This is a genomic window from Luteimonas deserti (assembly GCF_013425765.1).
Lineage (GTDB): Bacteria > Pseudomonadota > Gammaproteobacteria > Xanthomonadales > Xanthomonadaceae > Luteimonas > Luteimonas deserti.
In genome coordinates, this window is record NZ_JACCJZ010000020.1 from 108,229 (window position 1) to 164,820 (window position 56,592).

Annotated in this window: 50 protein-coding genes (2 of these 50 cut by a window edge); 30 read left to right on the forward strand and 20 right to left on the reverse strand. The window is 69.8% G+C overall.

Annotated features, from left to right (window positions below; genetic code table 11):
* From H0E82_RS13105 to H0E82_RS13120, 4 genes are all read left to right on the forward strand, one after another.
* Window positions 1-1,898, forward strand: partial view of a bifunctional aspartate kinase/diaminopimelate decarboxylase gene (locus H0E82_RS13105; RefSeq protein WP_180545902.1) — the 3' portion only. 694 nt of this gene lie to the left of the window's left edge; only the last 1,898 of its 2,592 coding nucleotides appear in the window; its start codon lies beyond the left edge, outside the window; it ends in the stop codon at window positions 1,896-1,898.
* Complete coding sequence (gene murL, locus H0E82_RS13110; RefSeq protein WP_180545903.1) at window positions 1,895-3,271, forward strand: UDP-N-acetyl-alpha-D-muramoyl-L-alanyl-L-glutamate epimerase; 1,377 nt, start codon at window positions 1,895-1,897, stop codon at window positions 3,269-3,271. The genes H0E82_RS13105 and murL overlap by 4 nt, the downstream gene beginning before the upstream one ends.
* A complete protein-coding gene (gene murD / locus H0E82_RS13115; protein ID WP_328797030.1) occupies window positions 3,252-4,691 on the forward strand; it encodes a UDP-N-acetylmuramoyl-L-alanine--D-glutamate ligase in 1,440 nt (479 codons plus the stop codon). The genes murL and murD overlap by 20 nt, the downstream gene beginning before the upstream one ends.
* A 121-nt stretch (window positions 4,692-4,812) precedes the next feature.
* Window positions 4,813-5,043, forward strand: a complete 231-nt coding sequence (locus H0E82_RS13120; protein ID WP_180545905.1) for a hypothetical protein — start codon at window positions 4,813-4,815, stop codon at window positions 5,041-5,043.
* A 15-nt stretch (window positions 5,044-5,058) separates the two neighbouring features.
* Here the strand turns inward: H0E82_RS13120 and H0E82_RS13125 are convergent, their stop codons facing one another.
* Window positions 5,059-5,304 (reverse strand): helix-hairpin-helix domain-containing protein, encoded by a 246-nt coding sequence (locus tag H0E82_RS13125; protein WP_180545906.1) that lies wholly within the window; start codon window positions 5,302-5,304, stop codon window positions 5,059-5,061.
* Complete coding sequence (locus tag H0E82_RS13130) at window positions 5,304-6,299, reverse strand: polyprenyl synthetase family protein (protein ID WP_180545907.1); 996 nt, start codon at window positions 6,297-6,299, stop codon at window positions 5,304-5,306. The genes H0E82_RS13125 and H0E82_RS13130 overlap by 1 nt, the downstream gene beginning before the upstream one ends.
* A gap of 169 nt (window positions 6,300-6,468) precedes the next feature.
* On the opposite strand from H0E82_RS13130, the gene H0E82_RS13135 reads away from it, so the two are divergent.
* The 11 genes from H0E82_RS13135 (at window position 6,469) to H0E82_RS13185 (ending at window position 18,657) form a co-directional block, all read left to right on the forward strand.
* On the forward strand, window positions 6,469-6,975 hold the full coding sequence (locus H0E82_RS13135; RefSeq protein WP_180545908.1) for a single-stranded DNA-binding protein: 507 nt from the start codon (window positions 6,469-6,471) through the stop codon (window positions 6,973-6,975).
* 380 nt (window positions 6,976-7,355) lie between these two features.
* On the forward strand, window positions 7,356-9,323 hold the full coding sequence (locus H0E82_RS13140; protein ID WP_180545909.1) for a S9 family peptidase: 1,968 nt from the start codon (window positions 7,356-7,358) through the stop codon (window positions 9,321-9,323).
* A 69-nt stretch (window positions 9,324-9,392) separates the two neighbouring features.
* Window positions 9,393-11,498, forward strand: coding sequence for a dipeptidyl-peptidase 5 (locus H0E82_RS13145; RefSeq protein ID WP_180545910.1), 2,106 nt, complete (start codon window positions 9,393-9,395; stop codon window positions 11,496-11,498).
* Between the two features lie 71 nt (window positions 11,499-11,569).
* Complete coding sequence (locus H0E82_RS13150) at window positions 11,570-12,829, forward strand: DUF819 family protein (RefSeq protein WP_180545911.1); 1,260 nt, start codon at window positions 11,570-11,572, stop codon at window positions 12,827-12,829.
* Window positions 12,830-13,005: 176 nt separating this feature from the next.
* Window positions 13,006-13,434 (forward strand): roadblock/LC7 domain-containing protein, encoded by a 429-nt coding sequence (locus H0E82_RS13155; protein ID WP_180545912.1) that lies wholly within the window; start codon window positions 13,006-13,008, stop codon window positions 13,432-13,434.
* Window positions 13,435-13,501: 67 nt separating this feature from the next.
* Window positions 13,502-13,864, forward strand: coding sequence for a roadblock/LC7 domain-containing protein (locus H0E82_RS13160; RefSeq protein WP_180545913.1), 363 nt, complete (start codon window positions 13,502-13,504; stop codon window positions 13,862-13,864).
* 58 nt (window positions 13,865-13,922) lie between these two features.
* Window positions 13,923-14,903 (forward strand): hypothetical protein, encoded by a 981-nt coding sequence (locus tag H0E82_RS13165; RefSeq protein WP_180545914.1) that lies wholly within the window; start codon window positions 13,923-13,925, stop codon window positions 14,901-14,903.
* 31 nt (window positions 14,904-14,934) lie between these two features.
* Complete coding sequence (locus tag H0E82_RS13170; protein ID WP_180546562.1) at window positions 14,935-15,447, forward strand: GTP-binding protein; 513 nt, start codon at window positions 14,935-14,937, stop codon at window positions 15,445-15,447.
* Window positions 15,448-15,690: 243 nt separating this feature from the next.
* On the forward strand, window positions 15,691-17,373 hold the full coding sequence (locus H0E82_RS13175; protein WP_180545915.1) for a carbon starvation CstA family protein: 1,683 nt from the start codon (window positions 15,691-15,693) through the stop codon (window positions 17,371-17,373).
* Between the two features lies 1 nt (window position 17,374).
* Complete coding sequence (locus tag H0E82_RS13180; protein WP_180545916.1) at window positions 17,375-17,647, forward strand: cory-CC-star protein; 273 nt, start codon at window positions 17,375-17,377, stop codon at window positions 17,645-17,647.
* Window positions 17,638-18,657, forward strand: coding sequence for an ArsA family ATPase (locus tag H0E82_RS13185; protein WP_180545917.1), 1,020 nt, complete (start codon window positions 17,638-17,640; stop codon window positions 18,655-18,657). The genes H0E82_RS13180 and H0E82_RS13185 overlap by 10 nt, the downstream gene beginning before the upstream one ends.
* A 16-nt stretch (window positions 18,658-18,673) precedes the next feature.
* Here H0E82_RS13185 and H0E82_RS13190 read toward each other — a convergent pair whose 3' ends face one another.
* The 7 genes from H0E82_RS13190 to H0E82_RS13220 form a co-directional block, all read right to left on the reverse strand.
* The gene (locus H0E82_RS13190; RefSeq protein ID WP_180545918.1) at window positions 18,674-19,696 is read right to left on the reverse strand and encodes a magnesium and cobalt transport protein CorA; all 1,023 of its coding nucleotides are present in this window, start codon (window positions 19,694-19,696) and stop codon (window positions 18,674-18,676) included.
* A 24-nt stretch (window positions 19,697-19,720) separates the two neighbouring features.
* Window positions 19,721-21,760, reverse strand: a complete 2,040-nt coding sequence (locus H0E82_RS13195; RefSeq protein WP_180545919.1) for a glycoside hydrolase family 97 protein — start codon at window positions 21,758-21,760, stop codon at window positions 19,721-19,723.
* A 290-nt stretch (window positions 21,761-22,050) separates the two neighbouring features.
* On the reverse strand, window positions 22,051-23,280 hold the full coding sequence (locus H0E82_RS13200) for a lipoprotein N-acyltransferase Lnb domain-containing protein (RefSeq protein ID WP_425600345.1): 1,230 nt from the start codon (window positions 23,278-23,280) through the stop codon (window positions 22,051-22,053).
* On the reverse strand, window positions 23,267-24,136 hold the full coding sequence (locus H0E82_RS13205; RefSeq protein ID WP_180545921.1) for a CorC family transporter: 870 nt from the start codon (window positions 24,134-24,136) through the stop codon (window positions 23,267-23,269). Before H0E82_RS13205 ends, H0E82_RS13200 begins: the two co-directional genes overlap by 14 nt.
* 70 nt (window positions 24,137-24,206) lie before the next feature.
* A complete protein-coding gene (gene ybeY, locus H0E82_RS13210; RefSeq protein ID WP_180545922.1) occupies window positions 24,207-24,695 on the reverse strand; it encodes an rRNA maturation RNase YbeY in 489 nt (162 codons plus the stop codon).
* Window positions 24,695-25,687, reverse strand: a complete 993-nt coding sequence (locus tag H0E82_RS13215) for a PhoH family protein (protein ID WP_180545923.1) — start codon at window positions 25,685-25,687, stop codon at window positions 24,695-24,697. The genes ybeY and H0E82_RS13215 overlap by 1 nt, the downstream gene beginning before the upstream one ends.
* Before the next feature lie 100 nt (window positions 25,688-25,787).
* Window positions 25,788-26,663 carry a LysR substrate-binding domain-containing protein gene (locus H0E82_RS13220; RefSeq protein WP_180545924.1) on the reverse strand — a complete coding sequence of 292 codons (876 nt, stop codon included), beginning with the start codon at window positions 26,661-26,663 and terminating at the stop codon, window positions 25,788-25,790.
* 205 nt (window positions 26,664-26,868) lie between these two features.
* On the opposite strand from H0E82_RS13220, the gene bla reads away from it, so the two are divergent.
* Window positions 26,869-27,777 (forward strand): class A beta-lactamase, encoded by a 909-nt coding sequence (gene bla / locus H0E82_RS13225; RefSeq protein ID WP_180545925.1) that lies wholly within the window; start codon window positions 26,869-26,871, stop codon window positions 27,775-27,777.
* A gap of 74 nt (window positions 27,778-27,851) precedes the next feature.
* Here bla and miaB read toward each other — a convergent pair whose 3' ends face one another.
* Complete coding sequence (miaB, locus tag H0E82_RS13230; protein ID WP_180545926.1) at window positions 27,852-29,300, reverse strand: tRNA (N6-isopentenyl adenosine(37)-C2)-methylthiotransferase MiaB; 1,449 nt, start codon at window positions 29,298-29,300, stop codon at window positions 27,852-27,854.
* Between the two features lie 144 nt (window positions 29,301-29,444).
* On the opposite strand from miaB, the gene H0E82_RS13235 reads away from it, so the two are divergent.
* The 6 genes from H0E82_RS13235 (at window position 29,445) to H0E82_RS13260 (ending at window position 34,527) form a co-directional block, all read left to right on the forward strand.
* On the forward strand, window positions 29,445-30,395 hold the full coding sequence (locus H0E82_RS13235) for a lytic transglycosylase domain-containing protein (RefSeq protein WP_328797033.1): 951 nt from the start codon (window positions 29,445-29,447) through the stop codon (window positions 30,393-30,395).
* Window positions 30,396-30,534: 139 nt separating this feature from the next.
* Window positions 30,535-31,176, forward strand: a complete 642-nt coding sequence (gene petA, locus H0E82_RS13240; RefSeq protein ID WP_180545928.1) for a ubiquinol-cytochrome c reductase iron-sulfur subunit — start codon at window positions 30,535-30,537, stop codon at window positions 31,174-31,176.
* Window positions 31,177-31,217: 41 nt separating this feature from the next.
* Window positions 31,218-32,462: a cytochrome b gene (locus tag H0E82_RS13245; RefSeq protein ID WP_180546563.1), complete on the forward strand. Its 1,245-nt coding sequence runs from the start codon at window positions 31,218-31,220 to the stop codon at window positions 32,460-32,462.
* Window positions 32,455-33,213 (forward strand): cytochrome c1, encoded by a 759-nt coding sequence (locus H0E82_RS13250; RefSeq protein ID WP_180545929.1) that lies wholly within the window; start codon window positions 32,455-32,457, stop codon window positions 33,211-33,213. The genes H0E82_RS13245 and H0E82_RS13250 overlap by 8 nt, the downstream gene beginning before the upstream one ends.
* 169 nt (window positions 33,214-33,382) lie before the next feature.
* Window positions 33,383-34,003, forward strand: a complete 621-nt coding sequence (locus H0E82_RS13255; protein WP_180545930.1) for a glutathione S-transferase N-terminal domain-containing protein — start codon at window positions 33,383-33,385, stop codon at window positions 34,001-34,003.
* Window positions 34,004-34,044: 41 nt separating this feature from the next.
* Window positions 34,045-34,527, forward strand: coding sequence for a ClpXP protease specificity-enhancing factor (locus H0E82_RS13260; protein WP_180545931.1), 483 nt, complete (start codon window positions 34,045-34,047; stop codon window positions 34,525-34,527).
* 305 nt (window positions 34,528-34,832) lie between these two features.
* Here the strand turns inward: H0E82_RS13260 and H0E82_RS13265 are convergent, their stop codons facing one another.
* The 3 genes from H0E82_RS13265 to H0E82_RS13275 all read right to left on the reverse strand — a co-directional run bounded on the left by H0E82_RS13265 (window position 34,833) and on the right by H0E82_RS13275 (window position 36,952).
* On the reverse strand, window positions 34,833-35,165 hold the full coding sequence (locus tag H0E82_RS13265; protein ID WP_180545932.1) for a DUF3301 domain-containing protein: 333 nt from the start codon (window positions 35,163-35,165) through the stop codon (window positions 34,833-34,835).
* 648 nt (window positions 35,166-35,813) lie between these two features.
* The gene (nadC, locus tag H0E82_RS13270; protein WP_180545933.1) at window positions 35,814-36,686 is read right to left on the reverse strand and encodes a carboxylating nicotinate-nucleotide diphosphorylase; all 873 of its coding nucleotides are present in this window, start codon (window positions 36,684-36,686) and stop codon (window positions 35,814-35,816) included.
* Window positions 36,683-36,952: a Trm112 family protein gene (locus tag H0E82_RS13275; RefSeq protein ID WP_180545934.1), complete on the reverse strand. Its 270-nt coding sequence runs from the start codon at window positions 36,950-36,952 to the stop codon at window positions 36,683-36,685. The genes nadC and H0E82_RS13275 overlap by 4 nt, the downstream gene beginning before the upstream one ends.
* Window positions 36,953-37,081: 129 nt before the next feature.
* Between H0E82_RS13275 and purE the strand changes: the two genes are divergently transcribed.
* Both purE and H0E82_RS13285 read left to right on the forward strand, forming a co-directional pair.
* Entirely contained in the window at window positions 37,082-37,585 is a 504-nt protein-coding gene (gene purE / locus H0E82_RS13280) for a 5-(carboxyamino)imidazole ribonucleotide mutase (RefSeq protein WP_180545935.1), read from the forward strand.
* A gap of 124 nt (window positions 37,586-37,709) precedes the next feature.
* The gene (locus H0E82_RS13285) at window positions 37,710-38,867 is read left to right on the forward strand and encodes a 5-(carboxyamino)imidazole ribonucleotide synthase (RefSeq protein WP_180545936.1); all 1,158 of its coding nucleotides are present in this window, start codon (window positions 37,710-37,712) and stop codon (window positions 38,865-38,867) included.
* Between the two features lie 89 nt (window positions 38,868-38,956).
* Here the strand turns inward: H0E82_RS13285 and H0E82_RS13290 are convergent, their stop codons facing one another.
* The 7 genes from H0E82_RS13290 to H0E82_RS13315 form a co-directional block, all read right to left on the reverse strand.
* Window positions 38,957-39,388, reverse strand: coding sequence for a VOC family protein (locus H0E82_RS13290; protein WP_180545937.1), 432 nt, complete (start codon window positions 39,386-39,388; stop codon window positions 38,957-38,959).
* 471 nt (window positions 39,389-39,859) lie between these two features.
* The gene (locus H0E82_RS13295; RefSeq protein WP_180545938.1) at window positions 39,860-40,645 is read right to left on the reverse strand and encodes a heme ABC transporter ATP-binding protein; all 786 of its coding nucleotides are present in this window, start codon (window positions 40,643-40,645) and stop codon (window positions 39,860-39,862) included.
* A complete protein-coding gene (locus H0E82_RS16855; RefSeq protein ID WP_235974312.1) occupies window positions 40,642-41,688 on the reverse strand; it encodes a FecCD family ABC transporter permease in 1,047 nt (348 codons plus the stop codon). The genes H0E82_RS13295 and H0E82_RS16855 overlap by 4 nt, the downstream gene beginning before the upstream one ends.
* A gap of 17 nt (window positions 41,689-41,705) precedes the next feature.
* Window positions 41,706-42,755, reverse strand: coding sequence for a heme/hemin ABC transporter substrate-binding protein (locus H0E82_RS16860; RefSeq protein ID WP_235974313.1), 1,050 nt, complete (start codon window positions 42,753-42,755; stop codon window positions 41,706-41,708).
* Window positions 42,756-42,822: 67 nt separating this feature from the next.
* The gene (locus H0E82_RS13305) at window positions 42,823-44,202 is read right to left on the reverse strand and encodes a Vgb family protein (RefSeq protein ID WP_180545939.1); all 1,380 of its coding nucleotides are present in this window, start codon (window positions 44,200-44,202) and stop codon (window positions 42,823-42,825) included.
* Between the two features lie 125 nt (window positions 44,203-44,327).
* Window positions 44,328-45,359: an alpha/beta hydrolase gene (locus H0E82_RS13310; RefSeq protein WP_180545940.1), complete on the reverse strand. Its 1,032-nt coding sequence runs from the start codon at window positions 45,357-45,359 to the stop codon at window positions 44,328-44,330.
* 121 nt (window positions 45,360-45,480) lie between these two features.
* The gene (locus H0E82_RS13315) at window positions 45,481-47,742 is read right to left on the reverse strand and encodes a TonB-dependent siderophore receptor (protein ID WP_180545941.1); all 2,262 of its coding nucleotides are present in this window, start codon (window positions 47,740-47,742) and stop codon (window positions 45,481-45,483) included.
* 263 nt (window positions 47,743-48,005) lie between these two features.
* Here H0E82_RS13315 and H0E82_RS13320 point away from each other — a divergent pair, with 263 nt between their 5' ends.
* The 6 genes in view from H0E82_RS13320 to H0E82_RS13345 are tightly spaced (at most 27 nt apart) and all read left to right on the forward strand, a layout consistent with a single transcriptional unit that may run on beyond the window.
* Complete coding sequence (locus H0E82_RS13320; protein ID WP_180545942.1) at window positions 48,006-49,214, forward strand: MFS transporter; 1,209 nt, start codon at window positions 48,006-48,008, stop codon at window positions 49,212-49,214.
* A complete protein-coding gene (locus H0E82_RS13325) occupies window positions 49,211-50,383 on the forward strand; it encodes an isochorismate synthase (RefSeq protein ID WP_219338547.1) in 1,173 nt (390 codons plus the stop codon). Before H0E82_RS13320 ends, H0E82_RS13325 begins: the two co-directional genes overlap by 4 nt.
* Window positions 50,384-50,410: 27 nt before the next feature.
* Window positions 50,411-52,057: a (2,3-dihydroxybenzoyl)adenylate synthase gene (locus tag H0E82_RS13330; protein WP_180545943.1), complete on the forward strand. Its 1,647-nt coding sequence runs from the start codon at window positions 50,411-50,413 to the stop codon at window positions 52,055-52,057.
* Window positions 52,057-52,692: an isochorismatase family protein gene (locus tag H0E82_RS13335; RefSeq protein WP_180545944.1), complete on the forward strand. Its 636-nt coding sequence runs from the start codon at window positions 52,057-52,059 to the stop codon at window positions 52,690-52,692. Before H0E82_RS13330 ends, H0E82_RS13335 begins: the two co-directional genes overlap by 1 nt.
* The gene (locus H0E82_RS13340; protein WP_180545945.1) at window positions 52,689-52,952 is read left to right on the forward strand and encodes a phosphopantetheine-binding protein; all 264 of its coding nucleotides are present in this window, start codon (window positions 52,689-52,691) and stop codon (window positions 52,950-52,952) included. Before H0E82_RS13335 ends, H0E82_RS13340 begins: the two co-directional genes overlap by 4 nt.
* Window positions 52,952-56,592 carry the 5' portion of a non-ribosomal peptide synthetase gene (locus H0E82_RS13345; protein ID WP_180545946.1) on the forward strand. Its footprint extends 280 nt past the window's final position, so only the first 3,641 of its 3,921 coding nucleotides appear in the window; its start codon is at window positions 52,952-52,954; its stop codon lies beyond the right edge, outside the window. Before H0E82_RS13340 ends, H0E82_RS13345 begins: the two co-directional genes overlap by 1 nt.

Genomic DNA, 56,592 nt, shown 5'->3' on the forward strand with positions numbered 1-56,592 from the left:
GGACCGACGTGCCCGGCATGTTCAGCGCCAACCCGCGCGATGTGCCCGATGCGCGCCTGCTCACACGGCTGGATTACGCCGAGGCGCAGGAAATCGCGACCACCGGCGCCAAGGTGCTGCATCCGCGTTCGATCAAGCCCTGCCGCGATGCCGGTGTGCCGATGGCGATCCTCGACACCGAGCGCCCGGACCTGCCGGGCACCGCGATCGACGCGAGCGCCGAGCCGGTGCCGGGCGTCAAGGCGATCAGCCGCCGCAACGGCATTGTGCTGGTGTCGATGGAAGGCATCGGCATGTGGCAGCAGGTCGGCTTCCTCGCCGACGTGTTCGAGCGCTTCAAGCGCCACGGCCTGTCGGTGGATCTGATCGGCTCGTCCGAGACCAATGTCACCGTGTCGCTGGATCCGAGCGAGAACCTCGTCAGCACCGACGTGCTGGCGCGACTCAGCGACGATCTGGCCGAGATCTGCCGGGTCAAGGTCATCGCCCCATGCGCGGCGATCACCCTGGTCGGCCGCGGCATGCGCTCGCTGCTGCACAAGCTGTCGGATGTCTGGGCCACGTTCGGCAAGGAACGCGTGCACCTGATCTCGCAGTCGTCGAACGATCTCAACCTGACCTTCGTCATCGACGAGGCCGACGCCGACGGTCTGCTGCCGGTGCTGCATGCCGAGCTGATCGACAGCGGCGCGATGCCGGTGCACGACGACACGGTGTTCGGCCCCAGCTGGCGCGAGATCGCGCATGGCCGCCGCGAACGTGCGCCGCAGTGGTGGCAGGGCGCGCGCGAATCGCTGCTGGCGCTGGCCGAGCCCGGCCGGCCGCATTACGTCTATCACCTGCCGACCGTGCGCGAGCGCGCCGCTGCGTTGTCGACGGCCGATGCGATCGACCGCCGTTTCTTCGCGATCAAGGCCAATCCGCATCCGGCGATCCTGCGCACGCTGGTCGAGGCCGGCTTCGGTCTGGAATGCGTGTCGCAGGGCGAGCTCGAACATGTGTTCGAGGTGCTGCCGGATCTCGAACCCAGCCGCGTGCTGTTCACGCCGAGCTTCGCGCCGCGTGTCGAATACGCCGCTGCCTACGCACGCGGCGTCACCGTGACCGTCGACAACGTCGAAGCGTTGCGCAGCTGGCCCGAGGTGTTCCGCGGCCGCGACCTGTGGCTGCGTCTCGATCTGGGCCGCGGCGACGGCCACCACGCCAAGGTCGTCACCGGCGGCGCGGCGTCGAAGTTCGGCCTGCCGCTGGGCGCGTTCGATGCGTTCCTGATCGCGGCCGAAGAGGTCGACGCGCGCATCACCGGCATCCACGCGCATCTGGGCAGCGGCATCGAGACCGTCGCGCACTGGCGCGAGGTCTATGCCGAACTGGCCGGGTTCGCCGATGCGGTCGGCACCGTCGACACGATCGACATCGGCGGCGGGCTGCCGATTCCGTATCGCCCCGACGACGTTCCGTTCGACATCCCGGCCTGGGCGGCGGGCCTGGCGGCGATCAAGGCCGAGTACCCGCGCTATCGCCTGGCGATCGAGCCGGGCCGTTATCTCGTCGCCGAAGCCGGCGTGCTGCTGACGACCGTGACCCAGGTCGTCGACAAGCTGGGCACGCGCCGCGTCGGTGTCGATGCGGGCATGCACAGCCTGATGCGGCCGGCGCTGTACGACGCCTGGCACGGCATCCACAACCTGACCCGGCTCGACGACGCGGACGAGACGACGGTCGAGATCGTCGGCCCGATCTGCGAATCCAGCGACGTGTTCGGCACGCGCCGCAAGTTGCCGGCCGCGACCCGCGAAGGCGACACCGTGCTGATCGCCGACGCCGGCGCCTACGGCTTCGTCATGGCCAATACCTACAACCTGCGGCAGCTGCCGCAGCAGGATGTTCTGGAATGAGTGTCGTCTTCGACCGCAATGCGGTCCGCAGTTTCCGCTTCATCGATTGCGATCTCGACGCCGCGACCGGCGTCGCGCGCCTGCGCTACGCCTTCGACGACGGCCCCGAACTGATCGAAACCGTGACCGTGCCGGGCGCGCCGTTCGAACTCGACGCCGCGCGTACCGAAGCCGCGACGCAGGCACTGCGTCTGCTGCACCTGATCGCCGGCGTCAGCTACTACAAGGCCGCGGTGCCGACGGACATCCGCATCGAGGGTTATGCGATCGATGCCGAGACCGCGGCGCTGCTCGAGGACGTGTACGTGCACGGACTCGGCGAGTTCGCGTATCGCAACGGCCTGGACCTGCACGGCAAGATCCGCTTTCCGCATGACGCATCCGCGAATGCAGAAGCGCCCGCGCTCGGCCTGCGCACGCATGCGCTGGTCGCGATCGGCGGCGGCAAGGATTCGCTGGTGTCGATCGAAGCGCTGCGCGCGCTGGACATCGAACAGACCGTCAGCTGGATCGGCGGCTCGCAGCTGATCCGCGTCTGCGCCGAGCGCACCGGCCTGCCCACGCTCAACATCGGCCGCCAGATCGCGCCGGAACTGTTCGAGTACAACCGCCAGGGCGCGTGGAACGGGCACATCCCGGTCACCGCGATCAATTCGGCGATTCTCGTGCTGGCCGCAGTGCTGCACGGCGTGGACCAGGTGGTGTTCTCCAACGAGCGCTCGGCCAGCTACGGCAGCCTGATCAGGGATGCGTCGGGCGGCGAGACGCGCGAGGTGAATCACCAGTGGTCGAAGGGCTGGGCGTTCGAGCGCGCGTTCGGCGATCACGTGCAGGCGCGCGTGGCCGCGGACCTGCATTACTACTCGCTGCTGCGGCCGCTGTCGGAACTCGCGGTCGCGCGCCAGTTCGCGAAAACCGATCGCTACGATGCGCATTTCTCCAGCTGCAATCGCAACTTCCACCTGCTCGGCGAGCGGCCGGTGAACCGCTGGTGCGGCATCTGCCCGAAGTGCCATTTCGTGTTCCTGGCGCTCGCGCCGTTCATGCCCAAGCCGCGTCTAGTGGCGATCTTCGGCCGCAACCTGCTCGATGACGCGTCGCAGGTACCGGGCTTTGATGCCCTGCTCGAATACCAGGACCACAAGCCCTTCGAATGCGTCGGCGAAGGCCGCGAATCGCGCGCGGCGATGGCGGCGCTGGCGAAGCGTCCGGAGTGGCGCGAAGACGCGATCGTTGCGCGCTTCGCCCGCGAGATCGCACCGCAGCTCGATGTCGGCGAGCTGGATGTGGCCGGCTTGCTGGTCGTCGAGGACGACGCGCACCGCATTCCCGGCGCGCTGTGGGACCGCCTGCGTGCGCATCTCGCAGCTTGAGGCGGTCGCCGCCGACGGCGGCCGCATCGCGCTGTGGGGTTGGGGCCGCGAAGGGCGCGCGGCGTATGCGGCGCTGCGCGCCGCGCGGGATTCAGGATTCGGGATTCGGGATTCGGTCGCACTGCCGCTGACTGTGTTCTGCACGGCGGACGAAACGGCCGAAGTAAGCGGTCTCGGCGATCCGTTGCTGCAGGTCGAGACGATGGCCAGCAGCGAACACCTGGCGCGCTTCGACGTGATCATCAAATCGCCGGGGATCAGCCCGTACCGGCCCGAGGCGATGGCGGCCGCTGCGCGGGGCACGCGTTTCATCGGCGGCACAGCGCTGTGGTTCGCCGAACGTGCCGCTGCCGGCGCCATCGCGCCCGGCACGGTCTGCGTCACCGGCACCAAGGGCAAGAGCACCACCACCGCACTGCTCGCCCATCTGCTGCGCGCGCACGGCCTGCGCACCGCGCTGGCGGGCAACATCGGCCTGCCGCTGCTGAAGCTGCTCGATGCGCAGGCGGACGCCTGGGCGATCGAACTGTCGAGTTATCAGACCGGCGATGTCGCGGCCGGCGGTGTACGGCCCGACGTCGCGGTGGTCACCAACATCTTTCCCGAACACCTCGACTGGCACGGCAGCGAGGCGCAGTACATCGATGACAAGCTGGCGCTGGTCACGCGGGCGCGGCCGCGCATCGCCGTGCTCAATGCCAATGATCCGCGGCTCGCCGCGCTGGTGCTGCCGGACAGCGAGATCCGCTGGTTCGGCACGCCGGAAGGCTGGCATCTGCGCGGTGACGTCCTGCATCGCGGAGACACGGCGGTCATTGAAACATCGGGTCTTCCGCTGCCCGGCCGGCACAACCGCGGCAATCTTTGCGGTGTGCTGACCGCGATCGAAGCCTTGGGCATCGACGCCGCGCCGCTGGCCGCGGCCGCTGCCGGTTTCGTGCCGCTGCCGCATCGCCTGCAGCCGCTGGGCACGCGTGATGGCGTGCTGTGGGTCAACGATTCGATCAGCACGACGCCGCATGCGAGCCTCGCCGCACTCGATGTCTATCGCGATCGTCGCGTCGCGTTGCTGGTGGGTGGCCACGACCGCGGCCTCGACTGGCAGGCATTCGCGGATGCAATGCGCAGCGGCGCGCCGCACGCGATCGTGACGATGGGCCAGAACGGCCCGCGCATCTTCGATCTGCTCGCCCCGGTCGCGCGCGATGCCGGGTTCGAGCTGGCGTCCGCCGACGATCTCGAATCGGCAGTCGCGCAGGCACGCGCGGCGCTGCACGGCGAGGGCGCGCTGCTGCTGTCGCCCGGCGCGCCGAGTTTCGGTGCCTACCGCGACTACACCGCGCGCGGTCGCCATTTCGCCGCGCTGGGCGGATTCGATCCGGACGCGATCACGGCGATTCCGGGGATCGGCATCGTCTGACGCGGCGTGGTCGGTCGCGCCGCAGGCTCGGTCTGTCGCCGGCTTTCCGCGTTCCGTCGGATTGCCGTCTCCGTGCGCGGCCGGGCTGCGAGACTGGACGCCCATCGAACAGGACGTCGACATGGATCGAAACGAACGCAATGCACGCGCCTGGCAGAGCCCCGACAACTGGATCGGCCCGCGCTGGCTCGGTCTCTACCGCGCCGCGGACGATGACCGGCTGTGGGTGCCGAAGGTCCCACGCGTGCTGGGCTGGACGATCAATCTCGCCAAGCCGGTGGGCGTGGCGATGCTCGTGATCCTGATCGTCACCCCGCTGGGGATCATGGGCGGCTACGCGATGCGCGGATGATGGTGTACGACAGGCCTATGCAACGTCGCGATGCGACAGCGCCACGTCGATCGCTGCCGAAATTGCGGCGCGTGCCTGCGGGCTGTTGCGCCAGCAGGTCGTGCCGAGCATTGCTGCGACCTGCGCTGTGACTTCAGTGGCATCGGCTTTCGACAGTTGCGCGAGCGTGCTGTAGCCGATCTGTTCGAGTCTTGAGATTACGGTCGGGCCGACGCCTTTCGCACCGAGCAGCAGCGCACGTTCCGCGGCGCCGAATGCCATCAGTGCCCGCGTTCGACTGCATAGCGCGCCAGGCCGCGCAACGCGGCGACGGCGTCGTTGTCGCCGAGTCCGGCTAGCGCACGCTCGGCCGCCTCGGCGTACTCGAACGCGCGGGCGCGGCTGTAGTCGAGGCTGCCAGCGGCGTCGATTGCGGCCAGCACGTCGGGCAACGCGTCGATGTTGCCGGTCTCGATGGCCTCACGCAGGCGTGCCTGCACTTCCGGCGTGGCCTGCGCCATGGCGTGGATCAGCGGCAGCGTGGCCTTGCCTTCGGCGAGGTCGTCGCCGAGGTTCTTGCCCAGCGCGTCGGCATCGCCCGAATAATCGAGCACGTCGTCGGCGATCTGGAACGCATAGCCGAGCTGCATGCCGTAGTCGTACAGCGCCTGTTGCGTGACTTCGTCCGCGCCGGAGGCCAGCGCGCCGAGCCGGGTGCCGGCGGCGAACAGCACCGCGGTCTTGCGCTCGATGACGTTGAGATACGCCGCCTCGTCGGTGTCCGGATTGCGCACGTGCAGCAGCTGCAGCACTTCGCCCTCGGCGATGCGGTTGGTGGTGTCGGCGAGGATGCGCATGACCGGCATGCGGTCGAGTTCGACCATCAACTGGAAGCTGCGCGAATACAGGAAATCGCCGACCAGCACGCTGGCCGCATTGCCCCAGATCGCGTTCGCCGTGCTGCGGCCGCGGCGCAGGTCGGACTCGTCGACCACGTCGTCGTGCAGCAGGGTCGAGGTGTGGATGAACTCGACGATCGCCGCCAGCTGGTGGTGCTCGGCACCGATCGTGCCGGTCGCGCGGCCGGCCAGCATCACCAGCATCGGCCGCAGGCGCTTGCCGCCCGCCGAGACGATGTGTTCGGCGACCTGGTTGATCAACACCACGTCCGAGGCCAGGCGGTCGCGGATCAGCGCGTCGATCGCAGCCATGTCGCCGGCGGCGAGGGCCTGGATCGCCGGCAGGTCGAGCCGGGCGGGCGGGGAGATCGTATTCATGCGGTGTCCGGGACGGTCAGCGCGGGAATTATAGGAGAGCCCCGACAGCGGAGCGCGACGGACGCCCACGCCGGGGGGCGTGGCGGCCGGAAGGCGTCACCGCCCGGCTATACTTCACTGTTCGCGAACCCACGCCGGCGGCGCACCGGCGCACTCCCAAGGACTCCTCATGGCCCGCGGCATCAACAAAGTGATCCTGGTCGGCAACCTCGGCAACGACCCCGATACCAAGTACACCCAGGGCGGCATGGCCGTGACCCGTATCAGTCTCGCCACCACCAGCGTGCGCAAGGACAAGGACGGCAACCAGCAGGAACGCACCGAGTGGCATCGCGTGGTGTTCTTCGGCAAGCTCGGCGAGATCGCCGGCGAGTACCTGCGCAAGGGCAGCCAGGTCTACGTGGAAGGGTCGCTCCGCTACGACAAGTACACCGGGCAGGACGGCGTGGAGAAGTATTCCACCGACATCATCGCCGACGAGATGCAGATGCTCGGCGGACGCGGCGAGGGCGGCGGCGGGGGCGGTGGCAACTACGATCGCGGCAGCCGGCCGCAGCGTTCGGGCGGCGGCGATGCGCCGCAGCAGCGCAGTGCGCCGCCGTCGCGCCAGTCCGCGCCGCAGCAGCAGCGGCCCGCGCCGATGGACGACTTCTCGGACGACGATATTCCGTTCTGAGGAGCTTCGCAGACGCTGGTGTCTCAAGAGCCCCGATCTGAGGGGCTCTCTCGTTCTGGACGGCCGCTGCAGCGACTCCGCGCACCTCAGCGCCGGTGCACATTGCCAGCCGTGCCGGGCCGTGCGAGCAACTTCGGTGCGCTGACCCGTTGGGCGCGACAGTTGGTCCGCCGCACAGAGAATCGCAGCTTGTCCGTAGACATGCCGGTGCATTCGCGAATGCCGCCTGGACGCAGCACAGGCAGCTCCAGCCCGCGTTGCCGATGCGGGCGCAGCCGTGAGGGGCTGCGTGCACGGCGTGACGTCCGGGCATCCTGCCGTTAGGATCGGCGACGCGGCGTCGCTCATGGGGACGTCACCGCCACCGCAAGGAGAGAAGAATGGTCCGCAAGGGAGTGTTGAGCGTGTTTCTGGCGTTGGCGTGCGCGGTCGGCGTGAACGCACGTGCGCAAGTGGATCTGGCCGCGTTCGTGGCCGAGGACAACATCCAGAACATCAAGATCTCGCCGAGCGGCGAGTATTTCGCTGCGACACTTCCGAGTGGCGGGCGCACTGTCATCGGGATATTGAATCGAAAGGACCAGACAATCGTCGGCAGCTTCTCCCTGCCCAAGAACACCCACATCGCGGATTTCTGGTGGGCCAGTGACGACAGGCTGTTGTTCGGATTGAGCGAACAGTGGGGCGCGCGCGATTTCCCGCTGCGTACTGGCGAGCTCTACGCCATGAATGTGGATGGCACGCGCGCCCAGTTGCTGGTCGGACAGCGTGTGCGGTCTTCCACCCTGGGTTCGAACATTCGCACCGGCGCGAAAGAGGAGCTGGTTTTCGCGTGGCCGATCGACATGCTGCGGCATGATCCGCGCCATGTTCTCGTCGGCGTTTCCCCGTTCGGTGGCGACGCCTACACGCGCGTGGAGCGCATGGAGATCTACACCGGGCGCCGCTCTGTGGTAGCCACTGTGCCGGTTCCGCGTGCGGAGTTCGTCACCGACGGCAGTGGCGAGGTGCGCTTCGCAGCCGGCGCGCGTGCCGACAACCTCAGCGAACTCTATTACCGGGAGGGGCGCGGCAGCGACTGGCGTCTGATCAACCGGGAGGCCGATTCCGGGCGCATCGAGCTGCCTCTCGGTTTCTCAGCGGACGGACGCACTGCGTACCTGCGCGCGACCCAGCCCGCAGGTCCCGACGCCATCATCGCGTTCGACGTCGCGACAGGCGAGCGGCGCGAGGTGGTCCGTGACGCCGTCCGAGATCCCGACGTGATCTACCGTCCCGGGACCGGCATTCCGGTCGGAGCGTCGATACCCGGGACCAAACCCCGTCTTGTCATGTTCGATCAGGAGTCCGAAGACGCGCGTTTCTGGCGCATGCTCGCGGAGGCGTTCCCGGACCACGCGATCGAGGTTGCATCGGCCACCTCCGACGGCGGCAGCAAGCTTCTGCTGGCCACCAGTGACGTGGATCCCGGCAGCTTCTATGTCTATGACGCCGTCGCCAAGAGTGCGTCGTACGTACTCGCGCGCCGGGACAAGTTGGACCCCACGCAGATGGCGTCGATGCGGCCCATCACGCTCCAGGCGCGCGATGGACTGCCGCTGCACGGGTATCTCACGACGCCCGCGGGCGCGGCGCCGGGTCAGCCTGCACCGCTCGTCGTGCTCCCGCACGGAGGGCCGTTCGGAATCGTCGACGAGTGGGAGTTCGACAGCGACACCCAGCTCCTGGCACAGGCAGGGTATGCCGTTCTTCGGGTCAACTTCCGCGGTTCGGGTGGCTACGGCCGGAGCTTCCAGTCCGCGGGAGCCCGTCAATGGGGTCGCACGATGCAGGACGACCTGACCGATGCGACCCGATGGGCCATTGCCGAAGGCCATGCCGATGCGGGACGCATCTGCATTTACGGTGCCAGTTATGGCGCCTACGCGGCGCTCATGGGCGTCGCGCGCGAACCAGAGCTCTATCGCTGCGCCGTGGGTTACGTCGGCGTCTACGACCTGCAACTGATGCGTGGCAACGAGCGCGGTGGTGGGCGGTGGGTGCGGAGCTGGTACGACGAGTGGGTGGGCACTGATGTGCAACAACTCGCCGACACGTCGCCGACGCGACTCGCGAACCGCATCAAGACGCCCGTGCTGCTGGTCGCCGGTGGCGAAGACGAGGTGGCACCGGTCGAGCACACGCGCCGGATGGAGCGCGCGCTGCGCAGTGCAGGTGTGCCGGTCGAGACCCTGTATGTGAGGAACGAGGGGCATGGCTTCTATCAGCCGGAGAACAGGCGTGCGTACTACACGCAGCTGCTCGACTTCCTTGCCGGCCACCTCGGCGGGCAGCGGGCTGCTCGCTAGCGCCATCCGCATCTTTCCTGAGCAGCCGGGGCGGCCTACCATTCGGGCTCTTTGCCCGGAGTCCGCGCCATGTCCATGCGTCTTGCCGTGTTGCCCCTGTGCCTGCTCGCCGCGCTGCCCCTGGCCGCGCAGACCCGGGGGCTGGACGTCCGTGACCTCGTTTCGATCGACAGGGTCTCCTCGCCGGTCCTGTCCGAGGACGGGCGTCAGGTGGTCTTCGCGCAGCGCAGCGCCGAGGCCGACGGCAGCAAGGCCGAGACCGCGGTCTATGCGCGCAATCTGCTGACCCGTGACATGGCGCCGCCGCGCCGGGTCACGCCCGCGGGCTGGAACGTCAACTCGCCGTCGCTTTCGCCCGACGGGCAGACGCTGTACTTCCTGAGTTCCAAGAACGGCAGCTCGCAGCTGTATGCGATGCCGCTCGCCGGCGGCACGCCGCGGCAGCTCACCGACGTGGCGGTCGACGTCGGCAGTTACCGGCTCTCGCCCGATGGACGTCGCGTGGCGTTCAGTGCCGACACCTTTGCCGAGTGCGGCGCGGACCTCGCCTGTACCCGGGCCCGGCACGCCGAGCGCAAGGCCGCCGCGGCCAGCGGCGTGGTCTACGACCAGCTGTTCGTCCGCCACTGGGACACCTGGCGCGACGGCACCCGCAGCCGCCTGTTCGTCGCCGAGCTGCCGGCGCCGCGCGGCCGTGCACTGACGACGGCGCGCGCCCTCGGCCACGCGCTCGACGGGGACATTCCGTCCAAACCCTTCGGCGGCACCGAGGACTACACCTGGGCGCCGGACGGGCGCTCGCTGGTGGCCAGCGTGCGCATCGCCGGCCGCACGGAACCCTGGTCGACCAATTTCGATCTCTACCGCATCGATGCGGTCGGTGACGCCGCGCCGGTCAATCTCACCGAGGCGAACCCCGCCTGGGACGCCGGGCCGGTGTTCAGCGCCGACGGCGCCACGTTGTTCTATCGCGCGATGAAGCGCCCCGGCTTCGAGGCCGACCGGTATGCGGTGATGGCGATGGACCTGTCCACCGGCACCGCGCGCGAGATCGCACCGCGCTGGGATCGCTCGCCGAGCAGCCTCAAGCCGTCTGCCGACGGGCGCAGCCTGTACGTCGCCGCGCAGGACACCGGGCAGTACCCCTTGTTCCGGGTGGACGTCGCGAGTGGAGATGTGACTCCGCTCGTGGCGGACGGCTCGGTCTCCGCGTTCGCGGTGGCCGGCGACACCGTCGCCTTCACCCGCAACAGTCTGCAGACCGGCGACGTGCTCTACACCGCGTCGCTGCCGGCGCTGGGGACGGGCGACGACGGTGATGCGGCGCTGCGCAAGATCACCGAAACCGCGGGCGAACGCCTCCCCGACGTCGTATTCGGCGAAGCCGAGCAGTTCACCTTCCGCGGCGCGGGCAACGCCACGGTGCACGGTTATGTGGTCAAGCCCTGGAACTACCAGGAGGGCCAGACCTATCCCGTCGCCTTCATCATCCACGGCGGCCCGCAGGGCAGCATGGCCAACGGCTGGAGCTACCGCTGGAACGCGCAGACCTATGCGGGTCAGGGCTACGCGGTGGTGATGATCGACTTCCACGGCTCCACCGGTTACGGCCAGGCCTTCACCGATGCGATCAGCGGCGACTGGGGCGGCAGACCGCTGGAAGACCTCAAGCGCGGCTGGGCCGCCGCCCAGCAACGCTATGCCTTCCTCGACGGCGACCGGGCCTGTGCCCTGGGCGCGAGCTACGGCGGTTACATGGTCAACTGGATCGCCGGCAACTGGTTCGACCGTCGCGGCAACGCGCCGTTCAAGTGTCTGGTCAACCACAACGGCGTGTTCGACACCCGCTCGATGGGCCTGGTGACCGAGGAGTTGTGGTTCACCGAGTGGGAGTTCGGCGGCACCGTCGCGGCGAATCCGCGCGCCTACGAGAAGTTCAATCCCGCGCGGCATATCGAAAAGTGGGTCACTCCCACCCTGGTGGTCGCCGGGCAGAACGATTTCCGCGTTCCGGTCGACCAGAGCCTGTCCTCGTTCACCGCGCTGCAGCGCAAGGGTGTGGAGTCGAAGCTGCTGTATTTCCCGGACGAGAACCACTGGGTGCTCAAGCCGGCCAACAGCATCCTCTGGCACGACACCGTCAACGCCTGGCTCGAGCAGCACATCGGCCAGTAAGCGCCTCGGAACGGCCGGCTTTACGCCGGCCGTTCTCCTTCCGACACCTTCTTGCCCGGAACACCCAGTCGATGGCGATCGAGTCCACCGTGCCTTCCTCCGCGCTGATCACCAGTGACATCGTCCTGTTCGGCCTCATCGCCGCCACCCTGGGTGTCATCTTCTGGCTGGCGAGCGGCCCGACCCCGTTCTGGAAGAAGTTCTTCACCTGGGTGCCGGCGCTGCTGTTGTGCTATTTCGTGCCGGCCCTCTACAACACGCTCGGGTTGATCGACGGCGAAAACAGCAGTCTCTACAACCCCGTGGCGAGCCGGGTGCTGCTGCCGGCCGCGCTGGTGCTGCTGACGCTGTCCATCGATCTCAAGGGCATTCTGCGCCTGGGGCCGAAGCTGCTGTTCGTCTTCGTGGCCGGCACCCTGGGCATCGTGTTGGGCGCGATCGTCTCGTTCCAGCTGATGGAGTGGGTCTGGCCGGCGGCCGTGGCCGGCGACACCTGGCGTGGTATGGCGGCGCTGGCCGGCAGCTGGATCGGCGGCGGCGCGAACATGGTGGCGATGCGCGAGGTCTACGAGGTCGACGCGACGCTGTTCGGACAGTTCGCGGTGGTCGACGTGGCCATGGCCAGTGCACTGATGGCGACACTGCTGTTCCTGGCCCATCGCTCGGCGCAGATCGATGCGCGCTCGGGCGCCGATACGCGCGCCATCGACGAGATGAAGGCGCGCATGGCCGCCTATGAAGCCGCGAACGCACGCATCCCCACCCTGACCGATCTGATGGTGATCGTGGGCGTGGCGTTCGGCGTGGTCGGCCTGGCGCACGCCGTCGCGACGCCGCTCGCGGCGTTGTTCGGCGCGAATGTGGCGATGGCGGCGCAGCTCAGTCTCGACTCCGCCTTCGTCTGGGTGGTGCTGCTGGCCACGGCGGCGGGCCTGGGGCTGAGCTTCACCCGTGCCCGCGTCCTCGAATGTGCAGGCGCATCGAAGATCGGCACGGTGTTCCTGTACTTCCTGATCGCCTGTATCGGCATGCAGATGGATTTCACCAAGCTGTTCGACCGGCTCGAGCTCATCGCAATCGGCGTCATCTGGATGAGTGTGCACGTGCTGGTGATCTGGGGCGCCGCGCGCCTGGTCCGGGCGCCGTTGTTCTATGTCGGCGTGGGCTCGATGGGCAATGTCGGCGCAGCTGCGTCGGCACCGGTCATCGCGGCGGCCTTCCATCCCACGCTTGCACCGGTCGGCGTACTGCTGGGTACGGTCGGCTACGCGACCGGGACGCTGGTGGCCTATCTCACGGGGCAGATCCTGCGGTTGATGGCGGGGCAGTAAGCGGGCCGTCGGGCATCGGTCCGCGGCAGGGTGACCCGGCAGGGCACCTTGAGCGCACCAGCGGCAGCCGCAGGCGATCTGCGACACCGGTTCACCTTGGATGCCGTCACCGGGCACATATCATCTCTGGCATGGACCCTGCTTACTGCAGTCCCGTTCCTTAATAGGCGGTTCCCGTGCAGCAGGCCACCCTCGAAAAGATCGTCAGCATGAGTGAGCGGAACGTGCAGTCGCCGGTCGACGTCGATGCGATCCGCGGCGAGTTCGAACGTGTCCAGTCGCGTGCGAACGGCATTTCAATGCTTCTGCTGTCCACGGCCGACGGCCGCGCACTGGCGGACTGGACCCACGCCCGCCTCGATCCACGCCGCGTCGCAGCCATGACGAACTCCTTCCTGACCCTCGGCGAGACGCTCGCCCGGGAAGTGGGCATGTCGGGCGCCGATCACGCCACGGTGTCCACGGCGCAGGGCAGCTTGGTGGTCGTCCGCGTCACCGGCACCAGGTCCTGCACGCTGGCCGTTCTCGGGGACCCGAACGCCACCCTGGCCGTGCTGCTCTTCGCGGCGCGCGAGTGTGCCAGCCGCATCCGTCCACTGATCTGATCCGCGCCGGATCAGCGGTTCCCATCGTTTTCTCCGATCCCTTCGTCAACCTCCCCAAGGACATCCCATGGCAGGCAATTTCAGTCTCGATCAACTCAACGGCATCGCCGGCTTCATCGGCGCGGCCCTCGTCGACAGCGACAGCGGCATGGCACTCGGCATTCTCGGTGGCGGTGCGCTCGACCTCGAGGTCGCGGCCGCAGGCAACACCGAAGTCATCCGTTCCAAGCGCAACGTCGCCAAGATGCTGGGACTCAACGAGTCGATCGAGGACATCCTGATCACGCTCAACAGCCAGTACCACCTGATCCGCCCGCTGGAAAGCAATGCGGCGCTGTTCCTCTACGTGGTTCTGGACCGGGCCAAATCGAACTTGGCCATGGCGCGTCACGAGCTCAAGGCGTTCGAGCGCACGCTGGACTTCAAGTAAGCACCGGCACGATCCGGGTGCCCGTGGTGCGCCGCGGGCGGCGGGCCGCCTCCAGACCATGTCCAGATTCCAGCACGCGCGCATCGCCGAGGCCGGCCTCGATCTGCTGCACACGACCCGCCTCAAGGTGGCGTGTTCATTGCTCATGGCCGAGCGGGTCCATGCCGATCTCGGGGACTGGCCGGACACGCGCGCGCACCTTCTGGTGGCGGGGCTCGACGACGCCGGGGGCCTGCGCGCCGCCGGGGAAGCGCGCGAGGCCGGGGTGACGGTGCTGGCCATCGCGCGGAATGCCGACGGCGCGACCGATGCGCTGGCCCACGGCGTGACGGTCAAGGAGCTCTTCGAACGGTTGCGCATGCTCCTGGTCGACGGGACGCCATCGCAACCCGATGCCCGCGCGCACGCCCGGTCGGAACCCCCGCGATCCGTGCAGGGACCGCCGACACTGTTCGATCAGGTCGCGGCCGCCGGTGGGCTGGTGCTGGTGCAGCGCGCCGGCATGCGCGCAGCGATCGATCGCGGACGTGGCGTGGTCCACGTCGCCGGGGACGGTGACGCCGACGTGTTCGCCGACACCTGGACGTGCGACGACTGGGAGGTGCGGGCGCTTGCCCGCACGGAGGTGGCCGGCGCTATCGACGGGCTGCTGCGCACAATGCCGCTGGAGAGCGTGGCCTGGCAGGCGGCGGCCCGTGCGGAGATCCCGGTCCTCGCGTCGGTGTCCGATGACGCGATCGCCTTGAGGGGGTGGCCTGCGGTCGACATCGAAGCGATCCCGGCCCACTGGATCCTGCCGATGGCCTGCCTGCTGCACGGCGCATGCAACGCGGACGCCCTTGCGCGAATGACCGGAATTCCTTCAGGCGAGGCGGCCCGGATCATCGCGGCCGCCCATCTCGGCGGACTGGCCGAGATCGTCGCGCCCACGGTGCGTCCGCGCCAGGGCACTCCAGGCGGTGGTCCGCCACCGGCCACCGGCTTTCTCGCGCGCGTGGCGCGGCGTTTTGGACTGCAGTTCGGAGGACATCGTGGATAACGTCACCACCAAGCTCGTGTTCGTGGGCGACATGGGGGCCGGCAAGACCACGGCCATCCGCTCGATCTCCGACCGCGAGCCGGTCAGCACGGAGATGCCGATCAGTGACGAGGTCACGTCGGAAAAAACGCACACCACGGTTGCGCTCGACTACAGCTCGGTGGAGCTCGAGACCGGGGAGCTGCTGCATCTCTACGGCGTGCCCGGACAGGGCTACCTCGACTTCATGTGGCCGATGGTGGCCGAGGGCGCTCTGGGCATCGTCGTGCTGGTGAATGCCCAGCAGGCGGACCGCGTCGACAGCACCGCGCATCTGTTGCAGCGGTTCGGCGCGCTCGCGCCCCAGGCCTGTTTCGCGGTCGGTGTCACCCGCACCGACCTGACCGACGGCTTCGCGCTGGCAACCTTCCGGGATGCGCTGCTCGAGCGGGGCTACCGCATTCCCGTGATGCGCATGGACGCACGGCAACCGATCCAGGTCGATTTCCTGATCAAGACGCTGCTGTCCTACCAGTACGCGCGCTCGCTGCCTCCGGGCGACTGATCGCGCCCTCGAGCCGCGGGGATGCACCGGCTTGCGCGCTCCGCGTCCGCCGTGCGGCGAGACCCGCCGGCCGCCGCCTTCGGAGGCGAGAACGTGCCTGCATCGCCCGGGGTCGCGCGCGCGTCAGACTTTAGTCGTAGCCCGGCCGCTTATCGCGCCGTCAGGGGTTCCCTCGTCACGCCCCAGAGGTGATCCTTCCGTGGCTGCGGTCGGTGCCGCGATCAGATCGGGAAGGTGTTGGCGATGAATGCAATCGTTCTGCTGCTCGTCGGATTGACGGCCCTGGCGCTCGGGTACTTCTTCTATTCGAAGTTCATCGCCGAGAAGATCTACCGGCTCGAGGCCGGCTTCCAGACACCGGCGCACACCATGCGCGACGGCGTGGACTACGTGCCGACCAACAAGTTCGTGCTGTGGGGACATCACTTCACTTCGGTTGCCGGTGCGGCGCCGATCGTCGGGCCTGCGATCGCGGTGATCTGGGGCTGGGGGCCGGCGTTCCTGTGGGTGGTCTTCGGGACGGTGTTCTTCGCGGGCGTGCACGATTTCGGCGCCTTGTGGGCCAGCGTGCGCAATCGCGGCAAGTCGATGGGCATGCTCAGCGGCAGCTACATCGGCCGCCGCGGGCGCAACCTTTTCCTGGTCGTGATCTTCCTGCTGCTGCTGATGGTGAATGCCGCCTTCGCGGTCGTGATCTCGAACCTGCTGGTGTCCACGCCCACGTCGGTGATCCCGGTCTGGGGCGCGATCGTCGTGGCCCTGGTCATCGGCCAGTTGATCTACCGCTTCAAGGTCGGCCTGCTGTGGCCGTCGATCATCGGCGTCGCGGTGCTCTACGGTCTGATCTGGCTCGGCAGCCTGTACCCGATCGCGCTGCCCGAGACGGTGCTCGGAATGAGCCCCAATTCCACCTGGATCGTGCTGCTGTTCCTCTACGCCGGCATCGCGTCGCTGCTGCCGGTGTGGGTGCTGCTGCAGCCGCGCGATTACATCAATGGTCTGCAGCTGTTCGTCGGTCTCGGGATCCTCTACGCCGCGGTGCTGATCGCGTCGCCGACCATCGTCGCGCCCGCGTTCAACAGCGCCGTGCCGGCAGGTACGCCGAGCATCGTGCCGCTGCTGTTCGTCACCATCGCCTGCGGTGCGATCTCGGGGTTCCACGGCATGGTCGCCTCCGGCACCACATCGAAACAGCTGGACAAGGAAACCGACGCCCGCTTCGTGGGGTATTTCGGCGCGGTCGGTGAGGGCATGCTCTCGCTGGCGGCGATCATCTGCTGCACCGCCGGGTTCGCCACGCTGGTCGACTGGCAGGCGGTGTACAGCAGCTTCGGCGGCGGCAACGTCACGGCCTTCGTCAACGGCGGCGAGGCATTGATCTCCGCGGGTCTCGGCCTGCCGCAGAACCTGGGCGCGACGCTGCTGGCGACGATGGCGATCCTGTTCGCGGCCACGACCATGGACACCGGCCTGCGCCTGCAGCGCTTCGTGGTGCAGGAGGCGGCCGAACTGGCCGGCTTCAAGGTCGGTACGATGCTCGGCACGGTGATCGCTTTGGCGGTCTGTCTGGCCCTGGCCTTCGGCGCGGGCAGCGGCGGCAGCGGCGGCATGATCATCTGGCCGCTGTTCGGCACCACCAACCAGCTGCTGGCCGCACTGACCCTGTCGATCATCACCGTCATCCTGATCCGCAAGGGACGCAACCCCTGGTTCACCGGCATCCCGATGGCCTTCCTGATGGTGATGTCGGTCTATGCGCTGGTGGTGCAGCTGGGCACGTTCTACAACGATGGCAAGTGGCTGCTGCTGGTGATGGACATCGTGATTCTGATCGCGGCGCTGTGGGTGGCGTTCGAGGCGGCCATCGCGATGCGCAAGGGCCGCGAGGCCGGCCCGGGTGATGCCGTGGACGTGCCGAACGCCTGACATGACCGAGGACGCGTCCGGTTCGGCGCTGGCCCGCCTCTCGGCGGGCCTGCGCGAGTTCTATGCGGCGCCGTACCGGCGCACGTTCGCCCGTGCGCAGCGCGACGAGGACGACCTCTTCATGCTGATGGTGTTCTCCGAATCGCTCGGTGTGCCCAGCCCGGTGGGCTACTACACGCTCGAGCTGATGCCCGTGATGTACGAACGTTTCCACGACTGGCACCGGCGCATGGGGCTCGAACGCTCGCCGCTGGACCACGTCGCGTGCTGCTGACCACAGCGTCCGCGCGCCGCGTCGTCTTCATCGGCGGCAAGGGCGGGGTCGGCAAGACCTCGGTGGCGTCGGCGCTCGCGCTGGCCCAGGCGCAGGCCGGGCGCCGCGTCCTGCTGGTGTCCACCGATCCCGCGCACAACCTGGGCCATCTCTGGCAGTGCACGATCGGTGCCGGGCCACGGGCGCTGGCGACGGGCCTCGACGCCATCGAGATCGATCCCGAGGCCACCGTCGCCGCGCATCTCGCCCAGGTGGGCGATGCCCTGCGTCGGCTGATGCCGTCGCATCTCGCGGGCGAGGTGGACAAGCATCTGGCCCTGTCGCAGGACGCGCCCGGCATGCACGAGGCGGCCCTGCTCGAGCGCATCGCCGAGCTGGTGCACGATGGGCCCGAACGCTACGACCTGCTCGTGTTCGACACTGCGCCGTCCGGACACACCGCCCGGCTGATGGCATTGCCGGAGATGCTGACGGCCTGGACCGAGGGTCTGCTGCAACGGCAGGAACGCAGTGAACGCTTCGGGGCCGCGCTGCGCAATCTGGGTCGCGACGACGGGGTGGGTGCGCGTGCGCTCGGCGGCGAAGCGCCGTCGGCGACGCCGGCGGATCGCGACCAGGCCATCCGCAGCTTGCTGCATCGCCGTCGCCATCGCTTCGAGCATCTGCGCGCCACGCTGGCGGATCCAGCGCGCACGGCCTTCTTCATCGTGCTGGCAGCCGAACGCCTGCCGGTGCTCGAAACCATCGAACTGCACGCGCAACTGCAGCGCACCGGTATCGAGGTCGCCGGTCTGCTGGTCAACAAGCGCGCACCACGCGATGCCGGCGAATTTCTCGCTGCCCGGCACGCGCAGGAAGCGGTGCACCTGGCCACGCTGCGTGATGCCCTGCCGACCCTCCCGTTGCAGGAAGTGCCACTGCTGGGCGCCGATGTCGTCGGGGCGGCTGCCCTCGCGGCCTTCGCGGGCCTGCTCGGCGAGGCCGCGACACCGGCCGCGCGTACGGATTGAGGCGACGGCTGCGCGACTAGAGCCAGCGCGCGCGCTTGAACATGCGATACAGCACGGCCATCACCGCGATCACGCCGCCGATCAGCACCGGATAGGCGTAGCGTCCGTCCAGCTCGGGCATCATGTGGAAGTTCATGCCGTACCAGCTGGTGATCAGCGTCGGCGCCGCCAGCAGCGCCGCCCAGGCGCCCAGCCGTTTGACGGTCTCGCCCTGGGTCAGGGTGACCAGGGCCTGATTCACGCTCAATGCCGTGCCGAGCATGTCGCGGATGGCATCCACGGTCTCGTTGATGCGCACCGAATGGTCCAGCACGTCGCGCATGTACAGCTTGGCCTCGGCCGGAACGAGCGGGCTGCCCGAGCGCACCAGCTGCGAGAGCACGTCCTGCAGCGGGGTCACCGCCACGCGCATGTAGGTGAGCTCGCGTTTGAGCGCGTACAGCCGGATCACGATCCCGCGGTGGAACTGTTCGCTGACGATCTTCTTCTCGAGCGTGTCCAGCGTCAGCCGGAAGTCGTCGACGATCGGCAGGTAGTTGTCGACGATCGCATCGAGCACGGCATACAGCGCGGCTGCCGGACCCAGCGCCAGCAGCTGGGGCTCGCGCTCGATGCGCAGGCGCGCCGGCGCATACGACAACGACGCGCCGTGGCGCACGCTCACGAGGTAACGCGGGCCCAGGAACAGATGGGTTTCGCCGTAGGCGATGCGCTCGTCGATGGCCTGCGCGGTCTGCGCGACGATGAACAGAGAATCGCCGTAGGCCTCGATCTTGGGGCGCTGATGTGCCTTGCCGGCGTCCTCGATCGCCAGATCGTGCAGGTCGAATTCCGCCTGGAGCACGGCCAGCACCCCGGCATCTGGTTCGAACAAGCCGATCCACGCGAACGCGTCCGGATCGCAGGCCAGCGCCGCGCCGATCTCCGCCAGCGGGACATCGCGCTTGCCCGCGGGCCCGTAGAGCGCACAGTTCACGACGCTGGAGGGATTGCCGGTGGGAGCTGCGGACGGGCTGGTCATCGCGGCATGGTCGGCCATGCCGCACGCGGCGACAAGCGCGCGTCAATGCGCGACGAAACGGATCGCCTGCCCACCGCCGGGCGCCATCGCCACTGTGAGCACGCTCGAGGCGCCGATCTCGCGCGCTTCGATCACCAGGGCGTGCGGATCCGCCTGCCACCCGGCGCCGGGGCCGTCGCGGTAGATCTGCGCGGTGTAGCGGCGACCGGGTTCGAGGAAGTCCAGGGCGACCTCGACATTGCGCGGCGTGTCGTCGGTCACCGCGCCCAGATACCAGTCGTCGCCGCCGCGTTGACGCCGGGCGATCACCGCGAACTCGCCGACCGCGCCGTCGAGCGCGCGCGTCTCCTCCCAGTCCACCGGCACGTCGCGGACGAACTGGAACGCCTCGGGGCGCGCCTCGTAGTGGTCGAGCAGGTCGGCGGCCATCTGCAGCGGACTGTAGATCACCACGTACAACGCAAGCTGCTTGGCCAGCGTCGTCGCCATCGGTGCACCGGACCTGGTGTCCATGCCGAAGATGCCGGGTGTGAAATCCATCGGCCCGGCGAGCAGGCGCGTGTAGACCAGCGTCGCCTCGTGCTCCGGCGGATTGCCCGGCTGCCCCCAGGCGTTGTACTCCATGCCCCGCGCGCCTTCGCGCGTCACCAGGTTCGGATACGTGCGGCGCAGGCCGGTGTCCTTGACCGGCTCGTGCGGGTTGACGCTGATCCGGTGCTGCGCCGCGGCCTCCACGACGCGCTGGTGATGCCGCACCATCGCCTGGCCTTCGTGCCAGGCGTAGCGCAGCGCGCCGTCGTCGCCGCGCACCTTGGCCTGCCCGGCGTCGGCGACATAGCCGGTCTTGACCGCCTGCACGCCGAGACGGCCGTACAGCGCCATCGCATCGTCGAGCTGCGCTTCGTAGTGCGCCGCGTGGCCCGACGTCTCGTGGTGACCGATCAGGGTCACGCCCTTCTCGCGCGCGTGGCGGGTGACGGCCTCGATATCGAAGTCGGGGTAGGGCCTGGTGAAGCTGAAGGTCTCGCCGTTGCCGAACCAGTCGCCGTCCCAGCCGACGTTCCAGCCCTCGACCAGCACGCCGCCGATGCCGTTCGCCGCGGCGAAATCGATGTGGCGGATCGCATGCGCGGTGGTGGCGCCGTGCTTCGGTCCCGAGGCCCAGGTCTTGCGATCCAGGTGCATCTCCCACCAGATACCGACGTATTTCATCGGCCGCACCCAGGAGACATCACCGAGCGCGTCGGGCGCGTTGAGGCTGAGGATCAGGCTTGATTCGACCAGTCCACCGGCGCGCTCGCTGATCTGGATCGTGCGCCAGGGTGTCGCGAACGGCGCGGCCACCTCGACCTTCGCCGCGCCGATTCCGGGCGTCAGTGCGGCCTTGAAGCGGCGGCCTTCCGCGCGCGTGAGGTTCATGCCCGAATAGTCGACCAGCGCCGCTTCGTGGATCGACAGGTGCAGGCCATCGCCGGTCCGCAGGGTGATGGGCGTCTGCGCCAGCCCGACTTCCTCGACCGGGGTGCGGTGATAGATGTACTCCTCGCGGTTCCACTCGAACGCGGGGATCCACCACGCGGTCGCGGCGTCGGCGATGTCGAACTCGGTCAGCTCCTCGGCGATCGACAGGCGGTCGAGCCCGGGCTGCTTCGGCACGTCATAGCGGAAGCCGACACCGTCGTCGAACACGCGGAACACCACGTCGAAGCGACGCTTCGGTCCCGCGGTCTCGGCCAGCGTGACCCGCAGTTCGTTGTGGTGGTCGCGCATCTGCCGGCGCTCGCCCCAGGGCTGCTCCCAGCGTTCGTCATGCGTTTGCGTGGCTTGGCCGACGATCGCCAGATTGCGTTCGAACTTGCGCGTATCGGTGAACATCAGGCCCAGGCGCGACGGCGCGATGACCGCGCGGCCATCGCGACTGACGGCGTAGCTGGCGCGGCCCTCGTTGTCGGTGGTGACCTCCACGGTGATGCGGGCATCCGGCGAGGCGATACGCGCGCTGGTGCGCGGCTCGGAAGCCGGCGTGGCGAAGGTGGCGAGTGGCAGCAGCGCAGCCAGCAGTCCGGCAAGACGGTTCGACATCGTGCAGCGCCCTCCCGGACGCAGTGGGTGATGCGTTCGCCGGGAGTCTGGCACGCGGAATCCACGCGGCTCGGGTGCATACGTATGCAGGGATGCGTGCGCCGGCGTGATCCGCAATGGCGCGCGCGACCGCACCTGGATCACCGGGAGGCCCATGGTGCGGAGACGGCGGGAGGCCAGTGGCGTCCGGCCGGAGCACGGACGCACGGCGGATTTCGCCTGAGACCGGGCTGGGCCTTGTCCGGGCGGATCTGCGGCTCAACCGTCTGCGCGGAATTCCCGGATTGCCGTCAGGAGCGAAGCGAAGCCGGCGCTGCAGGGCGTCGCAGCGCCCAGTACAGCGCGACGTGCACCGGCATCAGCAGCGACAGCCAGGCCGCGTTGCGCTGCGGCAGCACCGGCAGCCAGTGCAGGAACAGGGCGGCCACCCCGGCCAGCAGGACCGTCACGAGCGTCCAGCGGAACAGGGGACCCGCGTCGCGCCCGCGGGCGATGCGCCAGCCGCCCCGCAGCAGCAGCAGGCACAGCGGATTGAACAGCAACAGGTTGTGGTTCTGCCACGCGAAGTGGTGCGCGGTGGCCCACCACAGCAGCAGCATCACCAGGCCGAGCAGGGCGCACAGCGACCAGAACGGCAGGGCCGCTGCGGCGACCACGCGGGGCGCACGCGTACCCGCCGCCAAAAGCGCACCGCCGATCGCGAGCCCGGCGAGCAGCCAGGGCCACAGGCGGCGCGCACGTTCCGGGGGCTCGGCCTGCTGCCGATGGGCGATGACCGTGGTTTCGCCGCGCACGAGTGGGCGACCGTCGGCGCGGCGAACGCTGCGCAATGCGTCCGCCAGACGCATCGGCACGAAGGCGTCGTCCCAGAGTGCATTCGGCCGGTCCGATGCGGGGCCCAGGCCGATATCGAAGCCCAGCCACATCCAGGGGGCCGGCGAGGCCAGGCGCACGGCGTCGCCGCGATAGGTGTTGCCGCGCGATCGTCCCTGCAGCTGGCGTCGTAGCAGGCCGTCCAGCGCACCGTCGAGAGCGTCGCGCACGCGCGTCGAACAGTTGTCGGTGAAGTAATCGTAGCGGTAATGCGCGTTCTCGGGCCGCGCGTTCTCGGCCAAGGCGTCCGCGAGCCGCAGCGCCTGCTCCGGGTCGAGATCGAGCCACTGGATGGTCACGCCGCGCCCGACATCGCGGTAATAGGCGAGATCTTCGAACAGCGGCAGCGCCATCAGCTGGTAGCGCATGTCCCCACGGAGGAAGCGCCCGATGAAGCCCGGCTCGGCCGGGTCGAAATACCCGAAGTTGTAGGACACCGGGCCCGGCGCATCCGGCGCGTCCACCACGATGGCGTTGTGGCCGAAGCGCTCGAAGAACACGTCGCCCGGCTGCATCGTGGCCACGCCGATGCGTGGTACCGGCGCTGCCGGGTCCTGGGCCAGCGCCGGCCACGCCAGCGCCAGGCACGTCACGAGCACCGCCCGCCACCATGCGGCGGCGGGCCGGAGCCGGTCAGTCGGCCGCATGCACGCTGACGTGCAACGCATGCAGCCGGCGCGAGTCGGCGTCGGTGATGCGAAAGGCGAAGCGGCCCAGGGTCAGTTCCTCGCCCACCTCGGGCAGGTGGCCGATAGCGCCGATGATCACGCCGCCGATGGTGTCGTACTCGTCGTCGTCGAAGTCGGCGCCGAAGCGCTCGTTGAAATCGGCGATGGGGGTCAACGCGCTCACCGCGAACTGGCCGTCGGCCTGGGCGGCGATCAGCGCGTTCGGATCCTCGGCGTCGTCGTGCTCGTCGTCGATCTCGCCGACGATTTCCTCCAGGACGTCCTCGATCGTCAGCAGGCCCGCGACGCCGCCGTACTCGTCGATCACGATGGCCATGTGGTTGCGCGACTGGCGGAACTCGCGCAGCAGCACGTTGAGCTTCTTGGATTCGGGGATCAGCACCGCAGGACGCAGCAGCTCGTGGATCGTGCCGGGCCCGTTGTCGGCGACCACGCCGCGCAGCAGGTCCTTGGCGAGGAGGATGCCCAGGATCTCGTCCTTGTCCTCGCCGTGCACCGGGAAGCGCGAGTGGCCGGATTCGACCACCTTTCGCATCAGTTCCAGGAACGGGGCATCCGCCGGCAGCGCCACCATCTGCGCGCGCGGGATCATCACATCGCCCACGGTCTTGCTAGAGATGCCCAGCGCGCCCTCGAGCATGCGCAGCGTGTCGGCGTCGATCAGCCCGTCTGCATGGGTGTCGCGCAGCAGTTCGACGAGGTCGTCGCGGTTGCTGGGTTCGCCGGAGATCGCCGAGCTCAGGCGCTCGAGCCAGCCGCGTCGGCGTTCATGGGGTTCGGAACCGGGGGAGGGTCGACTGTCGTCCTCGGACATGGTGCGGATCTGGTCAGGTCGCGTCCGGATGGACGCACGGAGAGTCTAACAGGCCGGCGCGAACGGCCCGTCAGCGCACTTCGCCGGCGTAGGGATCGCCCACGCCGAGCCCGGCGAGAATCTCGCGTTCCAGCTGCTCCATCGCCTCGGCCTCGGCGGTGTTGTCGTGGTCCCAGCCCAGCAGATGCAGCACGCCGTGCACCGTGAGGTGGGCGTAATGGGCATTCAGGGTCTTGCCTTGCTCGGCAGCCTCGCGCGCGACCACCGGCGCGCACAGCACCAGGTCGCCGAGCAGCGGCAGACGCACGCCCTCGGGCAGCCCTTCGGGCAGTTCGGCCGGAAAGCTCAGCACGTTGGTGGCGTAGTCCTTGCCGCGGTAGTGCCGGTTCAGCGCCCGGCCCTCGTCCTCGCCGACGATGCGGATCGCGAGGTCCGCCTCGCGGATGCGGCCGGCGAGCGCCGCGCCGGCCCAGCGCCGGAAGGTCGCGGCAGCGGGCACCCCCTTGCGCGCCGTGGCATACCCGACGGCGACCTCGAGATGAACGGGCCCGCGGGTCATCATTCGGAACCGCGTTGCCCGCTGGCGGCCGCATCGGCATCGCGGCGCTCGTAGGCGCTCACGATCCGCGCCACCAGCGGATGCCGCACCACGTCGCGTGCCTCGAAGAAGGTGAAGCTGACCCCGTCGACGCCCTTGAGCACCTCGATCGCGTCCTTGAGCCCGGACCGCACGTGCTTGGGCAGGTCCACCTGGGTCATGTCGCCGGTCACCACCGCGGTACTGCCGAAGCCGAGCCGGGTCAGGAACATCTTCATCTGTTCGATGGTGGTGTTCTGCGCCTCGTCGAGGATCACGAACGCGTCGTTGAGCGTGCGGCCGCGCATGTAGGCCAGCGGCGCGATTTCGATCACGTTGCGCTCGAGGAGCTTGGCGACCTTTTCGACGCCGAGCATCTCGTAGAGCGCGTCGTACAACGGACGCAGATACGGATCGACCTTCTGGCTCAGGTCGCCGGGCAGGAAGCCGAGCTTCTCGCCCGCCTCGACCGCGGGGCGCACCAGGATCAGGCGTTGCACCCGCGACTCGTTGAGCGCATCGACCGCCATCGCCACCGCAAGGAAGGTCTTGCCGGTGCCGGCCGGACCGATACCGAAATTGATGTCGTGGGTGGTAATGCGGTGCAGGTACTTGGCCTGGTTGGCGCCGCGGCCGCGGATGGTGCCGCGCTTGACCCGCACCGCGACCTCCTGCGGTGCGTAGTCCGGGTCGTCGTTGACCACGTTGGCCTCGCTCAGGCGCAGCGCGATGCCCTGGGTGTCGAACACCTCGGTCTCGGTCTCGGCGTAGAGGGCCTTGAGCAGACGTTCGGCATCGTCGAGCGCGCCGAGCTCACGTCCGCTGATACGGAAGATATTGCCGCGGTTGGCGATCTCCACACCCAGTCGCAGCTCGATCTGGCGCAGGTGGGTGTCGAAGGGGCCGGCGAGATTGGCGAGCCGCCCGGTATCGGAGGGCTCGAGCAGGAAGTTGCGTTCGTGGAGATCGGTCATGGCGCGGATTCTAGCGGCCCGCCTGCAACGCCGCCGTGTAGCGGGCAGCTGCCGTTATCGTGCGCCGGCTGCGGCCGGGGGCGGCCGCCGCCCGCGCCGGTCATGCCGTGACGCCCCCTTCGGCCTGCAGCCAGTGGCGGAAGCGCGCCGCCGCTTCGCTGTCCGGGCGCGAGCGCAGCTGCGTGAGCCAGTAGCGCCCGAGCTCAAGGGTCTGCGCGAAGACCTGGACCAGTCGTCCCTGGGCCAGGTCCTGCTCGAACAGTTTCAATGGCAGCAGGGCGACCCCGCTTCCGGCCGCGGCCGCGCTGGCGAGGGTCAGCGACGAATCGAAGACCGGACCGCGGGCTTCGAGTCCGGGCATGCCGGCGGCGCGCAGCCAGCGCGGCCACTCGTCGCTGCGGTAGGACCGCAGCAGCGGCACGCGCGCGAGGTCCTGCGGCTGCATCACGGTCCGCGCCAGTGCGGGCGCGCACAGCGGTGCGAACGGGGCGTCGAGCACGGGTGTACACAGCTGGCCCTGCCAGTCGCCGTCCCCGAAGCGGATGGCCAGGTCGAGACCGTCGCCTGCCAGATCGATCCGGTTGTTGTGGGTCTGCAGGCGCAGCTCGATGTCCGGGTGCCGGGCGGAAAAGCCGGCGAGGCGCGGCAGCAGCCAGCCGGTGGCGAACGTGCCGACCACGCCCACGTGCAGCACCGTCTGCGCCGGACCCTCGACCAAGCGATCGAGGCTGGCCGCGATACGGTCGAATGCCGCATTGAGTGCCGGGTAGAGCCGGGCGCCCTCATCGGTCAGGGCGACGCCACGCGGCAGGCGATGGAACAGCGCCGTGCCCATGCGGTCCTCCAGGCTGCGGATCTGGTGGCTCAGCGCGGCCTGGCTCACGCACAGTTCGAGGGCGGCGCGGGTGAAGTTCTGGTGCCGCGCGGCGGCTTCGAACGCGCGCAGGGCATGCAGCGGCAGCTGGGAGCGGAGCATCGGCGTGACGTGAGCGGAGTTGATACCAGTCTCGCATCGCCCAGTGCATTCGGCGCAGGGGTCAGCGCGATGGGGCGATCGGCCGAATGTGGCCGAGCGCCTGGCGCAACGAGGCATCAGTCTGCCTCATGTCTCTTCCTTGGAATCGTTGCTGGTGAGCGGACCGGCCTGTTCCGATACTGGAGTCCCAGCTCCGGAGATGCCCATGCCCGCCCGACGTCAATTCCTCCTCTGGACCGGCGCTGCCGCCGTCGCCGCCCTGGCCGGCAGGGTGCCTGCGGCCGACCGCGCGCCCGCTGTCGCGGATGCGGCAACGCGTCAGGACTTCGCCACGCTCGAGGCCGCCAGCGGCGGGCGCCTCGGCGTCACTCTGCTCGACACCGCGAGCGGGTGGCGCACCGGTCATCGTCAGGACGAACGGTTTCCGATGTGCAGCACCTTCAAGTTCGCGCTGGCGGCGGCGGTACTGCGCGGCGCCGACCGTGGCGTCCTGTCGCTCGATACGCGCGTGCCGGTGCGCCGGCAGGACATGGTGTCGCATGCTCCGGTGACCTCGCGCCATGTCGGCAAGGACCTGACCCTGCGCGACCTGTGCCGCGCGACCATGATCACCAGCGACAATCCGGCCGCGAACCTGCTGCTGGGCCAGATCGGCGGGCCGCCAGGACTGACCCGGTTCCTGCGCGAGAGCGGCGATGCCGTCACCCGTAACGACCGCACCGAGCCGGCGATGAACCGCTTCGCCCCGGGCGATCCGCGGGACACCACCAGCCCGGCCGCGATGGCCGCGAGCCTGCAGCGCTTCGTGCTCGGCGAGACCCTGTCGCCCGCCTCGCGCCAGCAGCTGGCCGACTGGCTGATCGACAACGAGACCGGTGACGCGCGCCTCCGCGCCGGACTGTCGCCGGCCTGGCGGGTGGGCGACAAGACCGGCAGCAACGGCGAGGACACCAGCAACGACATCGCGATCCTGTGGCCGCTCGCGGGCGGCCCGGCCTGGGTCCTGACCGCCTATCTGCAGGGCGCGAGAATCCCGGATTCCGAGCGCAACGCCGTCCTGGCCCGCGTCGGCCGCATCGCCGAGACCATCATCGCCGGACGCTCCGGCGCCTGAAGCCGGCGTCGACCGGCCCCGGTGCCTGTTCGGCCGGGACGCCGCGGCTCCGTCGGGGCCGCGGCAGGCAGTGATCAGGCCGCGGCGATCCCGGACACGACCACCCGCCCGCGCAGGGAATTGCTGAGCGCCGCCGTGATCTCGACGTCGACGAACCGGCCGATCAGCCGCGCCGGCGCGGGAAAGTTCACCGAACGCATGTTCTCGGTCTTGCCGGTGAGCTCGGTCGGATCCTTGCGCGACGGGCCTTCGACCAGCACCGTCTGCACGGTGCCGACCATGCGCTCGGAAATGCCGGCGGCATACGCATTGATGTGTGCCTGCAGCCGCGAGAGGCGGGCGTGCTTTTCCTCCGGGGTCACCGAGTCCTCGAGATCCGAGGCCGGTGTGCCCGGGCGACGCGAATAGATGAAGGAGAACGACTGGTCGAAGCCGACGTCCTCGATCAGCTTCATGGTCTTCTCGAAATCCGCTTCGGTCTCGCCGGGAAAGCCGACGATGAAATCCGAGGAGATCGAGATGTCGGGACGCACCGCGCGGAGTTTGCGGATCTTCTGCTTGAACTCGAGCACCGTGTAGCCGCGCTTCATCGCCGACAGGATGCGGTCGCTGCCGGCCTGCACCGGCAGGTGCAGGTAGTTCGCGAGTTTCGGTACGTCGCGGTAGGCCTCGATCAGCGAGTCGGAGAATTCGAGCGGATGCGACGTGGTGAAGCGGATGCGGTCGATACCGTCGATCTCGGCGATGGTGCGGATCAGCAGGCCGAGGTCGGCGGTCGCGCCGTCGCCCATGTCGCCGCGGTAGGCATTGACGTTCTGGCCGAGCAGGTTGATTTCGCGCACCCCCTGGGCGGCCAGCTGCACCACTTCCACCAGCACGTCCTCGAACGGTCGGCTGATCTCGGTGCCGCGGGTGTAGGGCACCACGCAGAACGAGCAGTACTTCGAACAGCCTTCCATGATCGACACGAACGCGGTCGGGCCCTCGGCGCGCGGCTCGGGCAGCCGGTCGAACTTTTCGATCTCGGGAAAACTGATGTCGACCTGGGGCAGGCCGGTCTCGCGCTTGGCGCGGATCAGCTCGGGCAGGCGGTGCAGGGTCTGCGGGCCGAACACCAGGTCCACGTAGGGCGCACGCTTGACGATGGCCTCGCCTTCCTGCGACGCCACACAGCCGCCGACGCCGATCAGCACCGGCCTGCCGTCCTTCTTCAGCGCCTTCCAGCGGCCGAGCTGGCTGAAGACCTTTTCCTGCGCCTTCTCGCGGATCGAGCAGGTGTTGACGAGGACGACGTCGGCTTCCTCGACGTTGTCGGTCAACTCCAGGCCGTCGCTCGCGGCGAGCACGTCGGCCATCTTGGCCGAGTCGTACTCGTTCATTTGGCAGCCGTGGGTCTGGATGAAGAGCTTGCCGCGCGACGGGGCCGCGCGCTGCGGGCTGCAGGCAGCCCCAGGCAGGGTGGCGTCGGGGATCGGTGCGAGCGCGGCGGGCGGCGCGGGCGCCGTGGAAGCGGTCTGGGTCATGGCGTGTCCGGGGCGCGGCGTTGAGTCCGGGCCGGAAGGCGGTGAGGGGAGCGAAGTGTAGCGACATCGCCCGGGCGTGCGCGGCCCGACGTGTTCAGGATCAAGCACTTGGCAAGCGCTCCGGAAGCAGGGACACTCCGCACCGTGAAACGGGGATGGGGACTCATCGTGGCGCTTGGTCTGCTGGCGGCCTTTCCGGCTGCCGGCAGCACGCTGTATCGCTGCGATACCGGCGACGGAATCCCGCAGTACGTCAGCAAGCGCGTTGCCGGGGCCAGCTGTCGCCTGGTCAGTTCCGGCGCGCCTGCGCCGCGTCGTGCACCAGCGTCCGGCGCGCCGGCTTCCGCCACGCGAACGGCTTCGCCCCCGGCCGGCATCGACAGCAATCCACCCGCCACGTTCATGGGCACGAGCACCGCCGAGTCCGTGCGGACCGCCGCGACGGCGCCCGCCCCGGCGGCTGCGACGCCGCCCGCGACCCAGCCTGCGGGTGCCGGCGGGCAACCGCAGCGCCGGCTGCAGCAGGGGCAGGTGTATTCGTACATCAAGGACGGCGTCCGCCACTACAGCAGCAGCCGGCCCTCCGGTGCGGGCCAGGTCGCGGCGGTGCGGACCATCCAGTACAGCTTCTTCGAGACCTGCTACGCCTGCGGCGCCGCGCCCGGGGTCAATTTCGGCACCGTGCGGCTCAACCACGACGCGTACCGCGACGAGATCGCCCGCGCGGCGCGCGATTTCGGCGTCGAGGAAGCGGTGGTGCGCGCGATCATGCATGCCGAGTCGGCCTTCAATCCCAACGCGCTTTCGCGCGCCGGCGCGCAGGGCCTGATGCAGTTGATGCCGGCCACGGCGCGGCGCTTCGGCGTGGTCAATGCCTACGACCCGGAGCAGAACATCCGCGGCGGCGTGGAGTATCTCGCCTGGCTGCTGAAGCGGTTCAAGGGTGACCTGACCCTGGCCGCCGCCGGCTACAACGCCGGCGAGGGCGCGGTCGACCGCCACAAGGGTGTGCCGCCCTACAGCGAGACCCAGCGGTACGTGGTCCGCGTGGCCCAGCTGGCCGAGCGTTACCGCGGCCAGGTCGCCACCCGCTGAGCGCGAAGACGCTCGCACCGATTGTTCCTCGATTCAGGCTTCCGTTACACTCGGGCGTCTTTTGCGGCCGGCCGGTGGAAGAGGGCGGTTCCGCGGCAGCCAGTACACAACAGCTACCGAAAAAAGAGCGGAGTACCGGATGGTCGACGAAGCGGTGATCGGGCCTGGGGATGGGGAAGCCCCGGTCAATGAAGGGCGGCGCCGGTTCCTGACGGCCAGTACCCTGGTCGTGGGGGCAGTGGGCGCGGGCATCACCGCGATCCCGTTCATCAAGTCGTGGAATCCCAGTGCGCGTGCGCGGCTCGCCGGTGCGCCGGTGACGGTCGATATCGGCGCGCTCGAGGAAGGTCAGCGGCTGATCGCCGAGTGGCGCGGCCAGCCGATCTGGATCGTCCGCCGCTCCAAGGCGATCCTCGAGGCCCTGCCGACCCTGGACGCGCAGTTGCGCGACCCGGAGTCGACCAACGCCGACCAACAGCCGGACTACGTGCTGCAGGCCAATCCGGAGCTGCGCTCGCTCAAGCCCGACATCTCCGTGCTGGTCGGCCTGTGCACGCACCTCGGCTGCTCGCCCGAAATGGTCGCCGAGATCCGGCCCGCGCCGTTCGACGCGAACTGGAAGGGCGGCTACTTCTGCCCCTGCCACAAGTCGAAGTTCGACATGGCCGGACGCGTCTACGATGGCGTGCCGGCGCCGACGAATCTGCTGGTTCCCCCGCATCACTACGCCGATGACACCACCCTGGTGATCGGTGTCGACCCGTCCGAGGGGAACGCCTGATGGCCGGCAACGACCAGAAATCCATGCCGAACAACCCCGTCATGGGGTTGGTCGGCGGTGCGCTGAACTGGGTGCACGAGCGCGCGCCCGGCATGATGCCGTTCTACCGCAAGCACATGAGCGAGTACTACGCGCCGAAGAATTTCAACATCTGGTACATCTTCGGCGTTTTGTCGCTGGTGGTGCTGGTCAACCAGATCCTGACCGGCATCTTCCTGACGATGCACTACAAGCCGAGCGCGGCGGAAGCCTTCGCCTCGGTCGAATACATCATGCGCGACGTGGAGTGGGGCTGGCTGATCCGCTACATGCACTCCACCGGTGCCTCGCTGTTCTTCGTGGTGGTCTACATCCACATGTTCCGCGGGCTGATGTACGGCAGCTACAAGAAGCCGCGCGAGCTGGTGTGGATCCTCGGGATGCTGATCTACCTCGTGCTGATGGCCGAGGCGTTCCTCGGCTACGTGCTGCCCTGGGGCCAGATGTCGTTCTGGGGCGCCAAGGTGATCATCTCGCTGTTCGGTGCGGTCCCGGTGATCGGCAACGGCCTGACCGAATGGATCATGGGCGACTACCTGCCCAGTGATGCCACCCTCAACCGGTTCTTCGCGCTGCACGTCATCGCGCTGCCGCTGGTGCTGCTGCTGCTCGTGGTGCTGCACCTGGGCGCGCTGCACGAAGTGGGCTCGAACAATCCGGACGGCGTGGACATCAAGAAGGGCCCCAAGGGCAACCGCTGGTCGGCCACCGCGCCGGCCGACGGTATCCCGTTCCATCCCTACTATTCGGTCAAGGACGGGTTCTACGTTTCCTTCTTCCTGATCATCGCGGCCTTCATCATCTTCTTCGCCCCGGCGTTCGGCGGCTGGTTCCTCGAACACGACAACTTCACCGAGGCCAACCGCCTGGTGACCCCCGAGCACATCAAGCCGGTCTGGTACTACACGCCGTACTACGCGATGTTGCGCGTGGTGCCGAACAAGCTCGGCGGCGTGCTGGTGATGTTCGGCGCGATCGCGATCCTGTTCCTGGTGCCGTGGCTGGATCGCTGCAAGGTGCGCTCGCACCGTTACCGTGGTCCGTTGACCAAGATCATGCTCGCCCTGCTGGTGGTGTGCTTCGTCTGGCTCGGCAAGATCGGCGCCGGCCCGGGCACGGACCCGGTGGAGACGATCATCGGCCGCGTGCTGACGTTCCTCTACTTCGCTTTCTTCATCACGATGCCGCTGTGGACCAAGCTCGACAGCACCAAGTCCGTGCCGGAACGGGTGACGACGCATGACTGACCACGCCTTCGCCCGCCCGTTCTTCGCGCGCATCGCCACGGCCGCCGCGGGCCTGCTGCTGTCGTTCGGTGCGTTCGCCGCGGCCGGCGGGCCGGTCGAGCAGTCCGGCACCGACATCGGCGACCGGGCTTCGCTGCAGCGCGGTGCGCAGCTGTACATGAACTACTGCGCCGGCTGCCACTCGCTGAAGTTCATGCGCTACTCGCGCATGGCCGAGGACCTGGGCCTGACCGAGGACGAGGTGATGAACAACCTCAACCTCACCGGCGCGGCCTTCGGCGAGCACATCATCTCGTCGATGCCGGCCGCGCAGTCGGCACAGTGGTTCGGCCAGACGCCTCCCGACCTGAGCCTGATCACCCGCGTGCGCGGGAGCGACTGGGTGTTCACCTATCTCAAGTCGTTCTACATCGACGAGACGCGGCCGCTGGGCTGGAACAACACCCTGTTCCCGAACGCGTCGATGCCCAACCCGCTGTGGGAGATGCAGGGCGTGCTCCGGCCGGTGCACGGCGAGCCCGACGACATCGGCGAGCCGACCGTCGCGCATCTGGAAGTCGGCACGCCCGGCAGCCAGAACGCGCAGCAGTTCGACCAGACGGTGCGCGACATCACCGCGTTCCTGGAATACGTCGGCGAGCCGGCCGCGCTCAAGCGCCAGCGGCTCGGCGTCTGGGTGCTGCTGTTCCTGACGTTCCTGACGTTCATGGCCTGGCTTCTGAAGAAGGAGTACTGGCGGGACGTGCACTGAGTCGCGCTGCCGGCCCGTGCATGCGGGCATCCCTGCCGGGCGTCGTTGCCGGTCGCGGCGGGGAAATGCGAGACTCGGGAACCGCGACGACCGTCTGCGAGGGGCAGCCGGCGTCACGGGGCTGGCGGATCCAGCCTCCGGAAGGCCGACGACGGCCGCGAGTGCATCCATGCGAAATGTCCTGACGCTGTTTTCCTCGGTCGATGATGTGCTGTGCCACCGCGCGCGCCTGGTGCTGGCGGCGAAGGGCGTCACCTACGACATGGTCGTGGTGGATCCGCAGAACCCGTCCGAAGACCTGATCGACCTCAATCCCTACCATTCGGTGCCGACCCTGGTCGAGCGCGAGCTGGTGCTGTACGCGGCGAGCGTGGTGAGCGAATACCTCGACGAGCGTTATCCGCACCCGCCGCTGATGCCGGTGGATCCGCTGTCGCGTGCGCGCCTGCGTCTGGCGATGCTGCGCATCGAACACGACTGGGTGCCCCAGGTGCAGGCGATCCAGATGGGCAACAAGGCCCAGGCCGAAACGGGGCGCAAGCGCCTGAAGGAACTGCTGACCGCGTCGGTCCCGTTGTTCAAGGCCAGCAAGTTCTTCCTCAACCCGGAAATGAGCCTCGCCGACTGCGCGATGGCGCCCATCGTCTGGCGCCTGCAGGCCCTGGAGATTCCATTGCCGCGCGATGGCGCCAAGGCGATCGAGGACTACGGCAACCGCATCTTCCGCAGCCCGGGCTTCGTGCGCAGCCTCACGCCGCAGGAGCGCGCGCTGCGGCCGCTGCCCGAGTGAGTGCCCGGTTCGCGGCGCTGCTGAGTCGTTAGACTGTCGGCATGACGGAACGATCTCCCGCGATGACCAGCCACCGCCCGTACCTGTTGCGGGCGTTGTACGAATGGATTGCCGACAACGGCATGACCCCGCACATCCTCGTCGATGCGCGCCTGCCCGGCGTGCGCGTGCCTGCGCATACGGTCAAGGATGGCCGGGTGGTGCTCAACATCGCGGATCGCGCGGTGGCCAAGCTCGAAATGGACGACGACAGTGTGCGTTTCTCGGCGCGCTTCGGCGGTGTGAGCCAGGCGGTGATGGTGCCGATTCCGGCGGTGCTCGCGATCTACGCGCGTGAGACGGGGCAGGGCATGGCCCTGCCCGAGGACATCGTCGGCTCGACCGAGGACGGGATGCACGACGACGCGGACACCGACGAGCGGCCGGCGCTCGAGGCCATCGACGGCCAGGGCCCGGACGAGCCCCCGGACGACGGCGGGCCGCCGCCGGAGCCACGCCGCGCGCATCTGCGCGTGGTCAAGTAGGGCGGCCCTGCGGCCGCTGGAGGCCGCGCAGCCGCCGACCGGTGAATGCCGCTGTACCCGGGACCCGGGTCAATGGGGTCCAGGACGTCCGGCCATCCCGCGTTGTGCGCGCTGGCGAGGTTCGACAGTGCCGGAGCCGCTCGCGACGAGGCCCCGACGGGTGGCATCCCGGTACCGGATGCGCCGGGCGCGGAACGACCGGACGCCGTGGCCGCCGTTGCGAACCGGACACATGGTTGCGCGCCCTGAGGGCGCTGTTCCGGCTGCGTGGTTCGGCCTGATGGCGCGTCGACGCGCCGCCACGCTCAGGACAGCGTGGCGACCTGCGGGCGCGCCGGACCGCTGAAGGCGACGAGCTGGTCTCCGCGCAACACCAGATGCCCGATGTGGCGTTGCACGCCGTCGTCGGAATACTCGAAGCGGAAACTGCGTTCGACGCGCAGGCGGCCATCGTCGCCGCGGCGCAGGCGCATCGAATGCGCGTGCACGCTCTGGTCGAGCCACTGCACGCCCGCTCGCGCGCAGGCGTCGCGGCCCAGCCGACCGGCGCGTTCGGCGGCCGCACGCGCGGCGCTCCACCACTGGAACGCGGCGAAGCCGGCCAGCATCGTGAAGATCATCGTCGGGAAATCGGGCATGCGCGCACTGTGGCGGTGCGACGGCGCGGGCGCAAGCGTGCTCGCGGGCCGGAGCGTTGCTCCACCCGCGACTGCGGCCTCGACACGTCGCGCAGCAGGCGCGCGTGGCCGCCGCGCACGGCGCCCACGCGATCGGGAGCGGACGCCGTCGGGGTCGCGGTGCAGCGCAACCCGGCACGTCGCCTCGCGCGTGTGGTCGCGACCCGCGACGCGGCGTGGACGACGGCGACAGCCGCTCGATGCGCGGGTCCGCGTGTCCGGCACCGGGTGACGACGCGCCGCCATCGGTCGGATCGGCAGGCGCCCCGGCGCTGCGCGGACACGCAGCGGGCGTGCCGGGGTTCCATGGGCGCGGCAGCACGAGGCGAGGCGCCGCCGCGAGGACGTCGCGACGCGGTGTGGTCGGCCCTGCGCCTCGCACCGCCCGGATCTCCGCGAGGGCCCGGCGGGCGCAGCGCACGCGCCCGCGAACAGGGAGACGGGTGTCCGGCGTCCGGGTCCGAGGGCGCGGCGCGTAGAGGCTGCGCGGGAATCCCGATGCAAGTGTCGGTGCGGCGACGCGCCGGATCGTGCGCTTCAGGCCCGCCGCGTTCGCGGCAGGTGTCGGAGCGATGCGGCATCGTCCGCCTCCGTCTGTGCACCAGCGTGTCAGCCCGGCGCCGGTCCCAGTTTCAGCGACAGGTCGATCGCCCGCACGTGCTTGGTGAGCCCGCCGATGGAGATGCAGTCGACACCGTCCTGCGCGATCGCGCGCAGTCCGTCGAGATCCACGCCGCCGGACACTTCCAGCGGAATGCGGCCATCGAAGGGCGCCGCACGCGCGATGCGCACCGCCTCGCGCCGGGCGGCCGCATCGAAGTCGTCGATCAGCACGCGGGTGCAGCCCGCGGCCAGTGCGTCACGCAGCTCGTCCAGGGTCTCCACCTCGACGATCAGGGGCAGATCCGGACTCGCAGCGCGCGCGCGTGCGATCGCCCCGGCGATACCGCCGGCCGCGCGGATGTGGTTCTCCTTGAGCATCACCGCGTCGTAGAGGCCCATGCGATGGTTGTGCCCGCCGCCCACCCGGACCGCGTACTTCTGCGCCTGGCGCAGGCCGGGCAGGGTCTTGCGGGTGTCGAGGATGCGGGTGCCGGTACCGGCCACCGCTTCGACGTGGCGCGCGGTGGCGGTGGCGGTCGCGCTCAGGGTCTGCATGAAGTTCAGCGAGGTGCGCTCGGCGCTGACCAGCGCCCGTGCTCGGCCGCGCAGGGTGGCGAGGACGGTGCCCGCGACCACACGGTCGCCTTCCGCCACACGCCAGTCGATCGCCACGTCCGGATCCAGGCGCCGGTGGCAGGCGTCGAACCAGGGACGGCCGCAGACCACCGCATCCTCCTTGCACAGCAGGTAGGCGGTGTCCGCGGCGTCGGGCAGCAGCGCCGCGGTGACATCGCCGTCGCCGATGTCTTCGGCCAGGGCCGTCGCGACATCCGCCGCCACCGCGGCGTGCGGCACGGCGAAGCGGTCGTCGCCGGTCATGCCTTGGGGAAATCGGCGACCTGGCCAGTGGCGATGCCGTCTTCCACCAGCAGCACGGGGATGCCGTCGTCCACCCGGTAGACGCGCTTGCGGTCGTGGGTCACGAGGGCTTCCCCGAGCGGCTCGGCCTGCGCGGCGCCATCTTCGCGCCGGACCTCGCCGGCGGCGATCGCGCTGTTGAGCGCGTCGAGTCCGGCGCGGTCGAGCAGGGCGAGCGGCTGGCGGCTGGCGGGGCAGACGAGGATGTCGAGCAGCTTGCGGTCCATGGGTGTCGTCGGGGCTGGATGGAGCGCGACAGCGTAGCACCCGCCCGGCGGCGGACCCGTGCGCCGGAGACGGGCGGCCGCGATCCACGGAACCGGATAAAATGCCGCTTTGTGGCCGGGAACCGTCTGATGACCACCAGTTCCAACCCGCCGAGAGTCGGCATCGTGATGGGCTCGCGTTCCGACTGGGAGACGATGCAGCACGCGGCGCAGAAGCTCGAGCAGCTGGGCATCGCCCACGAGATCCGGGTGGTGTCCGCCCATCGCACGCCCGACGTGCTGTTCGACTACGCGGCGACGGCGCGCGAACGCGGTCTGCGCGCGATCATCGCCGGTGCCGGCGGCGCGGCCCACCTGCCGGGCATGCTGGCGGCCAAGACCGCCGTGCCGGTGCTCGGTGTGCCGGTGCAGTCGAAGGCGCTCAACGGCCTGGATTCCCTGCTGTCGATCGTGCAGATGCCGGCCGGCGTTCCCGTGGCCACGTTCGCGATCGGCAACGCCGGCGCGGCGAATGCGGCCCTGTTCGCCGCGGCGATGCTGGCCTCGGGCGATGCCGGCGTGGCCGAGGCCCTGGACGCCTTCCGCGCCCATCAGACCGATGAAGTCACCGCGCACGACGATCCGCGCCGATGACCTCCCACGTCCGGTTTGAAGCGTTCTCCCCTATGCGACGCACGTCCGTGGCCTGCCGCACGTCGCGACGCGGTGCGCAGCGTTGCAGCGCCGCATCCCCGCACGCGCCGGCGCGGAGGCGCGCATGACGACCGTCGGCATCCTCGGCGGCGGCCAGCTCGCGCGGATGCTCGCGCTGTCGGGCGCGCCGCTCGGTCTGCGCCTGCTGGTGATGGACACCGCAGACGACGCCTGCGCAGGGCAGTTCGCGCCTCTGCTGGTCGGCGATTACCGTGACGAAGCCGCGCTGGCGGAGTTCGCGGGCAAGGTCGACGTCGCCACGTTCGACTTCGAGAACGTGCCCGCCGAGAGTGCGCGCTGGCTGGCGGACCGGATCCCGGTGTTTCCCAATCCGGGCGCGCTGGCACTCACCCAGGACCGGCTGGCGGAGAAGACCCTGTTCCGCGAGCTCGGCATTCCGGTGCCGGACTTCGCGGATGTCGCCACGCGCGCCGATCTCGAGACGGCCGTCGCGCATATCGGCACGCCGTGCATTCTCAAGACGCGGCGGCTGGGCTACGACGGCAAGGGCCAGTTCCGGATCAAGTCGCCTGCCGATCTCGATGCGGCATGGACGGCCCTGGGCGCGCAGGCGTCGAGCGTCGGGCTGATCCTGGAAGGGTTCGTCGCGTTCCAGCGCGAGCTCAGCGTGGTCGCCGTGCGCGGACGCGACGGCGAATTCCGCGCCTGGCCGCTGACCGAGAACTGGCATGTCGACGGCGTGCTTTCGGCCAGCCTCGCACCGGCCCGGGTCGATACGGCGCTGCAGGCGACGGCGATGGCGCACGCGCAGGCGATCGCCGAGCGCCTCGACTACGTCGGGGTGTTCGCGCTGGAACTGTTCTGTCGCGACGGCGAGCTGCTCGCCAACGAGCTGGCGCCGCGCGTGCACAACTCCGGCCACTGGACCATCGAAGGCGCCGAAACCTCGCAGTTCCAGAACCATCTGCGTGCCGTGCTGGGCCTGCCGCTCGGCGACACCTCGGTACGCGGCATGGCGTGCATGCTCAACTGGATCGGGACGATGCCCGAGGCCGCGCCGGTGCTGTCGGTCGCAGGCGGGCACTGGCACGATTACGGCAAGCAGTCGCGCGACGGGCGCAAGGTCGGCCACGCCACGCTGCGCGCCGACGGGGCGGAACGCCTGGCCGTGCGGCTGGCGGATGTCGGTGAGGCGCTGGGACGTCAGGCGCAGGTCGCACCGGTGGTGGCGCGGCTGCGCGAGACCCCATCGAGCGAATGATCATCGTCGACGGTCCCGCGGCCTCAGCGGGGCGTTGAGTCCGTGACAGGCGGTCGCGGCATGCGCATCGAACGGCGCGGGCGGCCGGTCTAGGCCCGGGACGGGTCCGCCCACGGGTCGTAGCTGCCGAACCACCAGAGATGGCCTTCCGGGTCGCGGCAGGCATAGCCGCGACCGCCATAGGGCTGGTCGGCGATCGGCTCGACGATCTCCGCCCCGGCGGCCCTGGCCCGTGCGTAGTGCGCGTCCACGTCGGCGACGACGACGCACGGGCCCTGGGTGGTGCGGCCGTCGAGATCGCGCGGCTGGGTGATCAGTCCGCCCCAGGCGCCGTCACGCTGGGTGGACCCGAGCATCAGCATGCCGGTGCCGAACACCAGCTGCGCGTGGTGCACGGTGTCGCCGTCGGCGTACACGGCCTGGGCCTCGAAGCCGAACGCCTCGCACAGCCAGTCGAGCATGCGGCGCGCATCGTCGTAGCGCAGGCAGGGAATGATCGTAGAACCGGCGGCGGACGGCATGCGCGTGACCTCGTGCGGGTGGACCGGCGCGCCAGAGGGAGTGCGCCCCGGGCGTCGAGGACGCGCCTCGGCGAGCGGAGACCATAGCGCGGTTCCGGCGGCCTGCGGAGCGTGGAGGGCCACGGCGCACGGGGCGTCGACCGGGGCGCCGTGGTCCCGACGGAATCGCCGGGCCGTTCCCCCGCGCAGGCCTCGGGGGCGTCGAACGAGCTGGCCGGTTCACCGGTTCGAGGCTCGACGGCGGCTTTAGAGATGCGCGCGGGCCCGGGCAGGCTTCGCGTCCGATCGCGCTGCGCCATAGGCCGCTGCGCCTGCCGGACTCTCCCGAAGACGGCTCGCGGCGTCCGTCCGGGTGCACCGGGCTCAGGACGGCGCCGCTGCGCGTCGCGGTGCGTCAGTGGCGGTGGGGATGGATCGCGGACACCTTGAAGGGTCGTGAGCTGTCCGCAGGAAACCCGCAGCGGGCCCGCGTCAGCGCGGGTCGTCGCTGACCACCAGCGGCACGCCGCGGGTGGGGTGCTCGAGCACCAGCACGGGCTGGGCATAGACGTGTTCGATGGTCTCGCGGGTGAGCACCTCGCGCGGACGTCCATCGGCGGCGATGCGCCCGGCATGCAGCATGACGATGCGATCGGCATGGCCCGCGGCCAGGTTGAGATCGTGCAGCACCACGATGACGCAGGCCCCGGCATCGGCGAGGCTACGCGCGATCCGCAGGACGGCCTCCTGGTGCTGCAGGTCGAGCGCGGCTGTCGGCTCGTCGAGGAACACCACCGGCGTGGTCTGCGCCAGCACGCGGGCGAAGGCGGTGCGCGACGCTTCGCCGCCGGACAGGGTCTGCACGTCGCGCGCGCCGAGATGGGTGACGTCGGCAGACCCCAGGGCGGCCTCGACGATGCGGTCGTCGGCCGCCGGGTCCGGTGCATGCGGCAGCCGGCCCATCGCGACGACTTCGCGCACGCTGAAACCGAAGCGCACGGCGTGATCCTGCGGCAGCACGCTGCGCTCGCGCGCCAGTGCCCTGGCCTTCCAGTCACCCAGGTCCGCGCCGGCCAGGCGCACCCGGCCCGCAGCCGGCACCAGGTCGCCACTGGCGACGGCCAGCAGCGTCGACTTGCCGGCGCCGTTCGGTCCGACCAGTGCGGTCAGCGTGCCGCGTGCGAACTGCAGGTCCACCGCATCGAGGATCGCGCGTCCGTCGATGCGCACGCTCACGCCGTCGAGTGCCAGCACAGCATGCGTGAGGTCGTCGCTCATGCCGCGCCCCTGCGCCGCAGCACCAGCCACAGGAAGAACGGCGCACCGAGCGCAGCCGAGAACAGGCCGAGCGGAATCTCCGACGGTGGATCGAGACTGCGTGCCGCGGTGTCGGCGACGACGATCAGCAGGCCGCCGGCGACCGCCGACAGCGGGATCAGCCAGCGGTGGCCGGGCCCGGCGAGCAGGCGCACGAAATGCGGCACGACCAGGCCGACGAAGCCGACCACGCCGGCGAACGCCACCGCCGAGCCGACCAGCAGCGCGCAGACCGCGATCAGCATCAGGCGCGCGCGTTTGACGTCCAGGCCGATGTGCTGGGCCTGGCGTTCGCCCAGCGCCAGCATGTCGAGCGGCGTCGCCAGTGCGCGCAGGGCGAACGCACCGAGGGCGAATGCAGGCAGCGCGGCCAGCATCGACGTCCAGTCGGCCATCGCCAGCGACCCCATCTGCCAGAACACCAGCGACTGCAGGTCGTCGGCATCGGCGATGTAGGTGAAGAAGCCGATCGCCGCCGAGCATGCGGCCGCGATCGCGATGCCGACCAGCAACAGCGTCGCGGTGCCGGTGCTGCGATCGGGGCGCGCGAGCAGGTAGATCAGGGTCGTCGTCGCCGCGCCGCCCAGGAACGCGGCCACCGGGATCGTCCATGCGCCGAAGGCGGTGACGCCGAGCACGATCGCGCCGACCGCGCCCAGCGCCGCGCCATGGGTCACGCCGACGATGCCGGGATCGGCGAGCGGATTGCCGAACAGCCCCTGCAGGCCGGCGCCGGCCATCGCCAGCGAGGCGCCGACGATCACTGCCAGCAGTGCGCGCGGCACGCGCAGGTTCCACACCACCGAGATGTCGCGCTGGCTCAGGCGTCCGGCATCGACCAGGCCGAGCTTGTGCGCGATCACGTGGACGACGTCGCCGGGCGGAATGCGCAGCGGTCCGATGCCGAACGACAGCACGATCACCACCACCAGCAAGGCGAGCAGGCCGGCGCACAGGAGCCCGCCCGGTGGGCGCCGGACCAGGCCGCTGCGGCGTGTGTGCATGGCGCCCGACGCGCCGGTCATGTGCCCGCGGGGGCGTCGAGTTCGATGGCCAGCGCCGCCAGCGCTTCGGCCAGTGCGATCGCTCCGGCGCCACCGGCGATGCTGCTGACCTTGAGTTGGGTGTCGGGCATCACCCAGACCCGGTTGGCGAAGCCGGCCGGCGTCTGCGCCAGCGACGGATACGCCTTCCACAGACCGTCGGCCCCGCCGAAGACGCGCAGGTCGTCCTCGCTGACCAGCACCACGTCGGGTTCGGCCGCGACGATGCCCTCGTTGCTGAGCTGCGAATAGTTGGCCACCTTGGCCTCGTCGCCGACGTTGATTCCGCCCGCGAGGCGGATCATCTGCGCCGCGGCCGTGTCGGCGCCGCCCACCGTGGGCGAGCCGCCACCGCCGGTGGCCGACACGTGGATCACGCGCGGCCGCCGCGCGTGCGTCGTCGCGATCCGCGCGGCTTCGTCGAGCTGCTGCTGCACCTGCGCGGCGAGCTGCTCGCCTTCGTCGGCGTGGCCGAACACCGCGGCGAGCTTGCGCACCTTGTCGGGGATCGGCTGCAGTTCGTCGACGATCACCAGGGCCTGGCCGGCGTCGCGCAGCGGCTGGGCGAGCTTGCCGTGGCGACGCAGGCTGTTGCCCACGAACAGCGTGCCGTCGAGGCTGAGGATGCCTTCCACCCCCGTGGTGCGGTTGAACAGGAAATGATGCCGGGCGTTGCGGCCGGTCTCGGTGACCGCGTTGGTCGGCGCGGCGAACACCTGGTCCGACAGGCCGAGCGCCTCCATGACCATCACGATGTCGTCGTTGCCGACGATCGTGCGCGACGTATCGGTGATCGTGACGTCCACGCCGTCGTCGGAACGCAGCGTGACAGGCAGATCCTGCCGCGAACGTTCGACCCGCGGGATGTCGCTGCCGGCCACCCTGCGCCAGCCCTCCGGCAGTGCGTCGCGCGACGCCGCGACCGGGGCGCGGGTCGCGCCCGCCTCCGGCGCCGGCCCGGAGGGCGTGCATGCGGCCAGGGCGCAGGCCAGCGCGAGGAGCAGTGGAGCGTGGCGGCGTGCGGACATCGACGGGTTCCGGTACGGATTGAATGCGACGGCGACCGGACTGCCGGCCGCCGCTGAAGCCGCGATTTTAAAGGGTTTTCGGCCGGATCCGGCGGATCTGGTCGCCTGCCGCGTCGTCCGCGCCACGCGACTTGTTGATCGCGTACACCGTGCCGTCGCCGACCGGCAGGACGTGGTTGGGGAACGTGCCCCCGTCGAGGTTGGCGACGATGGTGCCGTTCGCGTCCACCGCCGTGATCGTGCCGGCGCCGCGGCTCGCCACATAGGCCAGCTTCGTGTGCGGATCGAAGGCGACGTACACGGCGCCGGCGCCGACGTAGACGTCGTGCAGCACCTCGCCGGTATCGGCGTTGGCGATCACCAGGTTGTCGCTGCCCTGCGCGGCGACGTAGAGGCGGCGTCCCTCGGGATCGATCGCGACGCCGATGCCACCGTTGATGGTCGGGAAGCGGAACATGTTGTCCACCGCGCCGGTGGCGCCATCGAGCACCACGACCTCGCCGGTCGACAGCCCCACGGAGTACAGCTTGCCGGCCACCGGGTCGAGGGTCAGCGCCATCGGGCCGAATTCCCCGCCGCGCACCTTCGACTCCACGGTCAGGTCCTGCACGACCTCGAGCGTCGTCGCGTCGAACGCCACGAACTTGCCGCCGCCGAAGCCGCTGGCCCAGACGCGGTTGTCCTTGGTGTCCACGACCAAATCGCGGCCGTGCGGCAGGACGCCCGGTTCGAACTGCTTGACCAGCGACAGGTCCGACTGGCGGTAGACGGCCACGGTGTCGTCGCGCGTGTTCGTGACCCAGACGTTGCCGTTGGCATCGTCGACGGCGACGCCGTAGACGGCGTAGACGCGGCCATCCGTCTGGCCCTCGACCTGCGCCGGCGTGACGCGTGCGGTGATCTCCAGCGTCTGCGGATCCACCTTGAGGAGTTCGGACTGCTTGACCGGCGGCCGGCCCACGGCCGCGGTCACGAACAGCGCATCGTTGCGCGCGCTGTAGGCCACCTGGTAGAGGCCCTGCACCAGATCATTGGTGGCCACGTCGAAGCGATCCGCGCCCGACAGCGGCACGTCCTTGGAGACCTTGAGCTCGATCACGGCAGCGGCATCCGGGTTGGCGACACGCACGACCACCGGATGGCGGCCGACGGACGCATCGGCAGGCACCTGCACCCGGCCGCCGATACGGCCTTCGGCATCGGCGGTCCAGGGACGGTTGAGCACGGTCTCGCCGCGCAGCAGGGTCACGGACTGGCCGGGTTTGAAGCCCTGGCCGGTCATCTCGACCGAATCGCCGGCCTTGATCACCGGGCTCGCGGCGCGCACGGCGCCCTTGAAGTCGGGATCGGGCTGGGCGAAGCCCTGCGCGCCGGCGACGCCGGCAGCGGCGCAAAGGGCAAGGGACAGGGCAGCGAACCGCAGGCGACGCGAGGACAGCTTTTGCATGACGAACTCCTGGAGCTGGGGTTTGGCCGGCGCTGGATGGCACCGGCTCGAGACTGCGGGGTGTATGTGGATCGCCGTCATGCCACGGACGAGCGTCTTTGCGCGGATGTCCTGCGCCGGGCTGCTCACCGCGCCGGCTCCACGCCGTCGGCACGGCTCGGGGTGTCGCTGTGGTCGGCGATCCCGGTGACCACGTGCAGCGCCCACATCAGCGAGGCGCGGAACATCGGGCCATGGGTCAGCCCGTGGAATTCGCGGTAGGTCACCTGCAGTCCGTCGACCGCCGACAGGCGCCCGGCAAGTTTCTCGGCCGAGTCCGGCGGCGCCGCCGCGATGCGGCGCAGGTGCACCTGCACGCGCGGATCGCCGAGATCGCGGTGCGCGACCTGGCGTTCGCCGCCGCCCAGGCCGATCAGCACGCGGGCCCGGCGCCCGGCGTTGTGGGCCACGAACCGCTGCTCGGGCGCGCCGAGCAGGGCGCCATCGCCCCACCACAGCGACGGGCTGCCGGCGGCATAGGTGTCGAAGGCGCCCGCGCGGGTGTAGAGCGTATGCAGGGCGAACAGGCCCGCCAGCGAATGGCCCCACAGGGTCTGGCGGTCGGGGTCGGTGGGCACGCGGCGCGCGACCTCGGGGCGCACGTCGCGCTCGATCACCTCAAGCAGCGCATCCCCGCCGCCGCCGCCGGTGATGGTGGTGCCGTCGCGCACCGGACGCTCGCCGGGGAACGGGGTGTAGTCGCGCGTGCGCGCTTCGGAATCGATGCGCAGGTCGTTGGCGTAACCCACGAACACCAGCGCATGCGGCACCGGCTGCGCGGCGAGTTCGGCGAGCAGGGCCTGATCGAACTCGATCAGCGCGGCATTGCCGTCGAGCATCCAGAACGCCGGCCAGCCGCCTTCGGGCGCATCGCCCTTCGGCGCCGCGACATGGACGCGCCAGATCCGCTGGCCATCGGCGCTGCGCACCTCGAACCGTTCGAACGCGTAGTGCGGCGAGGGCTGGCTGGCGACGGTCTCGCCGATCGAGCGCGTCGGATCACGCTGCTGCGCGGACGCGGCCTGGGGCACGGCCTGCAGCGCGAACAACAGGCCGGCGGCCGCGGCGAGCGTGGTCAGGCGCAGCGGACGGGTGGCGGAGGATCTGCGGAGCGTCATGCGGGGCATCGTGGGTGCGGGGTCCGATCTTCGGGCGACGAGCCGGATGCGTCCAGGTTGTCGCGGCGTGGAGGCCGGACCGCAGTGGGTCCGTGCGGATGCGGCCCGAGGCCGCGTTGCATCAGAAGCCGATGTGCATGCTGACGTAGTAGGCGCGGCCGGGCTCGTTGTAGGTCGCAGCGCCGGCCTGGCTGCTGCTGGATTCGCGGAACAGCTGCTTGTCGAGCACGTTGTTGACGCCGCCGCCGAGGCTCACGGTGTGGGTGATCCGGTAGCGCGCGCCGAGGCCCCAGACGCTGTAGGGCCCCCGCACCTGGCGCAGCGACGCGCAATCGGCACCGGCCTCGCTGCAACGGTCGTCGTTGTTCATGTCGCGCGTCGCCGGTTCCTGGCGTCCATAGAAGGTGCCGGTGAGCAGCAGCGACAGCGCGTCGCTGGCCTGCCAGTCGAGCGAGGTGTTGACGGTGTATTCGGGAATCACCGACAGCGGCTGGCCGGTCAGCTTGTTCTCGTTTTCGATCATCCAGGTGACGTTGTTGTTCCACTTCAGCACGTCGCCGCGGGTCCCGAGCAGCGGGATGTTGAGATTGCCTTCGAGTCCCTGGACCACGGCCTCGGGGGCGTTATCCCAGCGGAAGATGCGCGCCGGCTGCACGCCCGGCGGCGGCTGTGTCTGTCCCACCGGCACGTAGCCCGAGACGATCTTGTCCTCGTAGTCGTTGTGGAAGTACGTCAGCGAGGCATGGTGGCCACTGGCCGGCGCCCATTCGATGCCGATTTCCTTGTTGAGGCTGGTCTCGGCGTCGAGGCCGGCGTTGCCCTGCACGTAGCAGCCCGAACCCAGGCTGGCGTAGGTGTCCGGGCAGCCGTTGCCGCGCGTGTAGTAGAGGTAGCTGGGGTTGGACTGGTAGAGGTTGGGCGCCTTGAACGCGCGCGCCACGCCGCCCTTGAGCTTGACCTCGTCGTTGATCGCGAACTGCACGTTGAGGCTGGGGCTGGTGTTGTTGCCGAACTGGCTGTGGTGGTCGAAGCGCAGGCCCGGCGTGACGATCCAGCGCTCGCCCAGGTAGATGTTGTCCTCGATGAAGCCTGCCGTGGTGCGCGCCTCGGCCCGACCGCCGCCGCGGGACGGGTCGAGGCCCGGGACACCGCCGCCGGCGCTGCCGGACTGCGACACCGAGTAGGGATCTTCCAGTTCGCTGTCACGGTGTTCGAAGCCGACCGTCCAGATGTGCTCCGCCGCGCCCAGGGTCGTGGGCAGGCTGAACTCGCCATCGATGGCGGCATTGCGCAGGCGCGAGGTGGACCAGGCATGGGGATCCCCGATCGAGCCTTCGGGCCCACCGGCGAGACCTTCGTTGAGGCGCTTGTTGTTGGTGCCTTCGAAGGCCAGCGTGAGGCGCGAGGACCCGTCGCCGAAGCGCCCGCGGTGGGTCAGCGCACCGCTGTTGCGGTACATGCGGTTGGTCTCGGCGCCGGCATTGGCCAGTTCGGTGAGCAGCGGGGTGCCGTCGAGGCTGACCGCGCGATCACCGGCGAAGATATTGCCCTGGCGGCTGGTGCCGGCCTCGAATTCGAGCACGTGCGCGTCGCTGATATCCCAGCGCAGCAGCGCGTTGAGGTCGCGGTTGCGCACGCCCTCGCGGCCGGCCGGCGGGGTGACGCCGTTGCCGGTGAGGAAATCGGCGTTGAGGTCGAGCGAATCGGCGTCGGTCTTGTTGACGTTGCCGTATAGGCGGAACGACAAGGCATCGGTCAGCGGGCCGCTCAGGGTCACGCCGGCGCGCTGGCTGCCGCCTTCATCGCCGTGCTGCGGGACCTGGCCGAACAGGCTCAGCGCGCCGGTCAGCTCGCCGGTCGGGCGCCTGGTGATGATGTTGACCACGCCGCCGGATGCGCCGGAGCCGTAGCGCGCCGCAGCCGGGCCGCGCAGCACCTCGATGCGCTCCACCGCCTCGGCCGGCACCCAGTTGGTGTCGCCGCGGGTGTTGCGCTCGCCGCTGCGGCCCATGCGGATCGAATCGCGCGAGCCGACCGGCTTGCCGTCGACCAGGATCAGGGTGTTTTCCGGCCCCATGCCGCGCAGGTCGATCTGGCGGTTGTTGCCGTACTGGCCCGAGGCGCTGTTTCCGGTGAGGTTGACGCCCGGCATCGTGCGGATCAGTTCCGACAGATCGTTCGCCGGCGGTCGGCGCTCGATGTCCTCGACCGTGATGACCGAGCTGCCCAGGGCCTGGCGCGCGATTGCCGCGGCGGTCACGCGGACGGTATCGAGTTCGGTCGCTTCCCCGGTGTCGGAGGTCTGGGCCAGGGCGGGCGTGGTGAGCAGCAGGGCAAGCGACACGAACAGGGCGGTACGGGTCTGGCGACGGGACGGGGACATCGGGGGGGAGGCTCCGGCGGAGAAGACGCGCCTTGGCGGTTTGGCAGGCGATGGGCCGCCGTATCGGCGGGGAGCGGCGATAGTAGAATTAATGCGAACAATTCTCAATCACCCGACTCGGACGACTGCTGCGTCCCACTGCAGCGCCATCCGCTCAAATGCGACCTGTTATCATTCTCCCACCAGAGCCGGGCTCCGGCATTCCTTCCAGGCACGCGGCGCCGTCCTCCTGCGCTGCCGTGCGCGCCGTCGATCGAGACCAGATGCACACCGCGACTACCACGCGTCCTGCCGCTTCCGCCCTGCCGGTGCTGGTGTTCACCGCGCTCACGGGCACCATGGCGATGATGGCGTTCGTGGCCGTGGTCGGGCCGGTCGTGCGCCTGCTGGGCCTGGCGGAATGGCATGCCGGCCTGTCGGTCACGGCCGCCGGCGTGTTGTGGATGCTGTCGGCGCGACGCTGGGGCCGCCTGAGCGACCGAATCGGACGCCGCCGTGTGCTGCTGGCCGGACTGGCCGGATACGCGGTCGTCTACATCGTGATGGCGGTGTTCGTGGATTCGGCCTTGCGCGCGCCGCCTGCGGTCTGGCTCTCGGTCGTCGTACTGGTGGCGACCCGCGCCCTGGTCGGCCTGTTCTATGCGGCGATTCCCCCGACCGCAGCGGCGATGGTGGCCGACGAGGTAGCGCCGGGCCAGCGCGGCGCGGCAATGGCCAAGCTCGGTACGGCCAATGCGCTGGGCATGGTGCTGGGCCCGGCGGCTGCCGGCTGGATCGCCTTCCACAGCATCGCCATGGCGCTGTACGTCGCCGCTGCGTTGCCGCTCCTCGCGCTCGCGGTGTTGTGGTGGCGGCTGCCGGACACGCCGCCGGTCGACGCCGCGTCCCGGAACCCCCGGCCACCGATGGCGCTGGCCGATGCGCGGCTGCGGCTGCCGCTGATGACCGTCTTCGCGGCCATGGTGTCGGTGAGCATCGCCCAGGTCGTGGTCGGGTTCTTCGCGATCGACCGGCTGCAGCTTTCTCCCGCCGATGGCGCGCGCGTGGCCGGCCTGTCGCTGACCGTGGTCGGCATCGGCCTGGTGTTGGCGCAGGCATTGGTGATGCGCTTGAGGTCGGTGGCACCCGCGCGCTGGATCACGGTGGGGGCGCTGGTCTCGGGCGCAGGCTTCGCCTCGGTGGCCCTGATCGGCACGCAGTGGCAGCTGCTGCTGGCCTACGGCGTCTCTGCGTTCGGCATGGGCCTGGTGTTTCCCTCGTTCCAGGCGCTGGCGGCCGATTCGGTCGAAGCGCACGAGCAGGGCGCGGCTGCCGGTACCGTTGCGGCTGTGCAGGGCATGGGCATGATCGCGGGTCCGCTGCTCGGCACCGTGCTCTACCGCTGGTCGCCGGCGCTGCCGTATCTGTTCGTCGGCATCGTGCTCGCTTCGCTGGCAGCCGTGGCCGCGACCCATCCGGCGCGCCGCGCATGAGCGCCGTCGCCCGCCCGATGCCCCCTGCGCAGGCCGCCGGGGACGACCATGGGACCGACGGTTTCCGTCTGTCCGCGCCCGGCCGGCACCTGGCCACCGAAGGCGTGCAGGCCCGTCTGCCCGCCGGTGCGACGTCCACCCTCGGGGCGCGTGTCGGTGCGTTCTTCTCGGCGACGCGGTCCGGGCCGGATCTGCTGGTCGGGGCGCTGCCGTTCGATCCCCACCACGACGACGCGCTGTACCAGCCGCTGCAGCGCTCGGCCAGGCCTGCCGGCACCCAGCCCGCGCCCGCTGGGCGCGTGATCGCGACTGCCGAGCAGCCCTCCGCCGACGACTATGCAAGCGCGGTGGGGCGCTGCATCGAGCGCCTGCGTGCAGCGCCGGACGGCGCCGAGGCACTGCGCAAGGTGGTGCTGGCGCGCGGGCTGCGGGTGGAGGCGGACGCGGCGATCGACCCGCACGCGCTCGCCGTGCGGCTCGGCCGCGATGCCAGCGTGACCACCTATGTCGTGCCGCTGCCGGTGGCGCCCGGTGAGGCGCCGGCGTGGCTGGTCGGCGCCACGCCCGAGCTGCTGGTGTCGCGGCGCGGGCGGGAGGTCGTGTCGCATCCGCTCGCGGGTTCGGCGCGGCGCCTTGGCGACGGCGCTGCCGATCGCGCCTGCACCGATGCCCTGCTGGCGTCGGCCAAGGACCTCGGCGAACACCGTTTCGTCGTGGAGGCGATCCTCGACGGCTTGGCGCCGCTGTGCAGCCAGCTGCGCGCGCCGCCACGGCCGTCGCTGCTCGCGACCGAGACGATGTGGCACCTGGCCACGCGGATCACCGGCACCCTGAAGAACGCAGAGACGTCCTCGGCCACGCTCGCCGGACTGTTGCATCCGACCCCGGCGGTCTGCGGCACGCCGCGGCTGCCGGCGCTGCAGGCGATCCGCGCGCTCGAGCCCTTCGACCGTGGCTTCTACGCCGGCGCGGTCGGCTGGACCGATTCGTCCGGCGATGGCGACTGGTACGTCTCCATCCGCTGCGCGCGGGTGCAGGGCAATGCGATGCACCTCTTCGCCGGGGCCGGTATCGTGGCCGACTCCGTGCCCGCGCTCGAGGTCGAGGAGACCGCGGCGAAGTTCATGGCCTTGCGTAATGCGCTGGGCATCGACGACGCCCGCGCCTGAGCGACGCCCCTGAAGACGATGTACCGCATGTCCGATCCGACACCCCGAATACCGCTGCTTCAGCGCTGGCCCGACGCATTCGTCGCGCGCTACCGCGCTGCGGGCCACTGGCGCGGCGAGACCTTCCCCGGTTTCCTGCGCGAGCGCGCGTCGCGTTGCGCGCACTCGATCGCCGTCGTCGGCGGCGACACGCGCTGGACCTATGCGCAGCTGTGGACCGAGGCCGAGCGCATCGCCGCCGGCCTGCTCGCGCAGGGGCTTGCACCGGGCGACCGTGTGGTGGTGCAGCTGGGAAACGTCCCGGAATTCATCGCCGTGGTCAGCGCGCTGTTCCGCGCGCAGCTGGTGCCGGTCTACGCGTTGCCCGCACACCGTCTCACCGAAGTCGCGCACTTCGCGCGCAAGGCCGAGGCCTGCGCCTACGTCTGCGCGGAGCGCTATGAGGCGTTCGATTACCGCGCACTGGCCCGCCAGCTACAGGCGGAAGTGCCGGCGATGCGGCATGTGTTCGTCGTCGGAGATGCCGCGGAGTTCGTGTCCATCGCAGCGCTCGACGGCGCGCGCGATGCGCTGCCGGGCGATCCCGATCCGCAGTCGGTCGCATTCCTGCAGATTTCCGGCGGCAGCACCGGCCTGTCGAAGCTGATCCCGCGCACCCACGACGACTACATCTACAGCTTCCGCGCCAGCAACGATCTGTGCGGTATCGGCGCGGACAGCGTCTACATGGTCGCGCTGCCGGCCGCGCACAACTTCCCGATGAGTTCGCCGGGCTTCTTCGGCGCGCTGTATGCCGGCGCGCGCGTCGTGCTGAGCCCCGGTCCGGGGCCGGACGCCGCGTTTCCGTTGGTCGCACGCGAGCGCGTGACCTGCGTCGGCCTGGTGCCGCCGCTGGCGCTGCTTTGGGCCGATGCCGCGGGCAAGACCGCGTTCGATCTGTCGAGCCTGCAGGTGCTGCAGGTCGGCGGCGCCAAGCTGGTGCCGGAAGCCGCGCGGCGCGTGGTCGCGGGCCTGGGTTGCCGGCTGCAGCAGGTGTTCGGCATGGCCGAAGGTCTCGTGAACTACACCCGCCTCGATGATCCCGACGAACTCGTACTGACCACACAGGGCCGGCCGATCAGCGACGACGATGAGGTGCTGGTGGTCGACGACCACGGCGCCCCGGTCGCCGACGGCGAGATCGGCCATCTGCTCACGCGTGGCCCGTACACGATCCGCGGCTATCACAACGACGATGCGGCGAACACGCGGTCGTTCACCGACGACGGCTTCTACCGCACCGGTGACATGGTGCAGCGGCTGCCGAGCGGGCATCTGATCGTGCAGGGCCGGGCAACCGACCACATCAACCGCGCCGGCGAGAAGATCTCGGCCGAGGAGATCGAAGACCATCTGCTCGCGCACCCGCAGGTGTTCGATGCCGCGGTGGTGTCGATTCCCGACGACTTCCTCGGCGAGCGCAGCTGCGCGTTCGTGATTCCGGGCGATACGACGCCGCGTCCGGCCGAGCTGAAGGCCTGGGTGCGCGGACGCGGCCTGGCCGCGTTCAAGGTGCCGGACCAGATCGTGTTCGTCGATGCGTTCGGCACCACGGCGGTCGGCAAGATCAGCAGGCGGGAACTGCGTGCGCAGCTGCGCGCGCGTTTCCTCGACGAGCAGAAGGACGCCGGCTGATGGGCCTGCCGAAGATCGCACCGTATCCGCTGCCGACGGCCGACGAATTGCCGGCCGCGCGCGGCCAGTGGACGCCCGAAACCTCTCGCGCCGCGTTGCTCGTCCACGACATGCAGCGCTATTTCCTCGCCGCATTCGCGCAGGACGACGCGCCGTTGGCGCCCGCGCTCGAGAACCTCGCGCGCCTGCTCGCGCATTGCCGCGAGCGCGGCATTCCGGTGTTCTTCACCGCGCAGCGCGGCAACCAGGACCGGCGCGATCGCGGGCTGCAAGCCGATCTGTGGGGCCCCGGCATGCAGGCGATCCCGGAACACGAAGCCATCATCGACGTCCTGGCACCGGCCGACGGCGACCACGTGCTGGTCAAGCATCGCTACAGCGCCTTCCAGCGCAGCAATCTCGACACGCTGCTGCGCGCGCGTGGCCGTGACCAGCTGCTGATCACCGGCGTCTACGCCCACATCGGCGTGCTGTCGACGGCGACCGAGGCCTTCCAGCGGGATATCGAGACCTTCGTCGTCGCCGACGCGATCGCCGATTTCTCGCGCGCCGACCACGACCTCGCGCTGCACTGGATCGCGCGCACCTGCGGCGTGCCGCTGACCACCGACCGACTTCTGGAACTGCTGCCATGACCACCACCGACCGCACCGGCCCGCTGACCCTCGAGCGCATGCGCGCCGACGTCGCCAAGCTCGTCGGCGAGGCGCCCGAGGACGTGGGCGACGACGACAACCTGATGGATCTCGGCCTCGATTCGATGCGCGTGCTGGGTCTGGTGATGGCCTGGGGCGAACACGGCATCGCGCTGGAGTTCTCGCATCTGGCCGAGCACACCACGCTCGCCGGCTGGTGGCAGGTCGTGCAGGGCCTGCAGCGCGACACGCCCGCCTGATGAGCCCGAAGGCGTCACCTGTCGATACCGATGCCCCCGCATCGGCCACGGCCCGGCCGCTGACCGAAGCGCAGGCCGGGCTCTGGTATGCGCAGCGACTGGCGCCGGACAACCCGGCGTTCAACACCGCGCACGCGCTGTGGATCGACGGCGCGCTGGATGTGGCGGCCTTCACGCGCGCGGCGAACCGGGCGGCCGCCGAGGCGCCGGCGCTTGCGCTGCGCATGCGCGAGACCGGCGATGGGCCTGTGCAATGGATCGATCCGGGACACGCGCCGACACTCGAGCTCATCGATCTGTCGGCCGAGGCTGTGCCTGAAGCCGTTGCACGCGAGGGGATGTCGCGCGATCGCCTGACGCCGGTCGACCCGGCGCGCGACCGCCTCGCGCTGCAACGTCTGTACGTGCTCGGTGGTGATCGCTACGTCTGGTATCTGCGCGTGCATCACCTCGCGACCGACGGCTACGGCATGGCGCTGCTGACCGAACGCGCCTGCGCGCTGTATGCCGACGCATCTGCCTTTGGGTCCTTCGCTCCGCTCGATGGCGTGCTGGCCGAGGACGCGGCGTATCGCGCGTCCGAGAAGCGTGCGACCGATGCGGCCTACTGGCGCGACACGTTGGCCGGCATGCCGGCCGCGACCGGCCTCGGCGGCGGCTTCGCCCACGCTGCGTTTGATTGCCTGCGCCATGTCGAAGCGCTCGATGCGGCGTTCCGTGAGCGCCTCGCACGCGCGGCGGCGGCGCTCGGCCAGCCGTGGCCCGATGTGCTGACCGCACTCACCGCCGCCTACTGCCGGCGTTTCGGCGGGCAGGGCGAGGCGGTCGTCGGCGTGCCCTTCATGGGCCGCCTCGGCAGCGCATCCGCGCGGGTGCCGGCGATGGTCATGAACGTGCTGCCGCTGCGCGTGCCCGCGTCGCCCGATGCGCCCATCGCGGAATTCGTGCAGACGATGGTCCGCGCCCTCCTGCGCGGCCGCCGGCATGGGCGCTACCGCGGTGAACAGCTGCGGCGCGACCTCGGCCTGATCGGTGGCCAGCGCCGCCTGCATGGTCCGCTGATCAACGTGCAGCCGTTCTACCGGCCAGTGGCGCTCGCCGGCACGCACGCGTCGATGGAAATCCTCGCGACCGGACCGGTCGACGACATCACACTCGGCTTCCGGGGCGATGGCGTGCAGGCGCTCGATCTCGAGATCGAGGCCAATCCCGATCTGTATTCGGCCGTGGACGTCGCCGCGCATGCGGCGCGGCTGCGCGGTTTTCTCGTCGCCGCATTCGAACTCGCGTCCCGACCCGATGCCTGCCTCGACGACGTGCCGCTGGCGACGCCGGCCGAAGCCGCGCGGACGCTGTTCGACTTCAACGCCACCGCGCATCCGCTTCCCGACACGACGCTGACCGCGCTGATCGAAGCGTCGATGGCGACGACGCCCGATGCGCCGGCGCTGGTCTTCGACGGCAAGGTGCTGACCTACCGCGACCTCGACACCCGCAGCCGCGCGCTCGCGCAGGCGCTGCGGGCGTGCGGCGCCGGGGCCGACACCGTGGTCGCGGTCGCCCTGCCGCGCTCGATCGAACTGGTGGTCGCGCTGGTCGCCGTGCTGCGCGCGGGGGCCGCGTATCTGCCGATGGACCTGGCCCATCCGATCGATCGGCGTGCACGCATCCTGCGGTCCGCGCAGCCGGTCGCGCTGCTCGCGCTCGATGACGACGGCATCGATTGGCCGGACGCCGTGCCGCGTCTGGCACCGCGCGAATGGCCGCGGACCGCGGGCGACACCGCGCTGCCGGCGGTCGCCCCGCAGCACGCGGCCTACGTCATCTACACCTCCGGCTCGACCGGCGCGCCGAAGGGCGTCGTCGTCGAGCATCGCGCGATCGTCAACCGACTCGAATGGATGCGTAGCCACTACGGCATCGACGCCTCCGACCGCATCCTGCAGAAGACTCCGGCCACGTTCGACGTTTCGGTCTGGGAATTCTTCCTGCCGCTGCTCGCCGGCGCCACGCTGGTGGTCGCGCCGCCTGACGCGCACCGCGATCCGGTCGCGATCGCGCGGCTGGTGCGTGAGTGCGGCATCACCACGCTGCATTTCGTGCCGTCGATGCTGGCCGCGTTCCTCGCAGCACCGGAAGCCCGCGGGCTGTCGCTGCGTCGCGTGTTCGTCAGCGGCGAAGCGCTGGATGCGGATCTGCGCGACCGCTTCCACGCGTCCATGAAGTCGGAACTGCACAACCTCTACGGCCCGACCGAAGCCGCGGTCGACGTCAGCTTCTGGCCGGCGGGCGCGCAGGACACCTCGCGCCCGGTGCCGATCGGCTTCCCGGTCTGGAACACCCGTCTATACGTGCTCGATGCACGCATGCGCGCGCTGCCGCCCGGTGTGGTCGGCGATCTGTATCTCGGCGGCGTGCAGCTCGCGCGCGGGTATCTGGGCCGCGACGATCTGACCGCCGAGCGCTTCTGCGACGATCCGCATCGGCCCGGCGAACGCATCTACCGCACCGGCGATCTCGCCCGCTGGCGCGATGACGGCGCGCTCGAGTTCCTCGGCCGCAGCGATCACCAGGTCAAGCTGCGCGGCCTGCGCATCGAACTGGGCGAGATCGAAGCGGCGATGGTCGGCAGCGGATTCGCATCGCAGGCGGCGGTCATCGTGCGCGAGGACCGGGCAGGGGATCGGCGACTCGTCGGCTATCTGCAAGCAACCGGTGAATTCGATGCCGCGGCACTGCGCGCTTCCATCGCCGCGCAGTTGCCGGACTACATGGTACCGGCCGCCTTCGTCGCACTCGCCGACTGGCCGGTCACCGCCAACGGCAAGCTGGACCGCGACGCGCTGCCGGCGCCCGCATTCGAAGTCGGCCCGCTCGCGCCGCCGCGCACGCCGACCGAGACCGCACTCGCGGCGCTGTTCGCCGAAGCGCTGGGCATCGAGCGCGTCGGCGCGGATGCGGATTTCTTCGCGCTCGGCGGTGATTCGCTGCTCGCCGTGCATCTGCTGCTCGCAATCCAGCAGCGCTTCGGTCGCGATCCCGGACTCGGCGCCCTGTTCGCCAGCCCGACCGTCGCAGGACTGGCTGCCGCGCTCGATGCCGGCGCGGGCGAGGATCCCGACCATGGCCTGGCGCCGGTGATCGCACTCGCGCAGGGCGAGGCGCAGCATGCACCGGTGTTCGTGGTGCATCCTGCCGGTGGCATCGCCTGGTGCTACCGCGAACTGGCGCGCAGCCTCGCGCCGGCGCGCAGCGTCTACGGCCTGCAGTCGCCGGCGCTCGATCTCGCCGAGCCGCTGCCGGGCAGCATCGATGCCCTGGCGGCCGAGTACGCCGGACGCGTCATCGCGCTGCAGCCGACGGGCCGGGTGCATCTGCTGGGCTGGTCGGTCGGCGGCATCCTCGCCCAGGCCATGGCCGTGCGCCTGCGCGCCCTCGGCCGCGAGATCGGTGTGCTCGCATTGCTCGACGCGTATCCGGCCGAGGTGTGGCGGGCGGAACCCGAACCCGATCCGGTCGCTGCGTTGCGGGCCTTGCTGGCGATCGCCGGCTATGACCCGGACGCGTATCCGGAGCTGCAGAGCCGCGAAGCCATCGTCGACTTCCTGCGCCGCGGCGACAGCGCGCTCGGCAACCTGCC

What these genes read in the sequence shown, in the direction of transcription:
- murL (WP_180545903.1), top strand. Translation starts at nt 1,895, where the DNA reads ATGAGTGTCGTCTTCGACCGCAATGCGGTCCGCAGTTTCCGCTTCATC.
- H0E82_RS13120 (WP_180545905.1), top strand. Translation starts at nt 4,813, where the DNA reads ATGGATCGAAACGAACGCAATGCACGCGCCTGGCAGAGCCCCGACAAC.
- H0E82_RS13125 (WP_180545906.1), bottom strand. Translation starts at nt 5,304, where the DNA reads ATGGCATTCGGCGCCGCGGAACGTGCGCTGCTGCTCGGTGCGAAAGGC.
- H0E82_RS13130 (WP_180545907.1), bottom strand. Translation starts at nt 6,299, where the DNA reads ATGAATACGATCTCCCCGCCCGCCCGGCTCGACCTGCCGGCGATCCAG.
- H0E82_RS13135 (WP_180545908.1), top strand. Translation starts at nt 6,469, where the DNA reads ATGGCCCGCGGCATCAACAAAGTGATCCTGGTCGGCAACCTCGGCAAC.
- H0E82_RS13140 (WP_180545909.1), top strand. Translation starts at nt 7,356, where the DNA reads ATGGTCCGCAAGGGAGTGTTGAGCGTGTTTCTGGCGTTGGCGTGCGCG.
- H0E82_RS13145 (WP_180545910.1), top strand. Translation starts at nt 9,393, where the DNA reads ATGTCCATGCGTCTTGCCGTGTTGCCCCTGTGCCTGCTCGCCGCGCTG.
- H0E82_RS13150 (WP_180545911.1), top strand. Translation starts at nt 11,570, where the DNA reads ATGGCGATCGAGTCCACCGTGCCTTCCTCCGCGCTGATCACCAGTGAC.
- H0E82_RS13160 (WP_180545913.1), top strand. Translation starts at nt 13,502, where the DNA reads ATGGCAGGCAATTTCAGTCTCGATCAACTCAACGGCATCGCCGGCTTC.
- H0E82_RS13165 (WP_180545914.1), top strand. Translation starts at nt 13,923, where the DNA reads ATGTCCAGATTCCAGCACGCGCGCATCGCCGAGGCCGGCCTCGATCTG.
- H0E82_RS13170 (WP_180546562.1), top strand. Translation starts at nt 14,935, where the DNA reads ATGGGGGCCGGCAAGACCACGGCCATCCGCTCGATCTCCGACCGCGAG.
- H0E82_RS13175 (WP_180545915.1), top strand. Translation starts at nt 15,691, where the DNA reads ATGAATGCAATCGTTCTGCTGCTCGTCGGATTGACGGCCCTGGCGCTC.
- H0E82_RS13180 (WP_180545916.1), top strand. Translation starts at nt 17,375, where the DNA reads ATGACCGAGGACGCGTCCGGTTCGGCGCTGGCCCGCCTCTCGGCGGGC.
- H0E82_RS13190 (WP_180545918.1), bottom strand. Translation starts at nt 19,696, where the DNA reads ATGGCCGACCATGCCGCGATGACCAGCCCGTCCGCAGCTCCCACCGGC.
- H0E82_RS13195 (WP_180545919.1), bottom strand. Translation starts at nt 21,760, where the DNA reads ATGTCGAACCGTCTTGCCGGACTGCTGGCTGCGCTGCTGCCACTCGCC.
- H0E82_RS13200 (WP_425600345.1), bottom strand. Translation starts at nt 23,280, where the DNA reads ATGCGGCCGACTGACCGGCTCCGGCCCGCCGCCGCATGGTGGCGGGCG.
- H0E82_RS13205 (WP_180545921.1), bottom strand. Translation starts at nt 24,136, where the DNA reads ATGTCCGAGGACGACAGTCGACCCTCCCCCGGTTCCGAACCCCATGAA.
- ybeY (WP_180545922.1), bottom strand. Translation starts at nt 24,695, where the DNA reads ATGACCCGCGGGCCCGTTCATCTCGAGGTCGCCGTCGGGTATGCCACG.
- H0E82_RS13215 (WP_180545923.1), bottom strand. Translation starts at nt 25,687, where the DNA reads ATGACCGATCTCCACGAACGCAACTTCCTGCTCGAGCCCTCCGATACC.
- H0E82_RS13220 (WP_180545924.1), bottom strand. Translation starts at nt 26,663, where the DNA reads ATGCTCCGCTCCCAGCTGCCGCTGCATGCCCTGCGCGCGTTCGAAGCC.
- bla (WP_180545925.1), top strand. Translation starts at nt 26,869, where the DNA reads ATGCCCGCCCGACGTCAATTCCTCCTCTGGACCGGCGCTGCCGCCGTC.
- miaB (WP_180545926.1), bottom strand. Translation starts at nt 29,300, where the DNA reads ATGACCCAGACCGCTTCCACGGCGCCCGCGCCGCCCGCCGCGCTCGCA.
- petA (WP_180545928.1), top strand. Translation starts at nt 30,535, where the DNA reads ATGGTCGACGAAGCGGTGATCGGGCCTGGGGATGGGGAAGCCCCGGTC.
- H0E82_RS13245 (WP_180546563.1), top strand. Translation starts at nt 31,218, where the DNA reads ATGGGGTTGGTCGGCGGTGCGCTGAACTGGGTGCACGAGCGCGCGCCC.
- H0E82_RS13250 (WP_180545929.1), top strand. Translation starts at nt 32,455, where the DNA reads ATGACTGACCACGCCTTCGCCCGCCCGTTCTTCGCGCGCATCGCCACG.
- H0E82_RS13255 (WP_180545930.1), top strand. Translation starts at nt 33,383, where the DNA reads ATGCGAAATGTCCTGACGCTGTTTTCCTCGGTCGATGATGTGCTGTGC.
- H0E82_RS13260 (WP_180545931.1), top strand. Translation starts at nt 34,045, where the DNA reads ATGACGGAACGATCTCCCGCGATGACCAGCCACCGCCCGTACCTGTTG.
- H0E82_RS13265 (WP_180545932.1), bottom strand. Translation starts at nt 35,165, where the DNA reads ATGCCCGATTTCCCGACGATGATCTTCACGATGCTGGCCGGCTTCGCC.
- nadC (WP_180545933.1), bottom strand. Translation starts at nt 36,686, where the DNA reads ATGACCGGCGACGACCGCTTCGCCGTGCCGCACGCCGCGGTGGCGGCG.
- H0E82_RS13275 (WP_180545934.1), bottom strand. Translation starts at nt 36,952, where the DNA reads ATGGACCGCAAGCTGCTCGACATCCTCGTCTGCCCCGCCAGCCGCCAG.
- purE (WP_180545935.1), top strand. Translation starts at nt 37,082, where the DNA reads ATGACCACCAGTTCCAACCCGCCGAGAGTCGGCATCGTGATGGGCTCG.
- H0E82_RS13285 (WP_180545936.1), top strand. Translation starts at nt 37,710, where the DNA reads ATGACGACCGTCGGCATCCTCGGCGGCGGCCAGCTCGCGCGGATGCTC.
- H0E82_RS13290 (WP_180545937.1), bottom strand. Translation starts at nt 39,388, where the DNA reads ATGCCGTCCGCCGCCGGTTCTACGATCATTCCCTGCCTGCGCTACGAC.
- H0E82_RS13295 (WP_180545938.1), bottom strand. Translation starts at nt 40,645, where the DNA reads ATGAGCGACGACCTCACGCATGCTGTGCTGGCACTCGACGGCGTGAGC.
- H0E82_RS16855 (WP_235974312.1), bottom strand. Translation starts at nt 41,688, where the DNA reads ATGCACACACGCCGCAGCGGCCTGGTCCGGCGCCCACCGGGCGGGCTC.
- H0E82_RS16860 (WP_235974313.1), bottom strand. Translation starts at nt 42,755, where the DNA reads ATGTCCGCACGCCGCCACGCTCCACTGCTCCTCGCGCTGGCCTGCGCC.
- H0E82_RS13305 (WP_180545939.1), bottom strand. Translation starts at nt 44,202, where the DNA reads ATGCAAAAGCTGTCCTCGCGTCGCCTGCGGTTCGCTGCCCTGTCCCTT.
- H0E82_RS13310 (WP_180545940.1), bottom strand. Translation starts at nt 45,359, where the DNA reads ATGACGCTCCGCAGATCCTCCGCCACCCGTCCGCTGCGCCTGACCACG.
- H0E82_RS13315 (WP_180545941.1), bottom strand. Translation starts at nt 47,742, where the DNA reads ATGTCCCCGTCCCGTCGCCAGACCCGTACCGCCCTGTTCGTGTCGCTT.
- H0E82_RS13320 (WP_180545942.1), top strand. Translation starts at nt 48,006, where the DNA reads ATGCACACCGCGACTACCACGCGTCCTGCCGCTTCCGCCCTGCCGGTG.
- H0E82_RS13325 (WP_219338547.1), top strand. Translation starts at nt 49,211, where the DNA reads ATGAGCGCCGTCGCCCGCCCGATGCCCCCTGCGCAGGCCGCCGGGGAC.
- H0E82_RS13330 (WP_180545943.1), top strand. Translation starts at nt 50,411, where the DNA reads ATGTCCGATCCGACACCCCGAATACCGCTGCTTCAGCGCTGGCCCGAC.
- H0E82_RS13335 (WP_180545944.1), top strand. Translation starts at nt 52,057, where the DNA reads ATGGGCCTGCCGAAGATCGCACCGTATCCGCTGCCGACGGCCGACGAA.
- H0E82_RS13340 (WP_180545945.1), top strand. Translation starts at nt 52,689, where the DNA reads ATGACCACCACCGACCGCACCGGCCCGCTGACCCTCGAGCGCATGCGC.